Below are 46121 nucleotides of genomic sequence, written 5' to 3' on the forward strand. Positions count from 1 at the left end.
TCCCAGTACCGGTCCGCCCACCCCTCCGCCTCGGCCGTCCGCCGGTCAGCCTCCGCCGCCTCCGTCCCATAGGTCTGCGCCCGCCAGCGCAGGGCGTACCCGCCCCAGCGGACGCCGGGGCGGACGCCCTCGGCCAGCATCTCGTGCGCCAGCTCTGTCGCGCGGGCCTCGATGATCTGGCCGGCCTTCATGCGCACCGCCTCGAATTCCTCTTCCCCGGGCTCCGGCGTCGCCCCGGCCTCGGCCGCGTCCAGCCGGGCCAGGGCCTCGGCCGCCTTGAGCTGGGTCAGGGCCTCGGCCGCGCGGCCCTCGGCCAGCAGGGCGGCGGCGCGGTCGACGGCGCGGCGGCGGACCTCGACCGGTTCGGGCGGGGCCGCGGGGTCGCCCGCCGGGTCGCGCCCGGCCCCGGGCGGCGCGTCCGCAGCGGCAGCGACGGCCGTGATCCGCCCGCCCGGCAGTTCGCGGTCCGAGCGCTCCGCCTGATGGCGCCGCGACCAGCCCTCCAGCCGGCATTTCTTCCTCAGATTGGCCAGGCCGATGTCGAACCGCTGCGCCACCGACGGCCCGCTCTCGCCGGCCTCATAGGCCAGCCGCACACGCGCCCACACCTCGGGGCCGCGATATTTTCTCAGACGGAAATGGTCCATGGCGGCAGCCGACCACGCACCTGCGTCAGAAACGGACGCAGCCGTATCCGGAGTCGCCGAAGTCGCATGCGGCGTCGTCGAAGTCGCGCCGGACGCGTCGTCGAATTCTCCTACCGGCAGAACCGCGTGTCGGTCGCCTCCAGATGCAGGTGATCGGCGTGGACCGCATTGTACTCCGGGCTCAGGGTCGTTCCGAAGATGCGGCAGGCGTCGTCGCGGATGCGGCGCAGGAAGCGCGCCTCGGGGCCCTCGCCGGTCCAGTCGGCCGCCACCGTGATCCGCCGCCCGTCGCGCAGCCGCACCCCGGCGAAGTCCAGCGCCGCCGCCTGCGAATGGGCGCTGATGCGGCCGCTGACCCCGCCGTTGTTCACATTGCGGCAGGCGTACGCCCCCATGTGATCGATCTGGACCACGTCCGAGCCCAGGAGCTCCCGCGCCGCCGGCTCCAGCGACTGGCGCCGCCACACGCTCAGGGCCAGGGCCGTCCGGCAGGTCATCTCGACGTCGCCGGGGGCCATGCGCGCCACGGTCCCGAGGTCCGGTCCCAGAACGCCGCCGGCGGTCAGGCCGCAGGTCTGGGTGGTCGACCGGTCGGGCACGGGGCGGAAGGTCACGCGGGCGGCCGTCAGCTGGGCCATGCACTGCTGCAGGTCGGCGCTCTCGCGGATCACCGCCGGGCGCGTGCCGCCGCCGATCGGCTGGTCGACCAGCGCCCCGACCAGCGGCGCCTCGGTGCGCGAGGAGGCGGCCGGATAGCGGGCGGGGGCGGGCCGCTCGGGCAGCATGGGGCTGCAGCCGGCCAGCAGCAGGGCCGTGGCGGCGGCGGTCGCTAGGGGGCGAAGGACGGGGCGCATGGGGCGGAGGCTAGGGTGATTTGATCTGGTGGATAATCACGAGATCACCAGCACACCAAAATTCCGATCATCCCGGCGAAAGCCGGGACCCAGTGCTGTCCAGCCTGACGCCGGCGTTTCAGGACTGCCGAGCGAGGCCAGTTGGATCTGGCTGTATCACCCAAAGGACTGCGTCCCGGCTTTCGCCGGGATGAGCGGAGGGTGGTGGCCAGGGAAAAAGGGGCGGCCCTTGCGAGCCGCCCCCTGTCCGTATCAGCTGTCCAGGAAGCTCCGCAGCTTCCGGCTGCGGCTGGGGTGCTTCAACTTGCGCAGCGCCTTGGCCTCGATCTGGCGGATGCGTTCGCGGGTGACCGAGAACTGCTGGCCGACCTCTTCCAGGGTGTGGTCGGTGTTCATGCCGATGCCGAAGCGCATGCGCAGCACCCGCTCCTCGCGCGGCGTCAGGGACGCCAGCACGCGGGTGGTGGTTTCGCGCAGGTTCGACTGGATGGCCGCGTCGATCGGCAGGATGGCGTTCTTGTCCTCGATGAAGTCGCCCAGGTGCGAATCCTCCTCGTCGCCGATGGGCGTTTCGAGAGAGATGGGCTCCTTGGCGATCTTGAGGACCTTGCGCACCTTCTCCAGCGGCATGGCCAGCTTCTCGGCCAGCTCTTCCGGCGTCGGCTCGCGGCCGATCTCGTGCAGCATCTGGCGGCTGGTGCGGACGATCTTGTTGATCGTCTCGATCATGTGCACCGGGATGCGGATGGTGCGCGCCTGGTCGGCGATCGAGCGGGTGATGGCCTGACGGATCCACCAGGTCGCATAGGTGCTGAACTTGTAGCCGCGGCGGTACTCGAACTTGTCGACCGCCTTCATCAGGCCGATGTTGCCCTCCTGGATCAGGTCCAGGAACTGCAGGCCGCGGTTGGTGTATTTCTTGGCGATGGAGATGACCAGGCGCAGGTTGGCCTCGACCATTTCCTTCTTGGCCTGACGGGCCTCGCGCTCGCCCTTCTGCACCGTCTGGACGATGCGGCGGTAGTCGTCGATCGGCAGGCCGGCCTCGGTGGCCACGGCGGCGACGTCGCCGCGGATCTGGGCGATCTGGGCCTGTTCGTTCTCGCTGAACTTGGTCCAGCGCACGCCCATGTCCTTGATCCGCTCGGCCCAGGCGGGGTCCAGCTCGGCGCCGAAATAGGACTTGAGGAATTCGGGGCGCGAGATGCCGTAGCTGTCGGCCAGGCGCAGCAGCCGGCCCTCGAGGCCCATCAGGCGTTTGTTGATGGCGTACAGCTGCTCGACCAGCGCCTCGATGCGGTGGTTGTTCAGCTTCATCGTCTTCAGCCGGCCCGAAATGGTCGAGGTCAGCGTGTCATAGGCCTTCTGGTCCTTGGCGCTGAGCTGTTCGCCCTTCAGCCGGCTCTCCACCAGCTTGTCCTGCAGCTTGCGGAACGCCCCGAAGTCGCCCGCGACCGCGTCCAGCACCTCCATGACCCCATCGCGCAGCTCCGCCTCCAGCGCCGAGATCGACATCCCGCCGCCATCGTCGAAGTCCTCGTCCTCCTCGTCGTCCGTCTCCGGCTTGGGCTCCGCGCCCTCTTCCGGTTCGGCCGGCTCGACCACCGTGCCGGCGGGCGGCTGGTTGTGCGGCAGGGACGAGGGGTTCAGCACGCCATAGGTGGCGTCCAGGTCGATGACCTCGCGCAGCAGGATGCGGTTGTTGGCCAGTTCGTCGCGCCAGACCATGATGGCCTCGAACGTCAGGGCGCTCTCGCACAGGCCGGAGATCATGGCGTCGCGGCCGGCCTCGATGCGCTTGGCGATGGCGATCTCGCCCTCGCGGCTCAGCAGTTCGACCGAGCCCATCTCGCGCAGATACATCCGCACCGGGTCGTCGGTGCGATCATAGGCGGCCTTGGCCGGCGTCTCGGCGACGTTCGTCTCCGCGCGCTCGACGACCTCGCCGCCCTCTTTTTCAGTGGTCTCGGCCGCGTCTTCCTCGGCCTCGACGACGTTGACCCCCATTTCGGACAGCATCGCCAAGGTGTCCTCGATCGCGTCGGGGGTCACCTCTTCCGACGGCAGGACCTTGTTCAGGTCCTCCATGGTCACATAGCCCCGGGCCTTGGCCTGTTTGATGAATTTCTTCACCCCGGCGTCGGTGAGGTCGAGCAGCGGACCGTCGCTCTGGGCTTCGGTTTCCTGCGTCTCGGTCTGCGCACTCATTCAGTTCTATCTCCGGGTGGAGCGGCTGATCAGGCCGTCCGCCAATGCAACGTGTGGCGGGGTCGTTGGTTACGAACCCGCGCTGTCTTCCCAAATCTCACCGGTTTTGATCGCACGACGCAAAGCATCCCGCTCGGCTTTCAGCCGGCGAAACGCCTCGTCCTGGCCCGGCGTACCCGCCGTCGAGCCCAGGGCATCCTCCAGCGCCGCCACGCGAGTGAGCGCGTCGAACGCCTGCGACCATCGGATCCGCGCCTCGCCGAGGGGCTTGTCTGTGGCCAGGAAGGGCGCGCCGGACTTTGCCGCCGCCTTCTCGACCTCGTGCATTAGGACGCCATGACCCGATTGCGCCAGATGGCGACGGAGCGCCGCAGAGTCAAGGTCCTGACCCGAGAAGCGCAGGCGAACCATCTCCTGCGCCAGCCCGTCCAGGGCCGGATCCCCGAAGCCATGGGCGGCGATCGCCTCAAGATGATCGTCCATCCGCTCGGGGTCGTCGACGGCGCCATGAGCCAGGGCCGCGGCGACCGGCTCGATCGAACGGGATAGCGACTGCATCGCCTGCGCCCCCTCCGCTGTCTGCCCCAGTTTGGGGGGCGGGCCCGGACGCCAGCGCCCGCCGGGCCCGGCCGAGGGCTGGCTCGCGGGCGCGCGACGGGCGGGAAACAGGGCGTCGAAGCGATCGAACAGTTCGCGTCGATACTGTTCCGCCAGGTCCTTGTCCTGAATGGCCGAGGCGGCCTGACGCAAGCGGCCCTTCAGGCCCGCCCTCCGCTCGGGCGAATCCAGCGGCTCGACCTCGGCCTCCTTGCCGAATAGCACCTCGGCGAAGGGACGGGTCGCGGCCAAGGCCTGACGCAGGGCCGGCGCGCCCTTGTCGCGCAGGATATCGTCGGGGTCCTGCCCCCCCTCCAGCAGGGCGAAGCGGAACGAACGGCCCGACTTCAACTGCGGCAGGGCCCGGTCGATGGCGCGATAAGCCGCCCGACGTCCGGCGGCGTCGCCGTCGAAGCACAGCACAGGCTCGTGCGAGACTCGCCACAGCCGCTCCATCTGCTCTTCGGTCAGGGCGGTGCCCATGGGCGCCACGGCGGGGATTCCGGCGCGGTGGCAGGCGATCACGTCCATATAGCCCTCGACCACCACTATGGCCTGGTCGCTCTTGGACTCGGCGCCGAGAATGCGACGGGCCTCGGGCAGGCCGTACAGGGTCGCGCCCTTGTGGAAGAGCGGGCTCTCGGGACCGTTCAGATATTTGGCGCGGTCGTCCGGATTCATGGCCCGGCCGCCGAAACTGACGATGCGGCCCCGCGCGTCGAGGATGGGGAACATCAGCCGGTCGCGGAAACGGTCGTAGGGCGCGCCTCCGCCTTCCGGGGCTATCAGCATCCCCGCCTCGACCAGATCGCCGGGCCGGGCGCCGCGCTGGACCAGGGCGTTCTTCAGCCCCTCACGGTCATTGGGCGCATAACCGAGGCCGAACCGTTCCCACTGGTCCTCGGGCAGGCCGCGCTTCTCAAGGTATTCCCGCGCCGCCTTCCCCGGGGAGCGGCGCAGATTCGCGGCGAACCATTTCTGCGCCAGATCCATCCAGTCGGTCAGACCCTGCTTCTTCGCCTCGCGCTCGGCGGCCTGGGGGTCTTCGGCCGGTAGGGCCATGCCCGCCTCGCCGGCCAGCCGCTGTACGGCCTCGACGAAACTGAGCCGCTCGGTCTCCTGCAGGAAGCTGATGACGTCGCCGTGTTTGCCGGACGAGAAGTCGTGGAAGAAGCCCTTGTCGTCATTGACGAAGAAGGATGGCGACTTTTCCTTGGTGAAGGGCGACAGGCCGACGTACTCGCGTCCCTGACGCTTGAGCTTCACCGTCCGCCCGATGATGTCGGACGGCCGAAGGCGGGCCTTCAGTTCTTCAAGGAAACGGTCGTCGAAGCGCACCGCGCCTTATAGCGCGCGACTCACCAGTTTGGGTCTCTTTACCTCTCGTTAACCACAAAGGCTAAAGAGCGGCCATAACTGCCTGAATATGCGCGTATTTTTCTGCACATGTCGGAACTATCCACAGACCTGTGGATTAACCATACCTCGCCCGGTGAAGACGAAGGAACGGACGGCGGCCTGACGAACGCCGCGGTTCGACCGGGAGTGAGTACAGAAAGAGACTATCGATGTTTCTGACTATCGTCCGCCCCGCGGTGGAGCCAAAAGGTCCGGACGCCGTCGCCGTTCCAGGATCCCCGGCCATTGACGACCTGTCTCCCCGCGCCCTGCACGCCCGGCTGCTGGAGAACGCCGCCCTGCGGCGTTTGCGCGGCGCCGAACGGCTGCGCTCGAATCGTCTGGAAGACGCCGACTACTGGCTGCACGCCGCCCCCGTAGCCGTGCGTAAGGCCAGCGCCCTGCGCGAGGAAAAGAGCTTTGCGCCGCTGCCGTAATCAGCCGCGCATCGAATCCGCGAACCGCTGGAACAGATACAGGCTGTCGGTCGGCCCCGGGGAGGCCTCGGGGTGGTGCTGGACGCTGAACACCGGACGGTCCTTCAGGGCGATGCCGCAGTTGGTGCCGTCGAACAGGCTGACGTGGGTCTCGGTAACGGCGTCAGGCAGGCTGTCGCGGTCAACGGTGAAGCCATGGTTCATCGACACGATTTCGACCTTGCCCGTGGTCAGATCCTTGACCGGGTGATTGGCGCCATGGTGGCCCTGGGCCATCTTGACGGTCTTCGCGCCCAGGGCCAGGGCCAGCATCTGGTGACCGAGACAGATGCCGAACAGGGGCGTGCCGCTGTCCACCAGTTTTTTGATTTCCGGCACCGCATAGACGCCCGTCGCCGCCGGATCGCCCGGCCCGTTGGACAGGACCACGCCGTCGGGATTACGGGCCAGAATGTCCTCGGCCGTCGTCGTCGCCGGCACTACAGTGATCCTGGCGCCGGTCGATGCGAGCGCCCGCAGGATGTTGCGTTTCACGCCATAGTCGATGACGACCACCGACTTGTCGGTCGCGTTGACGCGCGGATGGCCCTCCGGCCAGTCCCACAACCCCTCGTCCCACTCGAACGCCTGCAGCGTGGAAGCCGGTTTGGCGAGATCGAGGCCGACGAGGCCGCTCCAGGCCTTCGCCCGACCGACCAGGGCGTCGAGGTCGAAATTTCCGTCCGGATCATGGGCGATCACCGCATGAGGCGCGCCGCCGTCCCGTATCAGGGCCGTGAGGGCCCGGGTGTCGACACCGGCGAGACCGACCACGCCACGCCGCTTCATCCAGTCGTCGAACGAACTGTCCGCCCGCCAGTTGGCCGGATCGGTAGGCAGATCGCGAAAGACGGCCCCGCGCGCGGAGGTGTCGGAGCCGCCGCCGATCTGCTCCAGATCCTCGACGTTCGTCCCGGTGTTGCCGACGTGCGGGAAGGTGAAGGCCAGGATCTGGCTCATGTAGGACGGGTCGGTCAGGATTTCCTGATAGCCGGTCATGGCCGTGTTGAAGACGACCTCGCCGAGGGCCGAGCCCGTCGCGCCGCAGCCGAGGCCCTGCAGGATGGTTCCGTCCGCGAGCGCGAGCACGCCGGTGACGCCGGGTAGAAGCTGGGTGGTCATGACAGGGTCCCTAGCACCGAATCCCGGCGAGCAAACGGCGGCGTTGCTAAAGAGCGGGCGTCCCGGGGTCAACCGGCACGGCGCGTTTGCGCATGAACGCCATCCAGGCGAGCGACGTGACCACAAAGAAGCCCGCCGTCGGCAGGATGTAGGGCGGCGCCGCGAACCCCACGGCGGCGCAGGCGAACAAAAAACCGACCGCGGCGACGGCGCGCGCGCGGGACCGGCGCGCAAGCCGGAACAGCGCCGCCGAACAGATGGCGTAGACGACGAGGCTCAGCACCGCCGTCGCGCCCGCGAGAATGTTGAACTGTCCGCCCAGGGTCGGCTGGCCCGAAAGGACGGTGACCACGCTCATGATCGCGCCGCCCAGCAGGGGGTTGGCGACAGGGGTTCGCGCTCCGTGACCGAAGCCGGACGGCAGATAGCCGCGGCGCGCCGCCGCTCGTGCGGTCTCTCCGCCCAGCATGACCCAGCCGCCGACCGTGCCGATGGTCTTCGCCACCGCGCAGATCGCGACGAAGCCGGCGATCGAGGCGCCGAACACCCGTGAGGCGAGGTCGGCGTAGGGGCTGGTCGACTGGGCCAGCACGCCGGCTGGAATCACGCCGAATACGGCGACGGTCGCGGCGACATAGATGACCGTGGCCAGAAGCACTCCGGCGACCGAGGCCCGCCCGACATCGCGGGCGGGGTCGCGCACCCGCAGGGACAGGGCCGCAGCGCTCTCGACGCCAAGAAAGGCCCAGAAGATGACGGCCAGCGACGCCGGAACGGTCTCAACGAGAGGATCGCCGGACGGGCTCCAGGACTGCGCGAAGATCGCGGGATCGAAAGCGACGATCCCCGCCGCCACCGCGATGACGATGGGCGCCAGACCGACCACGAGAGCAAGCGCCGCCACCCACGATGCGGTTCGCGCGCCGACCATATAGGCGATGGTCGCCAGCCAGATCAGACCGAGGTTACAGAAGGTCGCAGCAACGGGGTCCTTCAGCACCGGCCAGAAAAAGCCCAGATAGCCCGTCGCGGCGACCGCAATGGCGACATTGCCGACCAGGCAGGCGGTCCAGAAGGCCAGGGCGGTCTGAAAGCCGAAGAAGCGCCCCAGCCCCCGCTCGGCGAAACCGGACAGGCCGTCCGCATCAGGCTGCAAACGTCCCAGGGCCCCGAACACGAGCGCAAGCGTGACCGCCCCGGCTCCGGCGACAAGCCAGCCAATCAGGCTGGAACTGCCGGTGGGCGCCAGGCTGGCGGGCAGCAGATAGACGCCCGAGCCGATCATGTTGCCGGCCACGACCAGGGCCGCCAATCCCCAACCCAGCTTGTGCCGGTCCGCCAGGGGTTCTTCCGGCAGTGGCATGGGATGCTGAACGCCGCTCACGGGTGAACCTCCGCGATCCGCGACTGGAACCAGGCGACCGCGACTTCATGGCGCGGACTCAGCACGCCGCGGTCATAGGCCCCCGCCGACAGATTGGCCTGCACCGCCTCGCAGATGGCGGCGTCCTCGGCGGTCAGGCGGTCGGAGGCTTCAAGCGCGCCGCCCAGAGCCGTCTCGCCGCCGTCGTTGAGGAACAGATAGTCCAGCCGCGTCCGCCCGGGTCCGACCGGTGTCATCCGCTCGATCATGGCTCCGTCGCGATAGACGTTGATCCCCAGGTTCGGCCACAGCCAGCCCCACACCCCGGCCTGCGGTCCGTCATTGACGCCTGCCGCTTCCTGAATGACCAGATCGCCCTCGACCCGAACGCGGTATTCGGCCGACCCCAGTTCGCCGGCCAGTACGGGATGGACCGACCCGATGTGGTACCCCTCCAGATAGTTCTCGGCATAGGTTTTCCAGTCACAGGCCAGGTCGTGGCTGCGCCGCAGGGCCGGCGCGGCGACCGTCAGGCCTCGCTCGGCCAGAAGGGCTTCCAGCGGCGCGACGAGATCGGCCAACGGGGCGGCGTCCGCGTCCAGAGTGGCGAACACCAGACCGCGCCATGTCTCGAGACGCAGCGCCAGCAGACCGAACTCGCGCGGGTCGAACCCGTCCGCGGCGCCGAAGCCGACGGCGGACCGCAGCCGGCCGTCCAGAGCGTAGCGCCAGCCGTGGTAGCCGCACACCAATTCGCCCTCGCAGTGTCCCCGCGGACCTGTAACCAGCGGTCCCGCCCTGTGCCGGCAAACATTGTGAAAGGCGCGCAGCACCCCGTCCTTGCCGCGCAGGGCCAGCAGACGATGACCGGCCACGTCGGACGCGATCCAGTCGCCGGGACCCGCCGCCTCCGCCTCATGGCCCAGAAACAACCAGGCGCGCCCGAACACGGCGGATCGCTCGCGCGACCATGCGTCGGGACAGCCATAGAGTCGGGCGGGAAGCGTGGCCTGCATGACCGGGATCAAGGCCCCGGCGCGGCGGCTGCGTCAACCACCCCCTAGACTGTGATGGCCGCCATGCCCGCGAACACCGCATGGGTGGCGCCGGCGGCCTGGGCGGCCAGACCCCGGTCGGGCCGCAGGTTCAACAGCAGGACCTGGCTACAGGTCTCGCGCGCGGCGACGATCAGGTCCTGGGCCGCCTGCCACTCGCGGGGCCCCTCATGAGCGACGCCGGCGAAGTCTATGGCCAGGCAGCGGGCGCGGACGCCCGCCAGCCGACGGACAAGGCCCGGGTCGGGCGCGATGTGCAGAATCACACCCAGGGCCGCCGTTTCGAAATGGCCGACGGATTCGTCGATTGTCTCGGGCGGCGCCTGTTCCAGCCCCCCCATGACCTCGACCAGCAGATTGCCCGGGGCCGAGCCGTGCTGAAGTTCCGCGCAGAGCAGCGCGAACCGCCCGCGGCTGGAAGCCACCGTTCGCCAGAAGGCCGGCAATACCCCGGTGTCTTCCGGGCCCAGACGCAGCAGGTCCAGACCGTAGTTCAGGGTCTGCAGGTCGATGCGCTTCAGATCGGCCGGTTCCAGGGTCCGCCGGCCCAGGGCGGCCAGGGCGGATTCGCCTCCTCGATGCCGGACGATGCGGCGAATGCGCCGGCTGACCGGCGTCGACCGGTCCAGATCGAAGACGGGCTGGGCGGCCAGGGTCACGGTCAGCTCGCGTCCGGCGCGGGTCACCAGGCTGAAAGTCAGACTCTCATAGGGCGCGGCGTAGGAGCGGCGCTCTCCCAGAGGCGAGTAGGAACTTTCCCTTTCGGGGCTTCTCCCCGGACTATCGGTCGCCGTGTACGCCGGAACTTGTGTCATGACCGCCCCCTTGGCTGGTCGTTGAAGTTCCCCCCGGACCTGACAGAGTATCCCCGAACCCACGAACGCAACGCTGACAAACATGGTCAAAGGCCGTTGACCATGATGACCCCGTTCGGGCCTCCACCGCCCCTCCCCCGGACCGGGTTGTGGTGTTAGGGAGCGGCATGAACATCACCACGGTCGGTCTCGATGCCGACGACACCCTCTGGCACAATGAGACCATCTTCCGGCTGACGCAGGACCGGTTCGTCGCGCTGCTGGCCGATCACGCGGATCGGGCGACGCTCGAAGCCCGGATGGCCGAGACCGAAAAGCGGAATCTTCGCCTGTACGGATACGGCGTAAAGGGTTTCACCCTGTCGATGATCGAGACCGCCATGGAGCTGACCGGAGGAGAGGCCCCGGCGTCCGTGGTGCGAGAAATCCTCGCCGCGGGACGCGAGATGCTGGCCCATCCGGTCGAAACCCTGCCCGGCGTGGATGAGGCCCTGGCGGCGCTATCCGACCGCTACCGGCTGGTGCTGATCACCAAGGGCGACCTGCTGGACCAGGAGCGGAAACTGGCCGCATCGGGCCTGGGCGATCTGTTCGCCGCCATCGAGATCGTGTCGGAAAAGGATCGCGAAATCTATGAACGCATCTTCGATCGCCACGGCTCCGGGGCGAGGGAAGCCGTCATGGTCGGCAATTCCATGAAGTCGGACGTGCTGCCGGCCCTGGAGGCAGGCGCCTGGGCGGTGCACATCCCCTACGCCATCACATGGGCGCACGAAGTGGCGGATGCGCCTGACAATCACGACCGCTACGGGGCGCTGGCCAGCATCGCCGACCTGCCGGAATGGGTCGCAGGGCGAACCCCTCAGGCATAGCCCAGAAGGGCCCGCAAACCCGGCGCATGGAACTCGACCAGCCGGCGCTGGGTTTCCGGCAGCGAGGCGGGGAACTCCAGTCCCTCCGGCAGTTTGAGATTCTCGCGGGCGGTGCGGCTCTGCTTGCGATCGGCCCCGACGGTGACCCGCTCGCGCCAGTCGGCGGGCCGCTCGATGCCGGCGGCGGCCAGCAGGGCGGAGAAAAAGGCCTCGCTCTCGGGCGTGTCGATGGCGTTGACCGCCCGCACCGCATCTTCGTAGCGCACGAGATGAACGCCCGTGCCCAGCCAGGCCGCGGCGTTGTGGGTGAAGATGTCGAGCAGCGCCGGAGACTTCTGGTGAATGCCGAAGATCATCATGTTGAGGATGGCGTCTGCGGAAAAGACGCCCGACTTCAGATGAGCGATATTTTCCTGCTCGAACTCCTCGGAAACGAAGAATCGCGCACGGGCCAGCACCCAGTCGTACGGATCGCGAACCAGCAGGATGTGCCGCGCGAAACGGATGTTGGCCAGCGACTGGTCGCTGAACAACAGATGGCCGCAGGACAGCATGGGCGCGTTCGGATTGAAGGCGTCCAGATGCAGATGCATATTCGGAATCTGCACGAAATCCCGATCATGGTGCTGCGCCACCGGCACGAACATCCGCAGGATGTTGCGCAGCAGATGAGTGCCGCCCTTGGGTACGCTGTTGACCAGAACCGGCTGCTTCAGCGGCGCCTGATCGAATCTGGCGACCTCGTCGTTCAGCGTGTCCTTCAGGCCCTTGATGACAGCCATGCGGCCTCCTTGCGCGGCGGCTGCGCCGCCATCCTGCTAGCAGAAGCGGGGCCGCCGGAACGGCAAGGGGCGACGGATTGCTCCGCCGCCCCCGGTTTGCGTCAGGCGTAGCGGCCTAGAACGATTTGCTGAGCCGGACGAAGGCGCGGCGGCCGTAATAGGCTTCCTGATACTGCGACGACAGGATGGAGTTGCCCTGCGTTCCGACGGCGGTCGCGGAAGCGGCCGGCGGCAGTTCGTCGAACAGGTTCGCCACCCCGGCCGAAATGCCCCAGCCCTCGGCTTCATACGCCAGCGAGACGCTGTGGAAACCGGTGAACTCGGCGTTGGCCTTGATCGCCGTCACCCGACCGTCGATGGTCTGGAACATCGACTGGCCGTTGCGGATGCGATCGGGGCGATTGTCCTGATCGCCGATCCAGTCGAAGCCCCAGAAGGCCGTCCACGGACCGCGCGTGACGCTGGCGTTGATGTTGCCGACCAGTTTCGGATTGCCGATGTCGCCCAGGAAGTCGGTGCCGAAGTCGGCGAACGTCGACTGGTTCGATTCGAACGTCCAGGTGGTCTGGGTATCGAGCGACAGCGTGCCCCAGTTGAAGTCGTGGAACCAGCGCGCCGTGATATCCAGGCCGCGGTTGTTCTGCTCTGCGATGTTCAGGAAGCTGTCCCGGACTTCGATGATCGACTTGGACGTCGGGTCCCGGTCGAACTGGGAGCAGATCGGGTCAGACGGGAAGTTCTCCGACAGATAGCAGGCCTGCAGGATGCCCCCGGCGCCGAGCACGCTGACCTGGTCCTCGATGTTGATCTCGAAATAGTCGACTGCAACGCTGAGGTTGCTGTCCGGCGGGGTCAGCACAAGGCCGATGACCGTCGCCTTTGAGGTTTCGGGTTCCAGCACGCCCAGACCGCCGCCCGTCACCACTTCGGCCGACGACACGCCGCCGACGAAGTTACCCGGGACGCCGCCGCCCGGACCGGACGTGCTGCGGCAGTTGACATAGAGCGGGTCGGTCGTCGTCAGACTTCCGTCCACCACACGCTGGTCCAGGTTCAGGCAGGGATCGATATTGCGTTGACCGACGAAGCTGGTCTGGTCGGCCAGATACAGTTCGAACAGGGCGGGGGCGCGGAACGAGGTGCCGTGCGTGGCCCGGATGCGGATCGTGTCGCTGATCGCCCAGTTCAGGCCCACCTTGTAGGTCGAGGCGTCGCCCGAGGTCTTGGTGTCGGTGTAGCGGCCCGACAGCGACAGATCGAGGCGCTGGACGAAGGGCAGGTCGGTCAGAAGCGGGATGGCCAGTTCGGCGTAGGCCTCGTTGGTGTCTTCCGAACCCTCGGTGATGCCGGCGCCCGTCAGACCCCAGCTGTTGTCGGCCAGGGTGATCTCTCCCGGGGTGTCGACGATCTCGTCGCGGCGGACGTGGAAGCCGAGGGCGATCCCCAGCGGTCCGGCCGGCAGTTCGAACAGATTGCCGGCGATCGATCCTTCCAGGTAGGTCTGCTCATAGACAGTATTGCCGGTGTCGGTCGCGAACAGGAAATCGCGCTCGGCCTGGGTCAGGTCGCCGGCGAGGAAGCCCGGCCGGGTGAAGTCGACGTCGATGCAGGGGCGACCGCTGACCGGAAGGTTTGTGCCGACGCAGGAGACGGTCTTGAAGTTGGTCGACTCCACGGCGTCATTCAGGATGACGTCGGAGGTGTATTCACCGTCCGAGCGGCTGTACTGGCCGAAGATGTCCCACTTCCAGCCGTTCATGAAACCCAGGTTCAGGTCGCCGCGCAGGCCCAGCACCAGTCGGGTGTAGTCCACGCGTTGGGACTGGTCGAAGTGATCGGTGATCGCCGTGGGGCTGAGGATGTTCAACCCGGTAAAGCCGTTGACGGGATCTCCGCCGGCGCCCGGACCATAGTAGAAGTCCAGGAAGTCGGAGGTGAGGGTGTAGTTCCAGAACTGGCGGTAGCTGTCGGTGCGGCTTTCGCGGCGGTTCAGCAGCAGTTCGGCATAGGCCTCGACCCCGCCGCCCAGCTCATAGGCGCCTTCGACGAACGCCGTATAGCGTTCGGTTTCGGGAATGATGGATTCCTCGTGCGCGAACGGGGACAGGTTGTTGACCACGGCCCGCGAAGGGGTGTCGTAGTTGACCAGGTAGAAGCCGGCCGGCGCCGTCGGATACTGGGCGCTGACTGCGGGGTTGGTCGGACGCGGCGGAATATAGGAGCCAAGGTCGCCGTCATAGTCATACTGGAACCGGCCGGCCCGGCCCGAGAAGTCGGGACCGTAGACATAGACCTGTCCCCAGGTGAGGTCGTTGCAGGTCGGCTGGCCCGTGCGCGGATCGATACGGTCGGCGCGATTGCGGGTGCCCGGCTCGAACACATACTGGTTCCTGCAGATCAGGTAGTCGCGCTCGCCGGCGGCCAGCTTCTCCTGCAGGTAATAGTCAGCGGAGAAATTGAGGTAGCCCCGGTCGAAGGTTTTCCCGAAGGAGCCGGAGACGTTGTATTGCTCGCCGCCGCCCTCGAACGGCATGCTGGCGAAGGCCGCCATCTCGCCGCCGTCGCGGGCGCGTTCGGTGATCAGGTTGACCACGCCGGCCACCGCGTCCGAGCCGTAGATGGACGACGCGCCGTCCTTCAGCAGGTCAATGCGGTTGATGGCCGACTGCGGAATGACGTTGAGGTCGAAGCTGGACACGCCGCCGCGCGTGCCCGCCGGGCCGGCCCGACGGCCGTTAAGCAGAACCAGCGTGCGGTTGGCGCCCAGGCCGCGCAGTGAGATGGTCGCGGCGCCCGGGCCGCCGTTGGTCACAAAGGCGCTGGAGATGGTGGAGTTCACCTGCGGCGAACCGGCCGCCAGGGTCGAGGATTGCAGCAACTGGGCCGTATCGCTGAGACCGCGCTGCTCGGCGCGCTCTGTCGTCAGCACCTGGAGCGGCGACGGGCTGGTGTACTCGTTCTGGGGAATCCGGGAACCGGTGACGACGACGTCGTCGAGCTCCGCGCTTTCCTCGTCCTGATCGTCCTGCGGAGCCGGTTGGGCGTCCTGGGCGAAAGCCGGAGCGGCCAGAAGAAGAGCGGCGAAGACACCGCCGGCCAGAGCGGACGAATCCCGCAGTCGAGTGCGAATGGACATTAAGGTTCCCAACGGTGGTGGAAGCAAGAATCGATCGGTATTCCACAGATTGCTGCAAATGCAACTGCGCAGCCTCATTTGGGCCGCGGATGGCGCGATTCGACACCTGTTTGCGCCGCATTTTGCTCAAGGTGTTGCAGTTACAGCATTACATAACAGCGATCTCTCCTGTTTCGCGTCTGTCCGCCGCAATTCCCCGGTAACGGACCTGGACGCCCGCCGGCGCATTTCGCCTTGTCCGTTGCGGTCGGCATCTTTAGACGGGCCGCTTGACCGACAACCCGACCGACCTGCGCCGGCGCCCTGCCGCCGCCTGAGGCCGCGCGCGCAAGGAGCCCGCCCCGTGTCAGACTCCGCCGTCCCCCACGAGGAACGCGACGCGATGGTGCGCGCGTCGCTGGCGGCGCATGGCGACAGCGGGATCACGCCGCGGCACACGCTGTTTTACTTCTATGGCGAAGGGGACCACGACGACCTGAACGAGGTCGCGCGGCGCGCCGGCTTCCTGACCCGGGGGCAGGACGACGCCACCATCCTCGAGACGACAATGGCCGTGGACGAGGCGTCCTTCGTCCCCGTCTCGGCCATGATGCAATCCTGGGCCGCGGCCTTCCAGCTGGACTACGACGGCTGGGAGTGCGCGGTCGTGACGAACTGAGTAGCTCATGCCCAAGCGCACCGATATCCAGTCGATCCTCATTATCGGCGCGGGGCCGATCGTGATCGGACAGGCGTGCGAGTTCGACTATTCCGGCGTCCAGGCGTGCAAGGCGCTGAAGGCCGAGGGATATAGGGTCATCCTGGTCAATTCCAATCCCGCCACCATCATGACCGACCCGGAGGTGGCCGACGCCACCTATATCGAGCCGATCACGCCGGAGTTCGTCGAGCGCATCATCGCCAGGGAGCGGCCCGACGCCCTGCTGCCGACCATGGGCGGCCAGACGGCGCTGAACACGGCGCTGGCTCTCGACGCCTCGGGCGCTCTGAAGAAATGGGGCGTGGAGATGATCGGGGCCAGGGCCGACGTCATCGACAAGGCCGAGGACCGGCAGAAATTCCGCGACGCCATGGACAAGCTGGGTCTGGAAAGCCCGCGGTCGAAGGCCATCCACCACATCGACGAGGCCGACGCCGCGCTGGAGTTCGTCGGCCTGCCCGCCATCGTCCGCCCGTCGTTCACCCTCGCCGGCACCGGCGGCGGCATCGCCTACAACGTCGAGGAATACCGCGAGATCGTGGAGCGCGGTCTGGACCTGTCGCCGACCACCGAGGTGCTGGTCGAGGAAAGCGTCCTGGGCTGGAAGGAGTATGAGATGGAGGTCGTCCGCGACAAGGCGGACAACTGCATCATCATCTGCTCCATCGAGAACATCGACCCGATGGGGGTGCACACCGGCGACTCCATCACCGTCGCCCCCGCCCTGACGCTGACCGATAAAGAGTACCAGCGGATGCGCACGGGCTCGATCAACGTGCTGCGCGAGATCGGCGTCGAGACCGGCGGATCGAACGTGCAATGGGCGATCAATCCCGCCGACGGCCGCATGGTCGTGATCGAGATGAACCCGCGGGTGTCGCGGTCCTCGGCCCTGGCCTCCAAGGCCACCGGCTTCCCGATCGCCAAGGTCGCGGCGCGTCTGGCCGTCGGCTACACGCTGGATGAGCTGACCAACGACATCACCATGGTCACGCCCGCCTCGTTCGAACCGAGCATCGACTACGTCGTCACCAAAATCCCGCGCTTCGCCTTCGAGAAATACCCCGGCGCCGAGGCGACCCTGTCGACCTCGATGAAGTCGGTCGGGGAGGTCATGGCCATCGGCCGGACCTTCCAGGAGTCGATGCAGAAGGCCCTGCGCGGCCTCGAGACCGGCCTGACCGGTTTCAACGAGATCGAGATCGACGGCGTCGTCGACGTCGAGGACGAGGCCTCGGCCCGCGCGGCCGTGGTGCGGGCGCTGGGGATGCCGACGCCGGACCGGATTCTGGTGATCGCCCAGGCGTTCCGGCACGGGCTGTCGGTCGAGGAGGTCAACGCCGCCTGCTCGTACGAGCCGTGGTTCCTGAGGCAGATCGCCGACATCGTGCGGGAAGAGGGGCATATCCGGGTGAAGGGATTGCCCGGCCGGGACCCCTCCACCCCTTCGGGGTCCTCCTCCCCGCAAAGCGGGGAGGAGACGGTGGGCCGTCCCGTCTCCTCCCCACTCAGTGGGGAGGAGGACCACGAAGTGGTGGAGGGGTATCGCCGCGAGTTCCGCCGTTTGAAGGCCAAGGGTTTCTCGGACGCCCGGCTGGCGCAGCTTACCGGCACGACCGAACGCCAGGTTCGCGACCTGCGCCGGTCGCTGAACGTCCGCCCTGTCTTCAAGCGCATCGACACCTGCGCCGCCGAGTTCGCCTCGGCCACGGCCTATATGTATTCGACCTATGAGACCGGCGCCCTGGGCCAGGTTCCGCAGTGCGAGTCCAATCCAACCGACAGAAAAAAGGCGATCATCCTCGGCGGCGGGCCGAACCGGATCGGGCAAGGGATCGAGTTCGATTACTGCTGCTGCCACGCGGCCTTCGCCTTCGCCGACATCGGCGTCGAGTCGATCATGGTCAACTGCAACCCCGAGACCGTCTCGACCGACTACGACACCTCCGACCGGCTGTATTTCGAGCCGCTGACGGCCGAGGACGTGCTGGAGCTGATCGACGTCGAGCGCTCGAAGGGCGACCTGATCGGCGTCGTCGTCCAGTTCGGCGGCCAGACGCCGCTGAAGCTGGCCCATGCGCTGCAGGAGGACGGCGTGCCGATCCTGGGCACCAGCGTCGACTCCATCGACCTGGCCGAGGACCGCGAGCGGTTCCAGGTCATGCTGCACGACATCGGCCTGATGCAGCCGCCCAACGGCCTGGCGCGCAGCGCCGAGGAGGCCGCGCAAAAGGCGGACGAGGTCGGCTATCCCGTCGTCCTGCGGCCCTCATACGTGCTGGGCGGGCGCGGCATGGTCATCGTCCACGACCGTGAACAGCTGGACCGATACGTCGGCGAGGCCATGCGGGTGTCGGGCGACGATCCGGTGCTGATCGACCACTATCTGAACCGCGCCACCGAGGTGGACGTCGACGCCCTGTGCGACGACGAGACGGTCTTCGTCGCCGGGGTGCTGGAGCATATCGAGGAGGCCGGCGTCCATTCGGGCGACAGCGCCTGCTCCATGCCGCCCTTCTCGCTTTCGCCGGAGATCGTCGCCGAGCTGAAGCGCCAGACCGAGGCCATGGCCCGGGCCCTGAAGGTGCGCGGCCTGATGAACGTCCAGTTCGCCATCGAGGAGCCGCACAGCGACAAGCCGCGCATCTTCGTGCTGGAGGTGAATCCGCGCGCCAGCCGCACGGCGCCCTTCGTGGCCAAGACCATCGGCCAGCCGATCGCCGCCATCGCCGCCAAGGTCATGGCCGGCGTGCCGCTGAAATCCTTCGGCCTGAAGGACAGGCCCTACGACCATATCGCGGTCAAGGAAGCGGTCTTCCCCTTCGCCCGCTTCGCCGGGGTCGACACCATCCTGGGCCCCGAGATGCGCTCGACCGGCGAGGTCATGGGTCTGGACTGGAAACGCGACGGCGAGGCCGACATGGCCCCCGCCTTCGCCCGCGCCTTCGCCAAGAGCCAGATCGGCGGTGGCACCACCCTGCCCGTCGCGGGATGCGCCTTCGTCTCGGTCAAGGACGGCGACAAGCCCTTCATCGTCGAGGCGGTGAAGACCCTGCTGGCCGAGGGCTTCTCCATCGTCGCCACTGGCGGGACGCATACGTATCTGACCGAGCAGGGACTGCCCGTCGGCCATGTGAAGAAGGTGCTGGAGGGCCGGCCGAACATCGTCGATGCGATGAAGAACGGCGACGTCCAGCTGGTCTTCAACACCACCGAGGGCAAGCAGGCGCTGCTGGACAGTTTCAGCCTGCGCCGGACGGCGCTGATGATGAAGATCCCCTACTACACCACGACGGCGGGGGCCTTGGCGGCCGCGCAGGCGATCGGTGCGATCAAGGCCGGGGAACTGGATGTGCGGCCGATCCAGGACTATGCGCACGGCTGACCAGCTGGTGACGATTTCGACCAGTTCGGGCCGCGGAAACACGCCGCGGTCCCGGACAGTTCGACCAGCCTTTTTCGCGACAACACGGCTCGAAAGTCGCGACAAACGGACGGGATGGCCACGACACCAGGGCGGGATGGCGGCGACCGACCCGGGACCCTTGCGGGACCGGCGCCGCAACATCCTCGACACGCAAGACGCCGGAGCGCCTGCGACCGATTTTGACGCAGGCCGGCGCCATGGTGGCCGGATGGAACACCACCGCCTGCGCAAATATCGGGGGCCGGAGACCTGGATCCGGGTCCGGGCGACCTATGTCGCCAGGGAGTCGGCCCCGTCCGTGGCGCGGCGTTTCGACGTCGGCCTGTCCAATCTGAGACGCCGCGCCATGGCCGAGGGCTGGACGCGCAACCGCATCGCCCGACAGCTGGACCTGAAGCCCTTGCGCGGCGGCGCCGACGATCCTGGCGGCGCTGTCGGTGACGGGCGAGACGGGCGAGCCGCCCTATGTCGATCCCGAGGTCGCCGTGGAGCGCGCCATGCGCCGCGCCGCATGGCTGCTGGGCCAGGGACAGGCGGCCGAGGCCGCCGCCCTGATGCGCGCCGCCGAGGCGCTGGAGCGGCGCTGGACGGAGACGGGCATGGCGGCCTCGATGGCGGAGCGCGGGCGTCGGCGGTGAGGACAAGGCCGGGCGCGGAGGGATCTGATCCGGGACGGGCCGTAGTCGAAGGCGGGGCCGATGCCCATCACACATACCTGTGCATCCCACCCGGCACGATCGACTGCTTTCGACCCTTGAGCGACTGTCCGCTCCCAACCCCACCGGCCATTCGCGATGTCCGCCCTGGGCGCCTGCCGCCGCCACCGCCCGCCGCCGACCCGGCGGGCGCGCAGCCTCCCGCGATAGTTGCTCCGCCCGGGCTTTATGGACATAGTCCGGCGAATATCGGGGGACCACATGACCATGTATTTCATCGCCGGCGGCGTAGCGCTCGGCGTCTTCGCCATTGGATTCCTGATCGCGCTTGTTCTGCGCCGGGTGGTCCCGACCAACGAAGTGCACATCGTCCAGCGCGGGCGGTCCCGCGTCAGCTACGGCGCCAGTCAGGAAGCCGGAAACGTCTACTACGAGTGGCCGGCCTTCCTGCCCAGGATCGGCGTGCTGGTGACCAAATTCCCGGTCTCCATCTTTGACGTGAACCTGAAAGACTACGAAGCCTACGACACCGGGCGCCTTCCGTTCCGCGTGGACGTGCAGGCCTTCATGCGGATCGCCAAGTCGGACACGGCGGCGGAAAAGGTCGCCAATTTCGACGAGTTGCAACACCAGCTGTCCGGCATCCTTCAGGGCGCCGTCCGGAACGTGCTGGCCACCCACAAGCTCGAGGACATCCTCGAAGCCCGATCCACCCTGGCCGAGGCCTTCACCGCCCAGGTGGACAGCCAGCTTCAGGCGTGGGGCGTCGAGACGGTCAAGAACATCGAGTTCATGGACATCCGCGACAGCGCCAATTCGCAGGTCATCGCCAACATCATGGCGAAGGAAAAATCCCGCATCGACCGCGAGAGCCGGGAGGCCGTGGCGATGAACAGTCAAATGGCCCGGACCAAGGAAATCGAGGCCGAACGCATCGTCGAGGTGAACCAGCAGGACGCCCTGCAGCAGGTCGGAATGCGGACGGCCGAGCAGGAAAAGCAGGTCGGCATCGCCAAGCAGGTCGCCGAGCAGGAAGTTCTGGTCGCCCAGAAGGACACCACCGAACGTGAGATGGATGTGAAGCTGGTCGCCGATACGCGCGCCGCCGACATCGCCAAGGGGGTCGCGGAAGTCCAGGCCGCGCAGGAGCGCGAGGTCACGATCATCCGGGCCGAGGGACAGCGCCAACAGCAGGTCATCGGCGCCGAGGCCGAACGGCAACGGCTGGAGCTGGTCGCGCAGGGAACGCTGGCGCAGCAGAAGCTCGACGCCGAAGGACTGCTGGCGCAGGGCCAGAGCCGCGCCGAAGCCGAGCGGCTGCTGCTTCTGGCGCCGGTCTCGACGCAGATCGAACTCGCCAGGGAGATCGGCGGCAACGACGGCTACCAGACCTACCTGGTGCGCGTGGAGCAGATCAAGGCCGGGCAGACCGTGGGGGTCGCCCAGGCTCAGGCCCTGAGCGCCGCCGACATCAAGGTGATCGTGACTGGCGGCGACGTACCCGGGGGTATGAGCAGCATCACCGACGTGTTCAGCGCGAGGGGCGGCCAGGCCCTCGGAGCGATGCTGGAGGGTCTGGCTCAGACAGACGCAGGCAAGGCCGTGGTGGAGCGGGCGACGAAGGGCGCTGCAAAGCCCAAAGAGTAGCGTTGTTCAGGTCCGTTCGGCCGCCGACGGGAATGTCAGTAAGCCGGACGACTCTGAACGTCGGCTTCCCACCCGTTCCAGACATCCGCAGCGCCTGCTTTCGGACCTAGATCCCCGACGCCGCCTCCGGGTCCGCCGCCGCGTCCCGGCCCTCGACGATCCGCGCCGCGGTCAGGTCGGCGGTGACGTTGCCGACGGTGCGGAAGATGTCCGGCACCACCTCGACCGCCAGCAGCAGCGGCAGCACGTCCAGCGGCAGACCCATGGCCAGGGCGATCGGGGCGATGGAGGCGAAGAAGGACACCTGACCCGGCAGCCCCACCGTGCCGACGCTGATGGCCAGGGCGGCGACGCCGCCGGCGAACAGGACGCCGGGGGTCAGGGGGATGCCATAGAGGTGCGCGACATAGATGCAGACCGCGAGGTTGGCGACCGTCGAGGTGATGCGGAACACCGCCACCGCCAGCGGCAGGACCAGACCCGCCGTCGCCGTGGAGACGCCGAGGCGGTCGATCGCCCGCTCGACCATCACCGGCAGGCAGGCGAGCGACGACTGGGTCGAGAAGGCCACCACCTGGGCCGGGGCCGCGGCGCGGGCGAAGCGGCCCAGCGTCACCCGGCCGAAGACGACGGCGACGACATAGGTCAGCAGGATCAGGCCGATCAGGGCCAGGGAGACGATGGCGATGTAGTGGCCCAGCACCCCGGCGGCGCCCAGGCCGGCCCTCAGGCCCACGCCCAGCGACAGGGCGAAGACCCCGAACGGCGCGGCGCGCAGCACCCAGTGGACGATGACGATCATCGTCTCGGACACCGCCTCGAAGAAGAGGGTCAGCGGCTGGCGCAGGCGGGCGGACAGGCGGGTCGTGGCGAAGCCGAAGACGACCGCGAAGACCACGATGCCGAGGATGGCGTCGTCCGCGGCCGCCCGGATCGGGTTGGCGGGGGCCAGGCTGGTCAGGAAGGCCGAAAAGCCGCCGCCGCCGAGGTTCTGGCGCACGGCCTCGTCACTCACCGCGCCGGCCAGAAGCAGACGGCCGCCCTCGGGATCGATCGGCCAGATGGCGTGCAGGCCCAGGGAGGCGAGAATGCCGTAGACGGTGGCCCCGACCAGCAGCAGGGCGAAGACGACGATGGCCTTCAGCGCCAGCCGGCCGGTCGCGGCCGCATCGGCGATGGAGGCGATGCCGGTCACCAGCAGGCTGAAGACCAGCGGGATGATCGTCATCCTCAGGGCGTTGAGCCACAGCTGGCCCAGCCCCTCGACGAGGGCGACCGTGCCCGTGCCCCCGGGAATGCCGTACGCCTGGGCGGCCGCGCCGGCGGCCAGTCCGCCGATCAGGGCGATCAGCACCCACAGGCTGAGCGAGGAGAACAGGGCGGCGGTGCGCGAACGGGTCATCCGGCGAAGCTAGGCGCCCATGACCGGTTTGACCATCCGTCGCGCGCCATCGCGTGAACGATCCTTAACTCGACCCCGCCGCCGCCGTCCCACAAGCTTGGCCGCTGGATATCGCGGGAGGGGCGGATGCAAAGGATGCGCACGGGCGCGGGCTTCTACGGACTGGTCTTCGTCGCCGGCTTCATCACCTTCGTCCTGCACGAGGGCGGGCACTGGCTGGCGGCGATGCTGCTGGGGCATGAGGCGTATTTCGGGCTCAACAGCGCCGGCGCGCGCGGGGCGGTCGGGGCCGCCGACCATGCGATCATTTCGGCCGCCGGCCCCGCGGTCACCCTCGTCCAGGCCTTCGTCGCCCTGCGGCTGGTGCAGGCGCGGGCGAGCGCCGCGGCGTGGATATTCCTCTTCCAGGCCGCCTTCATGCGGTTCATGGCCACGGTGATCAGCCTGTTCAATCCGAACGACGAGGCGCGGATCAGCGAATGGCTGGGCTGGGGGACGTGGACCCTGCCGGCGATCGTCACCCTGGGCCTGTTCGGATTGCTGGCCATCGGCAGCCGGCGCCTGGGCGTGTCATGGAAGACGCTGGCGTTGACGTGGGTGGTCGCCTCCGTGGCGGTGACGGCCGTGGTCGGCCTCGACATGATCATGCCGCGCTGATCGCGCCCATCTCCTCCGCCACCTGATCGGCGGCCTGTTCCAGCGCCTCGTCGTCGGGGGCGCCGATCCGGATCACGGCCCGGACCACCCGGTCGCCGGTCCGGCCCGAGCGGCGATAGGCCGGGTCGTAGTGGTCGACGATGAGGGCGGCGGCCAGGGCTTCGGTCTCGCCGGCGGCGGCCAGCGCGCGCCAGCCGGAGACCGTCTCCTTGCCGATATGCCGCGGCAGGCGGGTCAGGGCCGCGTCCAGCGCCGCCGGGTCGGCGGCGATGTCGGCATAGTCGCGCACGGTGCGCGCGGCCCGGACCGCTGCGGGTGAGTCGATCAGAAGGGCCGGGGCGGCGGACATGGCGGCCCAGAGCGAAGGCGGAATGATCCGCGCGCCGATCTTGCTGCTCTCGGCCTCGACCAGCACGGGGCGGGCGGGCTCGAGACGGGACAGGGCGTCGTGCAGACGGGTCTCGAACGCCTTCTGCGACGGCTGGCCGCCGGGCATGGCCCCGAACAGCGAGCCGCGGTGGGCGGCGAGGGCCTCCAGATCGAGGACCTGGACGCCGCGCCGGGCCAGGAGGTGCAGCAGCGCCGTCTTGCCCGAGCCGGTCGGCCCGTCCAGCAGCACTGGCCGATGCGCCAGCGGCCGGTCGTACAGGGCCGCCTTCACCTGCCGCCGCCAGGTCTGGTAGCCGCCGTCCAGCACCGTGACGGGCCAGCCGACCTGGTCCATGACCGTGACCATGGCCCCGGACCGCTGGCCGCCGCGCCAGCAATAGACCAGGGGCTTGAAGCTTCCGCCATGGACCGCAAGCGCGCCCTCCAGATGCGCCGCGATATTGCGGGCGACCAGGGCGGCGCCGCTGCGCCGGGCGAGGAATTTGGAGCCCTGGACGTATTCGGTTCCGACCGCGGCCCGCTGGGCGTCGTCCAGCACCGGCAGGTTGACGGCGCCGGGGATGTGGTCGAGCGCGAACTCGGACGGGCTGCGCACATCGATGATGGCGTCGAAGGCGTCGCGCGCGCCGGGCGACAGATCGACGGTGCGGCGGATCATGCGACGACGCGCACCCGGGCCGGGCCGCCCGTGACGCGCCCCACGACGGCGGCCCGGTCGAAGCCTCCGGCGCGGGCGAGATCGAGCAGGGCCCCGGCCTCATCGGCGGCGACCGCGATCAGCAGGCCGCCCGAGGTCTGGGGATCGGCCAGCAGGTCGCGGCGCCAGTCCGGCAGGCCGGCGGGCAGATCGACCGAGGCGCCGTAGCTGTCCAGATTGCGGCCCGATGCGCCGGTGCGGACGCTGGCCGCCGCCAGCGCCTCGACCGCGTCCAGCAGCGGCGGCTGCGAGGTCAGTTCGACGGTCAGCCCCGCCCCCCGCGCCATCTCCAGCGCATGGCCCAGCAGGCCGAAGCCGGTCACGTCCGTCACCGCATGAACGCCCGCCCGCCCGGCCAGCCGCGCGCCGAGGGTGTTCAGCTTCGTGGTCGAGGCGATCAGGGCGGCGTAGCCCGCTTCGTCCAGCCGCCCCTGTTTGAAGGCGGCGCTCAGCACGCCGACGCCCAGCGGCTTGGTCAGGATCAGGACGTCACCGGACCGCGCGCCGCGGTTGGTCAGCACCTCATCGGGATGCACCAGGCCGAGCGCCACCAGACCGTAGATCGGTTCGACGCTGTCGATCGAATGGCCGCCAGCGACCGGTATGCCCGCCGCGGCGCAGACCGCCGCGCCGCCCTGAAGGATGCGGCCAATGGTTTCGGTCGACAGCACATTCACCGGCATGCCGACCAGGGCCAGGGCGAAGATCGGCGTCGCGCCCATGGCGTAGACGTCCGACAGGGCGTTGGTCGCGGCGATGCGACCGAAGTCGAACGGGTCGTCGACCACCGGCATGAAGAAGTCCGTGGTCGCCACCAGCGCCTGGCTGTCATTCAGCCGCCAGACCGCCGCGTCGTCGCTGGTCTCGGTTCCCACCATCAGGTTCGCGAAGGCCGCCGCCTGCGGCACGCCCTTCAGGATGTCCTGCAGCACCGCCGGGGCCAGCTTGCAGCCGCAGCCGCCTCCGTGGGCCAGCGAGGTCAGGCGGGGCTCGGGCGTGGTCATGCGCCGGGTGTGGGCGAAACGGCTCGTGAACTCAACCGTCCGCGGGCCGTGCTAGCGTGCGGCCATGCGCCGCCTGATCGCCTTCGCCATCCTGCTGATCGCCGCGCCCGCCGCCGCGCAGGAGGCGCGCCCGCGGACCTGGGCCAATCCGGTCGACGTCGACTACAAGTATAATTTCGAGCAGACCCACCGCGGGATCAGCTACCGCACCGGCGCCGACCCGGTCATCATCCTGCACAGGGACCGCTACGTGTTGTTCCAGACCCTGGCCGAGGGCTACTGGACGAGCGAGAACCTGCTCGACTGGACCTACGTCCGTCCGGACACCTGGCCCTACGACCGCGTCGTCGCGCCGGCGGCCGTGTCGGACGGCGAGCGGCTCTATCTGATGCCGTCGGGCTTCGAGTCGCGCGCCATGATGTCCAGCGAGCACCCGGAAACCGGCCGCTGGGATGTGCACACCCGCGTCCTGCCCCCCGTTCCCGGTGCGGTCAGCCAGAACGAGGAGGGATCGTACGGCGACGCGGGCCTGCCGCCGGAGAAGCTGCCGCCGGGCCCGTGGGACCCCGGCCTGTTCATCGACGGTCCCAGCGAAGGCGGGGACGGCAAATGGTACCTCTACTGGGGCTCGTCCAACGTCTATCCGCTGTACGGGTCCGAGATCGATCCGACCCCGCCGGTGCGGTTCATCGGCGAGCCGACGCGGCTGCATGTCCTGCACCCCGACCGGCACGGCTGGGAGCGGTTCGGCCAGGACCATTCAGGCGGCCTGCCCGACGGCACGGCGATCAAGCCCTTCATGGAAGGCGCCTGGATGACCAAACACGGCGGCCGCTACTATCTGCAGTACGGGGCGCCCGGCACCGAATACAACGCCTACGCCAACGGGACCTATGTGGCTTCCAGCCCGCTGGGCCCGTTCGAATACGCCCCGTACAACCCGGTCAGCTACAAGCCCGGAGGCTTCGTTGAGGGGGCGGGCCACGGCTCGACCTTCCAGGACCGGCACGGCAACTGGTGGAACACGGGCACGCCGTGGATCGGCCACAACTGGACCTTCGAGCGGCGCATCGCGATGTTCCCGGGCGGCTTCACCCCGGACGGCCAGATGCATTTCTCCAGCCGCTTCGGCGACTATCCGCAGCGCATGCCCACGGCGAAGATCGACGATCCGGACAGCCTGTTCACCGGCTGGTTCCCGCTGTCCTACAAGGCCGAAGCCGTGGCCTCGTCCACGCGGGGTGAATTCTCCGCCGACCGCGCCACGGACGAGAACCCGCGCACCTTCTGGGTCGCCGACCGCAACGAGCCCGGCCAGACGCTGACGCTGGACCTCGGCGGGCTGAAGACGGTCCATGCGGTGCAGGTCAACTATGCGGACTATCAGGCCGGCATCTACGCCGAGCGGCCCGACATCCGCACCCGGTTCCGGATCCTGACCTCGCGCGACGGCGCGGACTGGGCGGTGTTCGCGGACCTGTCCGACTCCGACCGGGACCGGCCCAACGCCTATGTCGAGGGCGAGCGGCCCGCACTCGCCCGTTACGTCCGCTACGAGCACGGCGAGGTCGCCGCCGCCAACTTGGCCATATCGGACCTGCGCGTCTTCGGCATGGCGGACGGCCTGGCCCCGGCCCGGCCCGAACTGCGCGTCGAGCGCGCCGGGGACCAGCGCAACGCCACGGTCTCGATCACGCCTGTCTCCAACGCCCTCGGCTACAACATCCGCTGGGGCATGGCGCCCGACCGGCTGTTCCTGACCTACCAGGTCTATTCCGACGACCTGCGCGACATGGGCGACGCGATCGAGGTGCGGGCGCTGAACGCCGGCGTCGACTACTGGTTCGCGGTCGAGGCCTTTTCGCCGAGCGGGATTTCGCCCCTCAGCCGGACGGTCCGCGTTCCGGCCCGCTGAGCCGCCTTTTGCGTTGCCAAGCCGGGGTCGAGAGGTCAGGCTTGGGTCGTTCATGACGGGGGAAATGATGCGACTTCTTGCGACCACGGCCGCGCTGGCCCTGCTGGCCTTCGGTCCGGCCCATGCCCAGCAGGGCTCGAACGACCCTGAGCTGCGGCTGGCCGTCGCCCGCGATTATGACGCCAACCTCGGCGCCCTGTTCGACGACTTCCACCGCAATCCCGAGCTGTCGGGCATGGAGGTCCGCACCTCCGGGATCATGGCCGCCCAGCTGACCGCCCTCGGCTATGACGTCACCACCGGCGTCGGCGGCACCGGCGTGGTCGCGGTGCTGCGCAACGGCGATGGCCCCACGGTCATGATCCGCGCCGACATGGACGGCCTGCCGCTGAGAGAACAGTCGGGTCTGGCCAACGCCTCGACCGTCCGCCAGACCGACAGCGACGGCGTCGAGAAGCCGGTCATGCACGCCTGCGGCCACGACGTGCACATCACCGCCCTGATCGGCACGGCCCGCCAGATGATGGCGCGGCGCGCGGACTGGTCCGGCACGCTCGTCCTGATCGCCCAGCCGGCCGAGGAGCGCATCTTCGGCGCCCGGGCCATGGTGCAGGACGGCCTCTATTCCCGCTTTCCCAAGCCCGACTACGCCCTGGCCTTCCACGTCTCGGCGGATATGGCGAGCGGTCTGGTCGACGTGCCCCTGGGCATCACCTCCTCCAGTTCCGACAGCATCGACATCGCGGTCCATGGCGTCGGCACCCACGGCGCCTATCCGCACAAGGGCGTCGACCCGATCGTGGTCGCCTCGGCCATCGTCATGAACCTGCAAACCCTGCCCAGCCGCAGCATCAATCCGCTGGAGGGGGCCATCGTCACCGTCGGCGCCATTCACGGCGGCATCAAGCACAACATCATCTCCGACCGCGTGGACATGCAGCTGACGGTCCGTGCCGACAATCCGGAGACGCGCACCGCCCTGCTGGACGGCATCGACCGTGTTTCGCGCGGCACGGCCCTGGCTCTGGGCGTGCCCGAGGACCGGCTGCCCACCGTGGTGCGTTCCACGGAAAGCACGCCGCCGACCATCAACGACGCCGCCACCGCCGCCCGCGTCCGGGCCGCCATCGGGGGAGCCATGGGCGCCGATCGCCTCGTGGATATGCCGCGCACCGGCATGGGGGCCGAGGATTTCGCCTATTTCGTCACGCCCGAGAGCGGGGTGAAGGGGGTCTATTTCAGCGTCGGCGGCACGCCGGCCGATCAGGTGGCGGCCGCGCCCGGCCACCACTCGCCCCTGTTCCGCATCGACCCCCGGCCCTCGGTCACGACCGGGGTGGAGGCCATGGTGGTGTCGGCCCGGGCGCTGATGCCGAAAGGCTGAGACAGGCTGAACCGTTCCCGGCGCCGGCCGTTTCATCCCTGGACCGGAGAGCGTCATGCCCATTCCCAGACTTGCGACCCTGATCGGCGGCCTGTTGCTCAGCAAGGGCGGACGGCGGCTGGCCGGCCGCCACGCCGGAAAGCTGGCGCTGGCCACCCTGGCCTTTCAGCTGTGGGAGCAGCGGCAGGCCGCGAAACACCCGGGCCGGGCGCAGGCCCGCGCCCACCCCCGCCGCCGCTGGAGCGGCCGGCGCGTCTGAATCCGCTGGACCGACGCTGCGTCAACCCCGCTAACTGGCGTCGCCAAGCGGAGCCGTCGCCATGATCACCGTCCACCACCTCAACGATTCCCGGTCCCAGCGCGTGCTGTGGCTGCTGGAGGAGCTGGGCGCGCCCTATGAGGTGAAACGGTACCAGCGCGACGCCAGGACCAGGCTGGCCCCGCCCGAACTCAGGGCCATCCATCCGCTCGGCAAGTCTCCGGTGCTCGACGATGGCGACGCGCGCCTGGCCGAGACGGGCGCCATCATCGAATATCTGCTCGAGACCCATCCGGCGTCCGGCCTTCGGCCTGCGGCCGGCACAGAGGCGGCGCGGCGGTTCACCTACTGGCTGCATTATGCCGAGGGATCGGCCATGACCCCGCTGCTGCTGAAACTGATCTTCACCGTCCTCCCCGACCGCGTCCCCTTTCTGGCGCGCGGCGTGGCCAAGGGGATCAGCAAGGCCATGAACGCAAACATGATCGACCCGCAGCTGACGGCCCACACCGCATACTGGGAGGCGGAACTGACCCGCTCGGCCTGGTTCGCCGGCGACGCCTTCTCGGCCGCGGACATCATGATGAGTTTTCCGGTCGAGGCGGCTGGATCGCGGGTCGGCTACGGCGCCGACAAGCCTCGGCTGAAGGCCTTCCTCGAGACCATCCACGCGCGGCCGGCGTATCAGCGGGCCCTCGAACGGGGCGGGCCGTACAGCTACGCCTGACGATGGTTTCGGCGCCACAGGCCGCGCGCGACCGGGTCCAAATCCGGGCGGGGCCGCAACCCGGCCCTGAATGGAACGTTAATGGCCCCATGCGCCCGAGAACCATTCAAGTCATAGCCGCCCTTGCCGCCGCCGTCGCCTTCACCCTGGCCTTCATGGCCGCGGGCGTCGTTCTGGTGTCCACCCTGTTCATGGCGGTGGGCCTGGCTGCCGTCGCCTGGCTGGCCTGGAGCCTCGTCGGCCGCGTCAAATTGTGGGGCAGCATCCAGCAAATCCGCGAGCGGCGGCGTAAGGCCGCCACATAACGCCACTCCGTCGAAACGCCTTGCCCCTTGAACCTTGGGGCTGGGCGCCCTACCCTCTTGGGCCGGTCGCGAGCGCCCAGCGACCTTTGGCGTCACCAACCTCTAGTCGGGCGATAGCTCAGAAACTCACGACATATGGAAAAAGTGCCGATGACGGCCGAGGGCTACCGTGTCCTCGACGATCAGCTGAAGCAATTGAAGTCCGTGGAACGGCCGAGCGTAATCTCGGCCATCTCGGAAGCGCGCGAGCACGGCGACCTGTCCGAAAACGCCGAGTATCACGCCGCCAAGGAGCGACAGGGCTGGATCGAGGGCCAGATCGCCGAGATCGAGGACCGGATCAGCCGCGCCCAGGTCATCGATGTCTCCAAGCTGAACGGCAACCAGGTCATGTTCGGCGCCACGGTCACCGTGGTGGACGAGGACACCGAGGAAGAGAGCCGCTACCAGATCGTCGGCGAACACGAAGCCGATGTGAAGGCGGGGAAGGTCTCCGTCGCCTCGCCCATCGCCCGCTCGCTGATCTCCAAGGAGGTCGGCGACGTGGTCGAGGTGAACACCCCCGGCGGCGTCAAGGCCTACGAAATCCTCAAGGTCGAGTGGAAGTAGGGGCCGACCAGCCTCCGCTTTCCGTCTGGGTCGTCTCCGACGGCCGGGCCGGCATCGAAAATCAGGCGCTGGGTCTGGCGGAAGCCGTCCAGCGCCTTTCGCCGTCCGTGATCACGGTCAAACGCATCCGCTGGCGCCCGCTCTTCGACAAACTGCCCTCCGCCCTGAAGACGTCCTGGATGCTGGACCTGTCGTCCGATTCCACCGAGCCCGCCGCCGGGGAGGCCTGGCCCGACCTGTGGATCGCCACCGGCCGCGCCACCCTGCCGATGTCCGCCCGCGTCCGGGCCGCATCGGGGGGGCGGACCTTCGTGGTCCAGACCCAGGATCCCCGCTGGCGCAACGCCGCCTATGACCTGATCGTCGCCCCCGCCCACGACCGGGTCGAGGGCCGGAATGTGCTGTCGATCAGCGGATCGCCGCACCGGGTCACGCCCGAACGGCTGGCCGAGGGGGCGGCCGTTTTTGCAGACCGGCTGGGACCCCTGCCCCGTCCCCGCGTCGCGGCGCTGATCGGGGGGCGTTCGAAAGCCTTCGACCTGACCGAGGCTCGCGCGGCCGACCTCGCGGACCGTATCGCCGGGGCCGTCGAGGCGGCGGGCGGATCGCTGATGCTGACCTTCTCGCGGCGCACGCCCGAGGCGGCCAAGGCGGCGATGACCGCCCGGCTGGCGCACCTGCCGGGCCTGATCTGGGACGGCGCGGGCGCCAATCCCTATTTCGCCTTCCTCAACTTCGCCGACCATGTGCTGGTGACCGAGGACAGCGCCAATATGGCGGCCGAGGCGGCCTCGACCGGCAAGCCGGTCCACATCCTGCCCATGATCCCGCTGAAGCCGGCCGACAAATTCGCGCGCCTGCACGCCGACCTGCGCGAACGCGGGGCCGCGCGGCCGTTCGACGGGAGGCTGGAAAGCTGGACCTATTCGCCCCTGGCCGAAACGGAGCGGGCCGCGCGCGCGGTGGTGGAACGACTCGTCCGGTCCTGATGGCAGAACCGCCATCGACATGCCGTCGCGGCCGTGGCTCACTGCAGGCATGTCGATCAGCCTGATAGCCGCCCTCCTTCTCCAGACCGCGGCCTCCCCCCACGGTCTGATCTGCCTGTCCGACCCCGCGACGGGCGCCGTCGAGGTCGTCCTGTCCCACACCGGCCCGGACGGACGCCTTGAAGCGAACCTGGACGGGAAATGGGTCCCGCCCCGGCTGGAGGACAGGCCGGAAGCCGCCGGCCTGGACTGGTATCAGTCCGGCGCCCCCATCGTCCGTGACGGCGTGCGCTATACGCGCAGCGACGGGACCTGGTCGCCCGGGGCCGCCGTGAACCGTTATCTCCGGCATGTCGGCCTGCACGAGGGCGCGCCCCTGTTCAGCGTGTGGCCGGGCGGCGATATCGATCTGGCCGTGCTGGTCCGCCAGGACGGGTGTGAGTTCCACGTCTACGACCGCGAGCGCCAGCCTCAGTCCCCGCCGCCGCCATCTCCACCGCCGTCGTCGGAGCCGCCATCGGCGTCCTTGCGACCGCCGTCCGAACCGTAGACCCCGCCGCTGTCCGAACCGTCGTTTTTGCGGTGTGCGCCGCCGCGGCTGTCCATCGCAATCCCCAGCGCCAAGCCGATGCCGACGCCCAGGCCGATGCCGATCGCCAGGTTGCCCATGGCGATGCCGATGGCCGTGCCGATGGCGATGCCCAACGCCAGACCGACGCCGATGAAACTGCGGCCTTCCATGTCTTCCCTCCGTCACACCTGTGAACAGACGGAACCTACCATCGCAAGAAGCGGAATCAGCGCCTAAATAGGGGCATGAGCACCTTGAGAACCGCCCCCCCGCGCCAGGTAAGAGTCGCCATCATCGGCTCCGGCCCCGCCGGCTGGACCGCCGCCATCTACGCCGCGCGCGCCATGCTGAGTCCCGTCGTCATCGCCGGCCTGCAGCCCGGCGGCCAGCTGACCATCACCACCGACGTCGAGAACTATCCCGGCTTCGCCGACGTCATCCAGGGCCCGTGGCTGATGGAGCAGATGCGCGCCCAGGCCGAGCACGTCGGTACCGAGATCATCGAGGACATCGTGGTCAAGGCCGACCTCAGCCAGCGGCCTTTCCGCCTGACGCTGGATTCCGGAACCGAGATGCTGGCCGAGACGGTGATCATCTCCACCGGCGCCCAGGCCAAATGGCTGGGACTGGAGTCCGAGGCGAAATACCAGGGCTTCGGCGTCTCGGCCTGCGCCACCTGCGACGGCTTCTTCTATCGCGGCAAGGATGTGATCGTGGTCGGCGGCGGCAACACCGCCGTCGAGGAGGCGCTGTTCCTGACCAATTTCGCCGCCAAGGTCACCGTCGTGCACCGCCGCGACGAGTTCCGGGCCGAGCGCATCCTGCAGGACCGGCTGTTCTCGAACCCGAAGGTCGAGGTGATCTGGGACAACGCCATCGACGAAATCCTCGGCGAGACCAGCCCCATGGGCGGGGTCAACGTCACCGGGGCCCGGCTGAAGAACGTGAAGACGGGCGAGACCCGCGACCTGTCGGCGGACGGCGTCTTCATCGCCATCGGCCACGCGCCGTCGTCGGACCTGTTCGCCGGCCAGCTGGAAACCAAACAGGGCGGCTATCTGGTGGTGAAACCGGGGACGACCGCGACGGCCATCGAGGGCGTCTGGGCGGCGGGCGATGTGACCGACGACATCTACCGGCAGGCCGTCACGGCGGCGGGCATGGGCTGTATGGCGGCGCTGGAGGCGGTCCGCTTCCTCGCCGAGGAGGACCATGCGAAGGCCCATCACCCGATCTCGCACAAGGAAGCGGAAAGGATCGGCGTCTGGTAGCGGCGTCAGCCGAACAGCCGCAGCTCCGGCGGCGTGTATTCGACGGGCCGACCCGCGCGGCGGCCAAGGGCGTAGTCCACCGCCGTCTGCACGGCGCGTTCGTCGGTGGGTTTGGACAGGACGCCGATCGTGCCCGCCACGCCGTTCCGCACCATGCCGGGATTGGCGGTCATGAACAGGACGGTCACACCCAGCTCCTGACCCAGTTCGCGGCCCAGTTCGATGCCGGTCGGGCCGTCGGACAGGTGGATGTCGACCAGGGCCAGATCGACTTCGGTGTCCTCGACCAGACGCCGCGCCGTCCGGGCGTCGGCCGCCGTCCCGACCACCTCGTGGCCGAGGTCCTCCAGCACGAAGCGCAACTCCATGGCCACCAGGGCTTCGTCTTCAATGACCAGGATACGCGCGCTCATCGGGGTTCAAACAGTTCAGTCTCGGTCAGCCGTCCGTAACCGTACGGACTTGCTGGTAAAATCAACGCTTCCCACGGCCGGCGGTTGCGAAGGACCGGGGTTATGCGACAATTTGTGCGGCGCGGCGCCGCGACAGGGCGGTGGCCGGCAAGTCGGCGACGACGCGCAGACCCTGCGGCGCCCAGACCCGTTCCAGCCGCCCGCCCAGCTGCGTCTCCACGGACAGGGTGGCCAGCGAGGAGCCGAATCCGACCCGGCCGGGTTCGCCGGCGACCGGCGGTCCGCCCCGCTCCTCCCAGACGAGGATGAAGCGGTCGCCTTCGTTGCGCGTCGCCAGGGTGACCGCTCCGCCCTCGGCCGACAGGGCCCCGTATTTCGCGGCGTTGGTGGCCAGTTCATGGAACAGCAGGGCCACCGAGGTCGCGGCCTGGTCGTCGAACACGGCGTCGTCCCCGGTCACGGTCACGCGCATCCGGCCGTCGATCCCGGCGTAGGGCTTGAACAGATCGTTGAGGAAGGCGTGCAGCGTCATCGTTCCGACGGTCGGCCGCGAGGTGTCGGTATGCGGCCGCACGAACTCATGAGCCCGGGCCAGGGCGTTGATGCGTGTCCGCACGGCCGCCGCGAATTCCTTCGCTTCCGGGAACTGGCGCGCGGACAGGGCGATCAGGGCCGAGACCACGGCGAAGATGTTCTTGATCCGGTGGCTCAGTTCCTGGCTCAGCAGGTCCTTGGAATCGACCACCCGCTTGAGGTCCTCGATGTCCGTGCAGGTGCCGAACCAGCGCGTGATCTCGCCCCTCTCGTTGCGGATCGGCGAGGCCCGGCCCAGCGTCCAGCGATAGACGCCGTCCGCCCGCCGCAGCCTGTATTCGATCTCATACGGCTCGCCGGTTTCCAGCGAGTGGCGCCACCGGGCCCAGGCGCGATCCTGGTCGTCGGGATGGAACATCCCGTTCCAGCCCTCGCCATCCGTCGAGCCGGCCGGCACGCCGGTGAACTCGTACCAGCGGGCGTTATAGTAGTCGTGGAAGCCGTCCGGCAGCGTCGACCAGACCATCTGGGGCATGGAGTCGGCGATGGCGCGGAACCGGGCCTCGCTTTCGGCCAGGGCCGCGGCGGTCGTCACCAGATCCGCATCGGCGCGTCGGCCCGCCGCCAGCGCCTTACGCAGGTTCAGCAGGTTCATGACCTGCCGGGCCAATACCTCCAGCGCCTCGGACTGCACGAGGTTCAGCCCCTCGGGACGCGGTCGGGTGTCCAGCACGCACAGGGTGCCGAGCGGCAGGCTGGCCTCGTCCTTCAGCAGCACGCCGGCGTAGAATTTCAGGCCTTCGGGCGCCGTCACCAGAGGATTGCAGGCGAACCGCGGGTCCTGGGCGGCGTCCGGAACGACCAGCCGGTCCTGTTCGAACAGGGCGTGCCGACAGAAGGAGGTTTCCAGCGGCGTCTCGCGGACGCCCAGGCCGACCTCCGACTTGAACCACTGCCGGTCGGCGTCGATCAGATTGACCACGGCGATCGGGGCGTCGCACAGGCGCGCCACCAAGGCAGTGATGTCATCGAACGCAGGCTCGCGTTCGGAATCGAGGATATCGTAGGCGTGCAGCGCCGCGAGGCGATCCGTCTCGTTCCAGGCGGTCGTGGTCATCCGGGGTCCGTGCTTCGCGCCGCTGGCGCGCGTGGACATCAGATAATGCCCAAAGGGCGATGCCGTTGCAAAGCTGGCCCGTCCGGCCGGCTCAGGAGCCGGGGCGTCCGACTTCCTCGACCGCCATGGGGGTGACTCCGGGGGCGACGACCACGACCGGCGCCGGGGCGGCGGGGGCCGCAGGAGCCTCGAAGGCGGCCAGCCGTTCGTTGATGGCCGCGATATCGGACGCCGAGGCCTGGCGGCGGCCGCCCAGGGAGGCGATGCCGACGATCCGGGTCCGACCGTCGATCTCGACCGTCCGCATCGTGCTCTCGCCGCTGGCGGCCGCCTCGGCCAAGGCCTTTTCGGCCTCGGCGGCGGTGGCGATCTGGATGCGGGGCCGCGAGAACCGGGCCTCGTCGATCAGGGGCTCGCGGCCCGAATACCGCTGGCTGAAGGCGGCGGGCTCCCCATAGACGCCCTTCCACCGATAGAAGATGTGCGCCCCGATCTGGGTCAGCTTGTTCAGCGTCGGCGACCACCACGGATGCACATAGTCGGCGTGGTAGTGGGTCGCCGTGCCCACGGCCGCGGACACATGACCGGCCAGCGCCCTTTCCGCGACCCGTTTCGCCCGGTCCCACGCCCAGCCGGCCGGCGCCTGGCCCAGGGAGCCGTCGCAGGTGAAGCTGAACTGGCAGCCGGTCGTCCGCTCGGCGCCCTCGAACACCACGCCGCAAACGGAGTTGGCGTAGTTGGGGTCGCGCACGCGGTTCAGAATGACCTGGGCCACGGCTTCCTGACCCGGAGTCGGCTCCAGCGCCGCCTCGTAATAGACGGCCTGGGTCAGACAACGCAGGGCCCGGCGGCGGTCTTCGACCGTGGCGGGCTTGAAGACGAAGGGCTGGGCCACGCGCAGATACTGCGAGGCGTTCGGCGTCGCGGCGTTCAGCTTCATGGCGTCCAGGCCATTGGCCCCGAACTCCAGGGTCGGCCGGCCGGCGAGGGTCAGGCTCTCCCAGCCCGGCGTCAGGCCATACAGCGCCGGCTGGCGCTCGCCCGGATCGTGGCGCAGGGCCACGGCCAGCTGCGACGGGTCCATCCGGCCCGTGATGGCGGCGAAGCCGCGGGCGCCGAGGTCGCCCCGTGTCAGGGTGCGGACCGCCTCGGCCCGGCGATCGATCTCGGGCCGGGGGGTCGAGCTGGCGGCCATGGCCACGCCAAAGGCGGCCAGCACCACCGGCGCGCCGGCGGCCAGCCGCCGCGTCCGCTTCAGCATCGATTTCCAGTCGATTCCGGCCAAATCCCGGCTCCAAAGCGCGGCCTGGGCCGCTGACGTCTTCCTTGCCCGGCAAGCGGGGCGCTTTTCAGGCGGAAAAGCGCCGTTAGGTCAAGCCTCAACGCCCGCCGAGGGTCGACCGCAGCATCCAGGCGAATTTCTCATGCGCGGCCAGCCGCTGGGTCATCAGGTCGGCCGAGGCCTCGTCGCCGGCTTCGGACGCGATGTCGAAGGCCGAGCGCGCCGTGGCGATCAGGGTCTCGTGGTCCTGCATCAGTTCCTTGAGCATGGCGGTGGCGTCCTTCTCGGGGTCGCCGTCCTTGATCGACGTCAGGTTGCCGAAACCCGAGAAGCTCTGCGGCGCCAGCACGCCCAGGGCTCGGATGCGCTCGGCGATATCGTCCAGGGCCGCCCAGATGTCACGGTATTGCTGCTCCAGCAGATTGTGGAAGCTGAAGAATTCCGGTCCGCGCACGTTCCAGTGATAGCCATGGGTCTTCAGATAGACGGCGAAACTGTCGGCCAGGACCTTGGTCAGTTCCTGGGCGACGTCGGCGCGTTCAGCCTTGGTCAGGCCGGTGGCGATCGTGGCGGTCATGCGGGGTTCCTTCGGGGAGAGATGGAAACGGTCAGGGCGGAGGTGGGCATGGCGAGCCCATTCGCCAAGACCGGACGTCCCGGCGAGGACGGAAAGAATGGCGGCGCTTGAAGGAACGTGATGCTTCCCAATACGTTGCAACGGATCGCGCAAGGCGCGAGCGGGGGTTGTTGAGTGGGCGGGGCCGGTTTTCCCAAACGTCTGTCGGGTGCTGACGCCGCACTGAGCGGACTGGCGCGGATTCCGCCCCAGCCGTGGTGGATCAATATCCTGATCGGCCTGGCCTTCGCGGCCATATTCCTGGCGATCCGCTTCGGGCTTCGCGACGCCTATGGTCCGGTCAGCGGCACGGTCATCCTGTTGCCGGCCGTGGTCCTCGCCGCACTGGCCGCCGGGAGGATGGCCGGGCTGACCGCCATTCTGGCCACGCTGTTCGGCGGGTGGGTCGTCGCGGGTCCGGATGCGATCGGCGTCGGCGTGTCGACGAGGACCGGCATCGCCGCCACGGCCAACTACGTCATCGTCGGCCTGTTCGTCACCCTGGTCGCCGCCTCGCTGCGCAAGACGGTGGCGCGGCTGAACCATTCGATCGCCGAGCTCTCGGACGCGGACGCCCGTGTCGGCGAGAGCGACGCCCGCTTTCGCCTGATGGCCGACACGGCGCCGTCCCCGGTGTGGATGACCAATGCGAACGCCGAGGTCGAATTCGTCAACCTGGCCCTCGTCAAATACTACGGCCGGCCGGCGGAACAGATACTGGGGCACGTCTGGAAACAGACCATCCATCCGGACGATCGGGCCTCTGTCGAGGCGGCCATGGCGGCCGCGCGTCCGCAACATTCGCCTTACGGCTTCGAGGCCCGGTTCCAGCACGCCGACGGCGGCTGGCGCTGGATGCGCGTCTCGGTCAATCCACGGTTCAGCACGGAGGGGACCTTCCTGGGCTATGTCGGCATGGCGTTCGACGTCAGCGAGACCCGCGAGGCGCTGGACGCCCTGGCCGCGCTGGAGCGGCGCCAGAGCTTCCTGCTGGAGCTCGCCGACAGGCTGCGCGATATCGCGTCGCCGGAAGAGATCATGATCGAGGTCGAACGGGCGGTCGGCGACGAGCTGGGCGTCGACCGCGTCGGCTACGGCGAGGTGGACCAGGATCGCGGAGTGGTCACCATGACCCGCGACTGGACCGCGGGCGTCATCAGCGCCCAGGGCGAATTCCGCCTGGAAGATCTTGGCGGGGACCTGATCAGGGACCTCGCCGAAGGCCGGGTGATCCGCATCCCCGACATCGGGGAGGATGACCGGACGCGGGACGCCCTGGACGTTTTCCAACGGCTGGAAACGCGGGCTCTCCTGCGGGCGCCGGTTATTCGCGGGGGACGGCTGAGGGCCTTCATGTACGCCCATCACGCCGGCGTGCGTGAATGGAGCGAGTCGGAGGCCAGCCTTCTGCAGGAGGTCGCCGTCCGAACCTGGACCGAGATCGAGCGCGCCCGCGCCGAGGCCGAGGTCCGCGAAAGCGAAGCCCGTTTCCGCGCCATCGCCGACACCGCGCCTGTTCTCATCTGGGTCACCCAGCAGGATCGCACGCGCGCCTTCGTCAACCAGGCCTATGTCGCCTTCGCCGGCGGGACCTATGAGGAAGCCCGGCTGGCCGACTGGCGGGCCGTCATCCACCCCGACGACCACGAGCGCATCATCGAGGAGTCCCTTGCGGGCGAGGCGACGGGCCAGCCCTTCTCGATGGAAGCGCGTTACCTGCGCCACGATGGCCAGTATCGCTGGCTGAAGTCCTTCTCGCGGCCGCGACTGGGCGCGGGCGGCGCGGTGCTCGGCTTCGTCGGCGTGGCGTTCGATGTGACGGACATCCGGGAAACCAGCGACCGGCTGATGGAGTCGGAAACCCGGTTCCGCACCGTGGCCGACAGCGCGCCCGCCCTGATCTGGATGCTGGACGCCGAGGGCAGGCCCAGCTTCATCAACCGCCGCTACCGCACCTTCTTCGGCATCCAGTCGGAACAGGACGTCGCCGAGGGCTGGCGGCGCCTGGTGCACCCCGACGACATGGAGGCCTTCACCGCCGCCTTCGCCGAGGCGGTCGACCGCCACGATCGATTCGAGGGCCTGATCCGCACGCGCCACCCGTCCATGGGCGAACGCTGGCTGCGCTGCGAGGCCCTGCCCCGGTTCGACGGGGCCGGCAAATTCCAGGGCTATGTCGGGGCCAATGTCGACGTCACCGAGGCCAAGCGCGCCGAGGACGACCTCAAACGGATCAACGAACTGCTCGAGGAACGCGTCGGCGAGGCGATGGCGGAAAAGGCCAAGGCCGAGGCCGACCTGATGCATGCCCAGCGGATGGAGGCCGTCGGCCGGCTGACGGGCGGCGTGGCCCACGACTTCAACAATCTGCTGACCGTCGTCATCGGGGCGCTGGACATCATGCTGCGTTCGCCCAACGACGCGGCCAAGCGCCAGAAGCTGGGCGAGGCCGCCCTGGCCGCCGCCCGCCGCGGCGAAGGCCTGACGCATCAGCTGCTGGCGTTCTCGCGCCGGCAGGCCCTGCGCCCGGAGCCGGTCGACCTGAACGTCCAGATTCGCGAGAGCGAACCGCTGCTGCGCCGGGCCGTGGGCGAGGCGGTCGAGTTCAGGCTCAAGCTGCGACGCGGCGGGGCCCGGGTCAGCGTCGATCCGTCCCAGTTCGAGGCCGCCCTGCTGAACCTGGTCGTCAACGCCCGCGACGCCGTGGGGGACAAGGGACGGATCACCATCCAGACCATGTCCTGTCCCGTCGCGGCGGGCGAGGTGGCCGACCTCGCGGCCGGCGACTATGTCTGCGTCACGGTGTCGGACAACGGATCCGGCATGCCGCCCGACGTCATCGCCCGCGTGTTCGAGCCCTTCTTCACCACCAAGGCCGTGGGCAAGGGCACCGGCCTGGGTCTGAGCCAGGTCTATGGCTTCGCCCGCCAGAGCGGCGGGGCCGCCCACATCGCCTCAACCGTCGGACGCGGGACCGAGATCAAACTCTATCTGCCGCCGCTGGCCGCGGACGCGACCCAGACGCCGGAAGCCGGACCGGCCGCCGCCCCGGCGATGACGGCGGGCCGGCGCCTCCTGCTGGTCGAGGACGACGTCAGCGTCACCGTGGTGGCGCTGGAACTGCTGGAAGGACTGGGGCTCGAGGTGCGGACGGTCGAAACCGCGCCCCAGGCCCTGGAGCTGCTCAAGCGCGAACGGTTCGACATCATGCTGAGCGACGTGGTCATGCCCGGCGGCATGACCGGGATCGAACTGGCGCGCCGGTGCGAGCGCGACCACCCGGGCATGCGGATCGTCCTGACCTCCGGCTATGCAGGCGAGGACGTCGATGCGGCCCTGGCCGACGCGCCCTGGCCGTTCCTGCGCAAACCCTATTCGGGCGAGCAGCTGGCGCGGATCCTGGGCGACCTGGCGCCCGGGGATGCGCCGGTCGCCCGGTAGATCAGCGGGTGCGGGCCTTGCGGGCCGCGTAGCGCGCGTCGCGAGCGGCCTTCTGTTCTTCCTTGGTCAGAGCCTTGCGCTCCTTGCGGGCGGCGCGCTTCTCGGCCTCGACCGCTTCCTGGGCCTCCATGTCGGCCGCCAGGCGTGCGGCTTCCTTCTCGGCCTTTTCGCGGCGCGCTTCGGCCTTGGCCAGTTCGTGCTGCTGGCGCAGGGCCTCCTTCTCGGCGGCGCGCTTCAGCGCCAGCTTTTCGAATTCGGGGTCGGGGGCGGCGGGCTTGGGCTTGAACCGGGCGAGAAGAGCCTTCTTGGCCTCTTGCTGGGCGGTCAGGCGGTCGGTGAAGCCGGTTTGTTTCAGATCTCTCATGCGGAGGTCGTCGATGTCCTTGATCGGTTGTCAGAGTACGCGGAACGGCGCGGGCGAGCGTCACTCAGCCCGGGCGCGTCGGCTAACCCTATATAGGCGGCGAAATCAAGGTTGCGAGGCGGGATCGGGCCCGCCCCGCTCACTCGGGCGGGAAGTGTGTCAGTTCGGCTTCTCGGCCTGGCCGACCGCAGCGCCCGCGGCGCCGCCCACGGCTGCGCCCACCGGGCCGGCGACCACAGCCCCGGCGATAGCCCCCGTCGCGGCCTTCTGTTCGATGGTATGCCCGCAGGCTGCGACGGCGACGGCGGCGGCGGCGAGAACGAGGGTGGCGGCAATGCGTTTCATGGCGGAACTCTCCCAATAGCGCAGCTTGAACGCGGCCGCCGCACCGCCGGTTCCGGCTCTCCGCACAAAGTTAAAACGGTCAACGAAATCATAACGAAGACAATAGAAGGCGGAGCGGTTAATCGTCGGCGCGCAGATTGATGCCTCGGCCGTGTTGTGGGCGTGATGCGAAATACAGATCACGAGAGATAGATTTGGAGCGAATATATGGCGCCCGCTACCGGGTCACTTGGCATTACCTCACGTCAGCCCCGCGATGTTGCGCCGCACAGGAATCTTGCGAATCAACCACATTGGCGCCACAAACGGCTGGCTTAAGGCGCGTCCTCGACAGCCGGCCCGTTCGCCGACCGTCGATTTACCGCAAACGGATCGCGACGCCGATCTCCAGGGATTGGAGAGGGTCGCCCGGTTGCGAGACTACCCGGGGGCGGCATTGCGCCCTGCCGAACAGGACTGAGCCCTTGCCGAACGCCCCGCAAACGCGTGCGAACCCCTCTGTCGATCGTCTGGCCCGGATTCGGCCCGGATCGGCGGCAGCGGCCTTCGGCGTGTTGATGGGGCTGGCGGTAGGCTGCGCCTATCTGGGCGGCACGGCGGCCAAGGCCACGACCGTTCGGAACCAGGCGGAACGCATCGAAGGCGCCACGGCGGCGGGCTTCACCGAGGAGGCGCTGGCCGCGGCGGCCGGCGGGCTCGACGAAAGCGCCCTCGCCATCGCGCGGCGGCATGATCCCTATACGGTCGCCGGCGGCGCCCAGCGCGACCGGCAGGCTGAGCTGATGACCGCCCGTCTGGAGCAGTTGCGCGCCCAGCCCGCCCGTCCGGGCCTGCGTCAGGTCAGCCTGACCGGACCGGTCGCGGCCCAGCCCTTCCGCCTCGGCGGCGCCCTGGACGCGTCGCGCGATCTCGAGTGCCTGACCCAGGCCGCCTATTACGAAGCGCGCGGCGAAGGCCGCGACGGCATGCGCGCCGTGACCCAGGTGGTCCTGAACCGCGTGCGTCATTCCGCCTTCCCCAACAGCGTCTGCGGCGTGGTCTTCCAGGGCGCCGGGCGCCGGACGGGATGCCAGTTCAGCTTCACCTGCGACGGTTCGATGCGCGGCGCCGTCAATCGCGCCGCCTGGAATCGTGCCCGCGAAGTCGCCTCCAGCGCCCTGTCGGGCGGCGTCTTCGCCCCGGTCGGCAACGCCACCCATTTCCACACTACCGGCGTCTCGCCCGGCTGGCGCAACGCCCTGGTCCGCGTCAACCAGGTCGGCGACCACCTGTTCTACCGCTTCGGCGGCCGGACCGGCGCGCGCGGGGCCTTCACCTACGCCGCCCGGCCGTCAGCCCCGGTCGAGGGTCCGCGCCTGATCCAGGCCAGCATGGACCCGACCGGCACGGTCCGGGAGGCCGGCGCCGTGGCCTATAATCTGCTGGTGTCGCAGGAAGGCCGGTCCGCCCCGGCCGAGACGGCGCCCGCTGCGGCGACGCCGACGCCGGCTCCCGCTCCGGCCGAACCCGCGACCGTCACGGCCGAAGCCGCCACGCCTTCGTCTCCCGCCTGATCCGTCAGGCGTCGCGATGGCCCTTGGACGAGCGGTGCGCGTCGTCGTGACTGTGCTTCAGATCCCTCTCGCCGCCGCCGCCTGAAACCTTGCTGTTGCGCGGGTTCGTCGGCCCGCCTTCGCGCGGATCCTCGAACGCGGGCGGCTCCTTCTTCGCATTCTCGTGGCTGGCGCCGGGCCCGCCCCAGCGCTTCGTGTCTTCGGGTGTGGGGTTGTGCTGGTTGTTGGCCATGGTCAGCGGTCCTGCACCTTCCACTGGTTGGTCAGGTTCTGTTTCAGATTGCCGAACCGGCCCTGGGTGTCGAGGTTGACGTCGGCGTCGCCGGGCTGGCCCGACTGGGCGCCGGTTTCCAGATCGCGCCGATCGGCGGCCGCCGCATCTTCCACGGCCTTGCCGCCGCGATCGGCGTAGCTGCGCTGTTCCTTGGGTATCCGGGGGGCGTGGGTCATGAAGATCTCCTTCGTCCCCGAATTAACCCCCCGTCGGCTGCGGCGTTCCGTAGCGGCGTTCGCCCGTTCGTCAGACGTCCAGGCCGATGTCCAGCGACGGGGCGGAATGGGTCAGGGCGCCGACCGAGATCACGTCCACGCCCGTTTCGGCGATGCCGCGCACCGTCTCCAGATTGACCCCGCCCGAGGCCTCCAGCACCGGCCGGCCGAACGGCGAAACCCCGGCCCGCTGCACCGCCTCGCGCAGCATCGGCAGGGTGAAGTTGTCCAGCATGATCACGTCGGGCCGTTCGGTCAGGGCCTCGTCGAGCTGGTCCAGGCCATCGACCTCGATCTCGACCTTCATCAGGTGCCCGGCCGCGGCCCGGGCCCGGCGGATCGCCTCGCCGACGCCGCCGCACACCGCAACGTGGTTGTCCTTGATCAGGATCGCGTCATCCAGGCCGAAGCGGTGATTGATCCCGCCGCCGCACAGCACGGCGTGCTTCTCCAGCGCGCGCAGCCCCGGCGTGGTCTTGCGCGTGTCGGCGATGCGGGCCCCGGTCCCGGCCACGGCCTCGACATAGGCGCGAGTCAGGGTCGCCACGCCGCACAGCCGTCCCAGCAGGTTCAGCGCCGTCCGTTCGGCGGCCAGAAAGGCCCGTGCGTTCGCCTCGACCTCGGCCAGCACGGCGCCGGCCTCGAAGGCGTCGCCGTCCCGCAGCCGCAGGTCGATCGACGCCTCGGGATCCATGGCCAGGACGCTCAGGCGCACGCAGTCGATGCCGGCGAGCACGCCCGGCTTGCGCGCGACGAAGGCGGCCCGCATGCAGGCGTTCTCCGGGATGCAGGCCCGGGCCGTCACGTCGCCCGCGCGGCCCAGGTCCTCATTCAGGGCCATCAGGATGACCGGCTCGATCAGCAGGTCGGGCAGGTGTCGGATCATCGCTCTATCCCACGGCGGCCAGAACGCCGGACTCCACGGCGGAGTTCGGCGCGGATTCGGGCGCGAGGGTGACGCGCGTGTGCCGGGCCTGCGCCTCCGCCGTCGGATAGTCGCGGCGGAAATGCCCGCCCCGGCTCTCGCGCCGCGCCAGGGCCGCCTCGGCGATCAGCCGCGCCGCGACCAGCGGCAGGGCCGGCCCGGCCGCCCGTTCCAGATCGTCGATGACGGCGACCGCGCGCGCCAGTCCCGCCGCGTCGCGCACCACGCCGACATCGGCGCTCATGACTGCACGTAACCGCTGCAGCTCGGCGTCGCTCAGACCCGGCGCCGTCACGACGGGAACCGGCGCCCCGCCCGCTCCGCGTTCAGCCGCCGCCGCCCGGCCGGTGCGCCGCCCGAAGGCCGCCGCCTCCAGCAGGGAGTTGGACGCCAGCCGGTTGGCGCCATGCACCCCGGTCGCGGCGCATTCGCCGACCGCGAACAGGCCGGGAAGGGTCGTACGGCCGTCCGGACCGGCGGCGATCCCGCCCATGTGATAGTGAGCCGCCGCCGCCACCGGAATCGGCGTCTCGCGCGGATCGAGGCCGGCGCGCATACAGGCGGCGAACACGGCGGGGAAGGCCTCGGGGAATTCGTGACCGATCGCCGTCCGGGCGTCGAGGAAGGCGCCGCGGCCGTCGGCGACGGCGGCGTGGACGGCCCGGGCCACGACGTCGCGCGGCTGCAGGTCGGCGTCCGCCGCCTCGCCCAGCAGGAAGCGGCCGTCGCGGTCGACCAGCCGCGCGCCCTCGCCCCGCAGGGCCTCCGTCGCCAGCGGCATGGGGTCCAGTCCCACGTCGATGGCCGTCGGATGAAACTGCACGAACTCCGGATCGAGGATCTCCGCCCCCGCCGCCCAGGCCAGGGCCATGCCCTCGCCCAGCAGAGCCGCAGGCGTGGTCGTCCGGGCGTACAAGCCGCCGGCGCCCCCGGTGGCCAGCACCACGGCCGGAGCCGTCACCTCGACCGTCCGGTCCGTCCGCTCGATCAGGGCCCCGCACACGCGCCCCGACGCGTCCTGTAACAGGCCGCGCAGCCGCGCATCCTCCCACACCTCGATGTGGGGCGCGGCCCGCACCGCCGTCACCAACGCCGACAGAATGGCCC

At 69.0% G+C, this 46121-nt stretch carries 42 protein-coding genes; 18 read left to right on the plus strand and 24 right to left on the minus strand.

The window, feature by feature from the left end; all coding sequences use genetic code 11:
• The 4 genes from VN378_RS05140 to dnaG form a co-directional block, all read right to left on the minus strand.
• On the minus strand, nucleotides 1-647 hold a 647-nt coding region (locus tag VN378_RS05140; RefSeq protein ID WP_325741612.1), incomplete at its 3' end, for a hypothetical protein.
• Nucleotides 648-757: 110 nt separating this feature from the next.
• Nucleotides 758-1501: an extensin family protein gene (locus VN378_RS05145; protein ID WP_325741614.1), complete on the minus strand. Its 744-nt coding sequence runs from the start codon at nucleotides 1499-1501 to the stop codon at nucleotides 758-760.
• Nucleotides 1502-1753: 252 nt separating this feature from the next.
• Nucleotides 1754-3709, minus strand: coding sequence for an RNA polymerase sigma factor RpoD (gene rpoD, locus VN378_RS05150; protein WP_325741616.1), 1956 nt, complete (start codon nucleotides 3707-3709; stop codon nucleotides 1754-1756).
• Between the two features lie 69 nt (nucleotides 3710-3778).
• A complete protein-coding gene (dnaG, locus tag VN378_RS05155; protein WP_325741618.1) occupies nucleotides 3779-5644 on the minus strand; it encodes a DNA primase in 1866 nt (621 codons plus the stop codon).
• A gap of 230 nt (nucleotides 5645-5874) precedes the next feature.
• On the opposite strand from dnaG, the gene VN378_RS05160 reads away from it, so the two are divergent.
• The gene (locus VN378_RS05160; RefSeq protein WP_325741620.1) at nucleotides 5875-6141 is read left to right on the plus strand and encodes a hypothetical protein; all 267 of its coding nucleotides are present in this window, start codon (nucleotides 5875-5877) and stop codon (nucleotides 6139-6141) included.
• On the opposite strand, the gene carA is transcribed toward VN378_RS05160, so the two are convergent.
• From carA to VN378_RS05180, 4 genes are read right to left on the minus strand one after another with little or no spacing between them, the layout of a single operon-like run.
• Nucleotides 6142-7302, minus strand: a complete 1161-nt coding sequence (gene carA / locus VN378_RS05165) for a glutamine-hydrolyzing carbamoyl-phosphate synthase small subunit (protein ID WP_325741622.1) — start codon at nucleotides 7300-7302, stop codon at nucleotides 6142-6144. It lies immediately after the preceding gene.
• A gap of 46 nt (nucleotides 7303-7348) precedes the next feature.
• Nucleotides 7349-8686: an amino acid permease gene (locus tag VN378_RS05170; protein WP_325741624.1), complete on the minus strand. Its 1338-nt coding sequence runs from the start codon at nucleotides 8684-8686 to the stop codon at nucleotides 7349-7351.
• Entirely contained in the window at nucleotides 8683-9681 is a 999-nt protein-coding gene (locus VN378_RS05175) for an aromatic ring-hydroxylating oxygenase subunit alpha (RefSeq protein WP_325741626.1), read from the minus strand. Before VN378_RS05175 ends, VN378_RS05170 begins: the two co-directional genes overlap by 4 nt.
• Nucleotides 9682-9725: 44 nt before the next feature.
• Entirely contained in the window at nucleotides 9726-10406 is a 681-nt protein-coding gene (locus VN378_RS05180) for a hypothetical protein (protein ID WP_325741628.1), read from the minus strand.
• A gap of 296 nt (nucleotides 10407-10702) precedes the next feature.
• On the opposite strand from VN378_RS05180, the gene VN378_RS05185 reads away from it, so the two are divergent.
• Nucleotides 10703-11407, plus strand: a complete 705-nt coding sequence (locus tag VN378_RS05185) for an HAD family hydrolase (RefSeq protein WP_325741630.1) — start codon at nucleotides 10703-10705, stop codon at nucleotides 11405-11407.
• On the opposite strand, the gene VN378_RS05190 is transcribed toward VN378_RS05185, so the two are convergent.
• Complete coding sequence (locus VN378_RS05190) at nucleotides 11398-12189, minus strand: hypothetical protein (RefSeq protein WP_325741632.1); 792 nt, start codon at nucleotides 12187-12189, stop codon at nucleotides 11398-11400. The genes VN378_RS05185 and VN378_RS05190 overlap by 10 nt on opposite strands.
• Nucleotides 12190-12304: 115 nt before the next feature.
• The gene (locus VN378_RS05195) at nucleotides 12305-15325 is read right to left on the minus strand and encodes a TonB-dependent receptor plug domain-containing protein (protein WP_325741634.1); all 3021 of its coding nucleotides are present in this window, start codon (nucleotides 15323-15325) and stop codon (nucleotides 12305-12307) included.
• Between the two features lie 343 nt (nucleotides 15326-15668).
• Here VN378_RS05195 and VN378_RS05200 point away from each other — a divergent pair, with 343 nt between their 5' ends.
• From VN378_RS05200 to VN378_RS05215, 4 genes are all read left to right on the plus strand, one after another.
• Nucleotides 15669-15983, plus strand: a complete 315-nt coding sequence (locus VN378_RS05200) for a ribonuclease E inhibitor RraB (RefSeq protein ID WP_325741636.1) — start codon at nucleotides 15669-15671, stop codon at nucleotides 15981-15983.
• Nucleotides 15984-15990: 7 nt separating this feature from the next.
• Nucleotides 15991-19410: a carbamoyl-phosphate synthase large subunit gene (gene carB, locus VN378_RS05205; protein WP_325741638.1), complete on the plus strand. Its 3420-nt coding sequence runs from the start codon at nucleotides 15991-15993 to the stop codon at nucleotides 19408-19410.
• A 479-nt stretch (nucleotides 19411-19889) separates the two neighbouring features.
• Nucleotides 19890-20090 carry a hypothetical protein gene (locus VN378_RS05210; RefSeq protein WP_325741639.1) on the plus strand — a complete coding sequence of 67 codons (201 nt, stop codon included), beginning with the start codon at nucleotides 19890-19892 and terminating at the stop codon, nucleotides 20088-20090.
• A 279-nt stretch (nucleotides 20091-20369) separates the two neighbouring features.
• Nucleotides 20370-21755, plus strand: coding sequence for an SPFH domain-containing protein (locus VN378_RS05215; RefSeq protein WP_325741640.1), 1386 nt, complete (start codon nucleotides 20370-20372; stop codon nucleotides 21753-21755).
• 106 nt (nucleotides 21756-21861) lie between these two features.
• Here VN378_RS05215 and VN378_RS05220 read toward each other — a convergent pair whose 3' ends face one another.
• Entirely contained in the window at nucleotides 21862-23157 is a 1296-nt protein-coding gene (locus VN378_RS05220; RefSeq protein ID WP_325741642.1) for a dicarboxylate/amino acid:cation symporter, read from the minus strand.
• A gap of 135 nt (nucleotides 23158-23292) precedes the next feature.
• Here VN378_RS05220 and VN378_RS05225 point away from each other — a divergent pair, with 135 nt between their 5' ends.
• Nucleotides 23293-23814: a hypothetical protein gene (locus VN378_RS05225; protein ID WP_325741644.1), complete on the plus strand. Its 522-nt coding sequence runs from the start codon at nucleotides 23293-23295 to the stop codon at nucleotides 23812-23814.
• Here VN378_RS05225 and mnmH read toward each other — a convergent pair.
• Both mnmH and selD read right to left on the minus strand, forming a co-directional pair.
• On the minus strand, nucleotides 23801-24862 hold the full coding sequence (gene mnmH, locus VN378_RS05230) for a tRNA 2-selenouridine(34) synthase MnmH (protein ID WP_325741646.1): 1062 nt from the start codon (nucleotides 24860-24862) through the stop codon (nucleotides 23801-23803). The genes VN378_RS05225 and mnmH overlap by 14 nt on opposite strands.
• Nucleotides 24859-25905, minus strand: a complete 1047-nt coding sequence (gene selD / locus VN378_RS05235; protein WP_325741648.1) for a selenide, water dikinase SelD — start codon at nucleotides 25903-25905, stop codon at nucleotides 24859-24861. Before selD ends, mnmH begins: the two co-directional genes overlap by 4 nt.
• Nucleotides 25906-25969: 64 nt before the next feature.
• Between selD and VN378_RS05240 the strand changes: the two genes are divergently transcribed.
• The 8 genes from VN378_RS05240 (at nucleotide 25970) to VN378_RS05275 (ending at nucleotide 32643) form a co-directional block, all read left to right on the plus strand.
• Complete coding sequence (locus VN378_RS05240) at nucleotides 25970-27820, plus strand: family 43 glycosylhydrolase (protein WP_325741650.1); 1851 nt, start codon at nucleotides 25970-25972, stop codon at nucleotides 27818-27820.
• Nucleotides 27821-27884: 64 nt separating this feature from the next.
• Nucleotides 27885-29204: an amidohydrolase gene (locus VN378_RS05245; protein ID WP_325741652.1), complete on the plus strand. Its 1320-nt coding sequence runs from the start codon at nucleotides 27885-27887 to the stop codon at nucleotides 29202-29204.
• A gap of 55 nt (nucleotides 29205-29259) precedes the next feature.
• Complete coding sequence (locus VN378_RS05250) at nucleotides 29260-29463, plus strand: cysteine protease (RefSeq protein ID WP_325741654.1); 204 nt, start codon at nucleotides 29260-29262, stop codon at nucleotides 29461-29463.
• Nucleotides 29464-29524: 61 nt separating this feature from the next.
• Nucleotides 29525-30190, plus strand: a complete 666-nt coding sequence (locus VN378_RS05255; RefSeq protein WP_325741656.1) for a glutathione S-transferase — start codon at nucleotides 29525-29527, stop codon at nucleotides 30188-30190.
• Nucleotides 30191-30279: 89 nt separating this feature from the next.
• Nucleotides 30280-30495, plus strand: a complete 216-nt coding sequence (locus VN378_RS05260; RefSeq protein ID WP_325741657.1) for a hypothetical protein — start codon at nucleotides 30280-30282, stop codon at nucleotides 30493-30495.
• Between the two features lie 135 nt (nucleotides 30496-30630).
• Nucleotides 30631-31104, plus strand: a complete 474-nt coding sequence (gene greA, locus VN378_RS05265) for a transcription elongation factor GreA (RefSeq protein WP_325741659.1) — start codon at nucleotides 30631-30633, stop codon at nucleotides 31102-31104.
• Nucleotides 31095-32093 (plus strand): mitochondrial fission ELM1 family protein, encoded by a 999-nt coding sequence (locus VN378_RS05270; RefSeq protein WP_325741661.1) that lies wholly within the window; start codon nucleotides 31095-31097, stop codon nucleotides 32091-32093. Before greA ends, VN378_RS05270 begins: the two co-directional genes overlap by 10 nt.
• A 49-nt stretch (nucleotides 32094-32142) precedes the next feature.
• Entirely contained in the window at nucleotides 32143-32643 is a 501-nt protein-coding gene (locus VN378_RS05275; protein ID WP_325741663.1) for a hypothetical protein, read from the plus strand.
• Here the strand turns inward: VN378_RS05275 and VN378_RS05280 are convergent.
• Complete coding sequence (locus VN378_RS05280) at nucleotides 32565-32834, minus strand: hypothetical protein (RefSeq protein ID WP_325741665.1); 270 nt, start codon at nucleotides 32832-32834, stop codon at nucleotides 32565-32567. The two genes, VN378_RS05275 and VN378_RS05280, sit on opposite strands and share 79 nt — an antisense overlap.
• Before the next feature lie 84 nt (nucleotides 32835-32918).
• On the opposite strand from VN378_RS05280, the gene trxB reads away from it, so the two are divergent.
• The gene (trxB, locus tag VN378_RS05285) at nucleotides 32919-33935 is read left to right on the plus strand and encodes a thioredoxin-disulfide reductase (RefSeq protein WP_325741690.1); all 1017 of its coding nucleotides are present in this window, start codon (nucleotides 32919-32921) and stop codon (nucleotides 33933-33935) included.
• A 5-nt stretch (nucleotides 33936-33940) separates the two neighbouring features.
• Here the strand turns inward: trxB and VN378_RS05290 are convergent, their stop codons facing one another.
• From VN378_RS05290 to VN378_RS05305, 4 genes are all read right to left on the minus strand, one after another.
• Nucleotides 33941-34348, minus strand: a complete 408-nt coding sequence (locus VN378_RS05290; RefSeq protein WP_325741667.1) for a response regulator — start codon at nucleotides 34346-34348, stop codon at nucleotides 33941-33943.
• Between the two features lie 100 nt (nucleotides 34349-34448).
• Entirely contained in the window at nucleotides 34449-35999 is a 1551-nt protein-coding gene (locus tag VN378_RS05295; protein WP_325741669.1) for a sensor histidine kinase, read from the minus strand.
• A 91-nt stretch (nucleotides 36000-36090) separates the two neighbouring features.
• Complete coding sequence (locus VN378_RS05300) at nucleotides 36091-37284, minus strand: cell wall hydrolase (protein WP_325741671.1); 1194 nt, start codon at nucleotides 37282-37284, stop codon at nucleotides 36091-36093.
• Nucleotides 37285-37378: 94 nt separating this feature from the next.
• Nucleotides 37379-37858, minus strand: coding sequence for a Dps family protein (locus tag VN378_RS05305; protein WP_325741673.1), 480 nt, complete (start codon nucleotides 37856-37858; stop codon nucleotides 37379-37381).
• A gap of 174 nt (nucleotides 37859-38032) precedes the next feature.
• Between VN378_RS05305 and VN378_RS05310 the strand changes: the two genes are divergently transcribed.
• Complete coding sequence (locus tag VN378_RS05310; protein WP_325741675.1) at nucleotides 38033-41338, plus strand: PAS domain S-box protein; 3306 nt, start codon at nucleotides 38033-38035, stop codon at nucleotides 41336-41338.
• A 1-nt stretch (nucleotide 41339) separates the two neighbouring features.
• On the opposite strand, the gene VN378_RS05315 is transcribed toward VN378_RS05310, so the two are convergent.
• Together VN378_RS05315 and VN378_RS05320 are read right to left on the minus strand one after the other, a co-directional pair.
• On the minus strand, nucleotides 41340-41702 hold the full coding sequence (locus VN378_RS05315; protein WP_325741677.1) for a DUF6481 family protein: 363 nt from the start codon (nucleotides 41700-41702) through the stop codon (nucleotides 41340-41342).
• Between the two features lie 159 nt (nucleotides 41703-41861).
• A complete protein-coding gene (locus VN378_RS05320; protein WP_325741679.1) occupies nucleotides 41862-42047 on the minus strand; it encodes a hypothetical protein in 186 nt (61 codons plus the stop codon).
• 464 nt (nucleotides 42048-42511) lie between these two features.
• On the opposite strand from VN378_RS05320, the gene VN378_RS05325 reads away from it, so the two are divergent.
• Entirely contained in the window at nucleotides 42512-43600 is a 1089-nt protein-coding gene (locus tag VN378_RS05325; protein WP_325741681.1) for a cell wall hydrolase, read from the plus strand.
• Nucleotides 43601-43604: 4 nt separating this feature from the next.
• On the opposite strand, the gene VN378_RS05330 is transcribed toward VN378_RS05325, so the two are convergent.
• The 4 genes from VN378_RS05330 to VN378_RS05345 form a co-directional block, all read right to left on the minus strand.
• A complete protein-coding gene (locus VN378_RS05330; RefSeq protein ID WP_305758465.1) occupies nucleotides 43605-43832 on the minus strand; it encodes a hypothetical protein in 228 nt (75 codons plus the stop codon).
• A gap of 2 nt (nucleotides 43833-43834) precedes the next feature.
• Complete coding sequence (locus VN378_RS05335) at nucleotides 43835-44050, minus strand: hypothetical protein (RefSeq protein ID WP_325741684.1); 216 nt, start codon at nucleotides 44048-44050, stop codon at nucleotides 43835-43837.
• 70 nt (nucleotides 44051-44120) lie between these two features.
• Nucleotides 44121-44975 (minus strand): carboxylating nicotinate-nucleotide diphosphorylase, encoded by an 855-nt coding sequence (gene nadC / locus VN378_RS05340; RefSeq protein ID WP_325741686.1) that lies wholly within the window; start codon nucleotides 44973-44975, stop codon nucleotides 44121-44123.
• Nucleotides 44976-44979: 4 nt separating this feature from the next.
• On the minus strand, nucleotides 44980-46121 hold a 1142-nt coding region (locus tag VN378_RS05345; protein WP_325741688.1), incomplete at its 5' end, for an FAD-binding protein.

The sequence above is a fragment of the Brevundimonas sp. genome, from assembly GCF_035561115.1.
In the GTDB taxonomy this organism is placed as follows: domain Bacteria; phylum Pseudomonadota; class Alphaproteobacteria; order Caulobacterales; family Caulobacteraceae; genus Brevundimonas.

Coding starts and splice junctions, on each gene's coding strand:
- carA (WP_325741622.1), bottom strand. CDS start 7,302: ATGACCACCCAGCTTCTACCCGGCGTCACCGGCGTGCTCGCGCTCGCG.
- VN378_RS05315 (WP_325741677.1), bottom strand. CDS start 41,702: ATGAGAGATCTGAAACAAACCGGCTTCACCGACCGCCTGACCGCCCAG.
- VN378_RS05225 (WP_325741644.1), top strand. CDS start 23,293: ATGCGCACGGGCGCGGGCTTCTACGGACTGGTCTTCGTCGCCGGCTTC.
- VN378_RS05290 (WP_325741667.1), bottom strand. CDS start 34,348: ATGAGCGCGCGTATCCTGGTCATTGAAGACGAAGCCCTGGTGGCCATG.
- greA (WP_325741659.1), top strand. CDS start 30,631: ATGGAAAAAGTGCCGATGACGGCCGAGGGCTACCGTGTCCTCGACGAT.
- VN378_RS05280 (WP_325741665.1), bottom strand. CDS start 32,834: ATGGAAGGCCGCAGTTTCATCGGCGTCGGTCTGGCGTTGGGCATCGCC.
- VN378_RS05175 (WP_325741626.1), bottom strand. CDS start 9,681: ATGCAGGCCACGCTTCCCGCCCGACTCTATGGCTGTCCCGACGCATGG.
- VN378_RS05250 (WP_325741654.1), top strand. CDS start 29,260: ATGCCCATTCCCAGACTTGCGACCCTGATCGGCGGCCTGTTGCTCAGC.
- nadC (WP_325741686.1), bottom strand. CDS start 44,975: ATGATCCGACACCTGCCCGACCTGCTGATCGAGCCGGTCATCCTGATG.
- VN378_RS05330 (WP_305758465.1), bottom strand. CDS start 43,832: ATGGCCAACAACCAGCACAACCCCACACCCGAAGACACGAAGCGCTGG.
- VN378_RS05260 (WP_325741657.1), top strand. CDS start 30,280: ATGCGCCCGAGAACCATTCAAGTCATAGCCGCCCTTGCCGCCGCCGTC.
- VN378_RS05220 (WP_325741642.1), bottom strand. CDS start 23,157: ATGACCCGTTCGCGCACCGCCGCCCTGTTCTCCTCGCTCAGCCTGTGG.
- VN378_RS05275 (WP_325741663.1), top strand. CDS start 32,143: ATGTCGATCAGCCTGATAGCCGCCCTCCTTCTCCAGACCGCGGCCTCC.
- VN378_RS05160 (WP_325741620.1), top strand. CDS start 5,875: ATGTTTCTGACTATCGTCCGCCCCGCGGTGGAGCCAAAAGGTCCGGAC.
- VN378_RS05185 (WP_325741630.1), top strand. CDS start 10,703: ATGAACATCACCACGGTCGGTCTCGATGCCGACGACACCCTCTGGCAC.
- VN378_RS05145 (WP_325741614.1), bottom strand. CDS start 1,501: ATGCGCCCCGTCCTTCGCCCCCTAGCGACCGCCGCCGCCACGGCCCTG.
- VN378_RS05320 (WP_325741679.1), bottom strand. CDS start 42,047: ATGAAACGCATTGCCGCCACCCTCGTTCTCGCCGCCGCCGCCGTCGCC.
- VN378_RS05305 (WP_325741673.1), bottom strand. CDS start 37,858: ATGACCGCCACGATCGCCACCGGCCTGACCAAGGCTGAACGCGCCGAC.
- selD (WP_325741648.1), bottom strand. CDS start 25,905: ATGACCACGCCCGAGCCCCGCCTGACCTCGCTGGCCCACGGAGGCGGC.
- VN378_RS05215 (WP_325741640.1), top strand. CDS start 20,370: ATGACCATGTATTTCATCGCCGGCGGCGTAGCGCTCGGCGTCTTCGCC.
- VN378_RS05195 (WP_325741634.1), bottom strand. CDS start 15,325: ATGTCCATTCGCACTCGACTGCGGGATTCGTCCGCTCTGGCCGGCGGT.
- VN378_RS05255 (WP_325741656.1), top strand. CDS start 29,525: ATGATCACCGTCCACCACCTCAACGATTCCCGGTCCCAGCGCGTGCTG.
- VN378_RS05240 (WP_325741650.1), top strand. CDS start 25,970: ATGCGCCGCCTGATCGCCTTCGCCATCCTGCTGATCGCCGCGCCCGCC.
- VN378_RS05335 (WP_325741684.1), bottom strand. CDS start 44,050: ATGACCCACGCCCCCCGGATACCCAAGGAACAGCGCAGCTACGCCGAT.
- carB (WP_325741638.1), top strand. CDS start 15,991: ATGCCCAAGCGCACCGATATCCAGTCGATCCTCATTATCGGCGCGGGG.
- mnmH (WP_325741646.1), bottom strand. CDS start 24,862: ATGATCCGCCGCACCGTCGATCTGTCGCCCGGCGCGCGCGACGCCTTC.
- VN378_RS05245 (WP_325741652.1), top strand. CDS start 27,885: ATGATGCGACTTCTTGCGACCACGGCCGCGCTGGCCCTGCTGGCCTTC.
- VN378_RS05190 (WP_325741632.1), bottom strand. CDS start 12,189: ATGGCTGTCATCAAGGGCCTGAAGGACACGCTGAACGACGAGGTCGCC.
- rpoD (WP_325741616.1), bottom strand. CDS start 3,709: ATGAGTGCGCAGACCGAGACGCAGGAAACCGAAGCCCAGAGCGACGGT.
- VN378_RS05295 (WP_325741669.1), bottom strand. CDS start 35,999: ATGACCACGACCGCCTGGAACGAGACGGATCGCCTCGCGGCGCTGCAC.